At 71.1% G+C, this 57,671-nt stretch carries 43 protein-coding genes, 6 tRNA genes, 1 other RNA gene and 1 pseudogene (1 of these 51 running past the window's edge); 34 read left to right on the top strand and 17 right to left on the bottom strand.

The features are described 5' to 3' along the window. A protein-coding gene (locus U8525_RS22065) for a hypothetical protein (RefSeq protein ID WP_374268346.1) crosses the window boundary here: on the bottom strand, positions 1-171 show its 5' portion. It extends 174 nt beyond the left edge of the window; the window shows 171 of its 345 coding nt (coding positions 1-171); its start codon is at positions 169-171; its stop codon lies off the left edge, out of view. 52 nt (positions 172-223) lie between these two features. Next, entirely contained in the window at positions 224-4,132 is a 3,909-nt protein-coding gene (locus U8525_RS22060) for a tetratricopeptide repeat protein (protein ID WP_374268259.1), read from the bottom strand. A gap of 92 nt (positions 4,133-4,224) precedes the next feature. On the opposite strand from U8525_RS22060, the gene U8525_RS22055 reads away from it, so the two are divergent. Next, entirely contained in the window at positions 4,225-4,665 is a 441-nt protein-coding gene (locus tag U8525_RS22055; protein ID WP_374268258.1) for a hypothetical protein, read from the top strand. 338 nt (positions 4,666-5,003) lie between these two features. Here U8525_RS22055 and U8525_RS22050 read toward each other — a convergent pair whose 3' ends face one another. Both U8525_RS22050 and U8525_RS22045 read right to left on the bottom strand, forming a co-directional pair. Further along, entirely contained in the window at positions 5,004-5,966 is a 963-nt protein-coding gene (locus U8525_RS22050; RefSeq protein ID WP_374268257.1) for an SDR family oxidoreductase, read from the bottom strand. After that, positions 5,963-6,817, bottom strand: a complete 855-nt coding sequence (locus U8525_RS22045) for a lysophospholipid acyltransferase family protein (protein ID WP_374268256.1) — start codon at positions 6,815-6,817, stop codon at positions 5,963-5,965. Before U8525_RS22045 ends, U8525_RS22050 begins: the two co-directional genes overlap by 4 nt. Positions 6,818-6,908: 91 nt before the next feature. Between U8525_RS22045 and U8525_RS22040 the strand changes: the two genes are divergently transcribed. Then, positions 6,909-8,342, top strand: a complete 1,434-nt coding sequence (locus tag U8525_RS22040; protein WP_374268255.1) for a DUF2252 family protein — start codon at positions 6,909-6,911, stop codon at positions 8,340-8,342. On the opposite strand, the gene U8525_RS22035 is transcribed toward U8525_RS22040, so the two are convergent. From U8525_RS22035 to U8525_RS22025, 3 genes are all read right to left on the bottom strand, one after another. After that, complete coding sequence (locus tag U8525_RS22035) at positions 8,343-9,290, bottom strand: polysaccharide deacetylase family protein (protein WP_374268254.1); 948 nt, start codon at positions 9,288-9,290, stop codon at positions 8,343-8,345. Positions 9,291-9,305: 15 nt separating this feature from the next. Then, positions 9,306-10,016 (bottom strand): glycosyltransferase family 2 protein, encoded by a 711-nt coding sequence (locus tag U8525_RS22030; RefSeq protein WP_374268253.1) that lies wholly within the window; start codon positions 10,014-10,016, stop codon positions 9,306-9,308. A 78-nt stretch (positions 10,017-10,094) separates the two neighbouring features. After that, on the bottom strand, positions 10,095-11,408 hold the full coding sequence (locus U8525_RS22025) for an NAD(P)/FAD-dependent oxidoreductase (RefSeq protein WP_374268252.1): 1,314 nt from the start codon (positions 11,406-11,408) through the stop codon (positions 10,095-10,097). 227 nt (positions 11,409-11,635) lie between these two features. Here U8525_RS22025 and U8525_RS22020 point away from each other — a divergent pair, with 227 nt between their 5' ends. The 9 genes from U8525_RS22020 (at position 11,636) to ffs (ending at position 19,003) form a co-directional block, all read left to right on the top strand. Then, positions 11,636-16,312, top strand: a complete 4,677-nt coding sequence (locus U8525_RS22020; RefSeq protein WP_374268251.1) for a tetratricopeptide repeat protein — start codon at positions 11,636-11,638, stop codon at positions 16,310-16,312. A gap of 156 nt (positions 16,313-16,468) precedes the next feature. Next, positions 16,469-17,749: a serine--tRNA ligase gene (gene serS, locus U8525_RS22015; RefSeq protein WP_374268250.1), complete on the top strand. Its 1,281-nt coding sequence runs from the start codon at positions 16,469-16,471 to the stop codon at positions 17,747-17,749. Between the two features lie 125 nt (positions 17,750-17,874). After that, a tRNA-Ser gene (locus U8525_RS22010) sits at positions 17,875-17,961 on the top strand. A gap of 42 nt (positions 17,962-18,003) precedes the next feature. Further along, positions 18,004-18,093: transfer RNA gene (locus U8525_RS22005), tRNA-Ser, on the top strand. Between the two features lie 29 nt (positions 18,094-18,122). Continuing rightward, a tRNA-Arg gene (locus U8525_RS22000) sits at positions 18,123-18,199 on the top strand. Positions 18,200-18,223: 24 nt separating this feature from the next. Continuing rightward, the gene (gene tadA / locus U8525_RS21995) at positions 18,224-18,691 is read left to right on the top strand and encodes a tRNA adenosine(34) deaminase TadA (RefSeq protein WP_374268249.1); all 468 of its coding nucleotides are present in this window, start codon (positions 18,224-18,226) and stop codon (positions 18,689-18,691) included. Between the two features lie 5 nt (positions 18,692-18,696). After that, a tRNA-Ser gene (locus U8525_RS21990) sits at positions 18,697-18,783 on the top strand. A 13-nt stretch (positions 18,784-18,796) separates the two neighbouring features. Next, positions 18,797-18,883 (top strand) — tRNA-Ser (locus U8525_RS21985). A gap of 27 nt (positions 18,884-18,910) precedes the next feature. Further along, positions 18,911-19,003: signal recognition particle sRNA small type (ffs, locus tag U8525_RS21980), an RNA gene on the top strand. A gap of 77 nt (positions 19,004-19,080) precedes the next feature. Here ffs and U8525_RS21975 read toward each other — a convergent pair. After that, on the bottom strand, positions 19,081-20,550 hold the full coding sequence (locus tag U8525_RS21975; RefSeq protein WP_374268248.1) for a glycosyltransferase family 39 protein: 1,470 nt from the start codon (positions 20,548-20,550) through the stop codon (positions 19,081-19,083). A 111-nt stretch (positions 20,551-20,661) separates the two neighbouring features. Here U8525_RS21975 and U8525_RS21970 point away from each other — a divergent pair, with 111 nt between their 5' ends. The 5 genes from U8525_RS21970 to recR all read left to right on the top strand — a co-directional run bounded on the left by U8525_RS21970 (position 20,662) and on the right by recR (position 26,183). After that, positions 20,662-22,200: a phytoene desaturase family protein gene (locus U8525_RS21970; RefSeq protein ID WP_374268247.1), complete on the top strand. Its 1,539-nt coding sequence runs from the start codon at positions 20,662-20,664 to the stop codon at positions 22,198-22,200. A gap of 78 nt (positions 22,201-22,278) precedes the next feature. After that, complete coding sequence (gene dnaX, locus U8525_RS21965) at positions 22,279-23,490, top strand: DNA polymerase III subunit gamma/tau (RefSeq protein ID WP_374268246.1); 1,212 nt, start codon at positions 22,279-22,281, stop codon at positions 23,488-23,490. A 265-nt stretch (positions 23,491-23,755) separates the two neighbouring features. Next, positions 23,756-25,168, top strand: coding sequence for a DNA polymerase III subunit gamma/tau (locus U8525_RS21960; protein WP_374268245.1), 1,413 nt, complete (start codon positions 23,756-23,758; stop codon positions 25,166-25,168). Between the two features lie 97 nt (positions 25,169-25,265). Next, positions 25,266-25,583 (top strand): YbaB/EbfC family nucleoid-associated protein, encoded by a 318-nt coding sequence (locus tag U8525_RS21955; RefSeq protein WP_120527893.1) that lies wholly within the window; start codon positions 25,266-25,268, stop codon positions 25,581-25,583. Between the two features lie 6 nt (positions 25,584-25,589). Further along, a complete protein-coding gene (gene recR / locus U8525_RS21950) occupies positions 25,590-26,183 on the top strand; it encodes a recombination mediator RecR (protein WP_374268244.1) in 594 nt (197 codons plus the stop codon). A 54-nt stretch (positions 26,184-26,237) separates the two neighbouring features. Here the strand turns inward: recR and U8525_RS21945 are convergent, their stop codons facing one another. Genes U8525_RS21945 through U8525_RS21935 form a run of 3 tightly spaced genes read right to left on the bottom strand, consistent with a single transcriptional unit; the run spans position 26,238 to position 31,714 of the window. After that, entirely contained in the window at positions 26,238-28,133 is a 1,896-nt protein-coding gene (locus U8525_RS21945; protein ID WP_374268243.1) for a protein kinase, read from the bottom strand. A gap of 3 nt (positions 28,134-28,136) precedes the next feature. Further along, positions 28,137-30,107 carry a hypothetical protein gene (locus U8525_RS21940; RefSeq protein WP_374268242.1) on the bottom strand — a complete coding sequence of 657 codons (1,971 nt, stop codon included), beginning with the start codon at positions 30,105-30,107 and terminating at the stop codon, positions 28,137-28,139. 47 nt (positions 30,108-30,154) lie between these two features. Continuing rightward, on the bottom strand, positions 30,155-31,714 hold the full coding sequence (locus tag U8525_RS21935; RefSeq protein ID WP_374268241.1) for a carboxypeptidase regulatory-like domain-containing protein: 1,560 nt from the start codon (positions 31,712-31,714) through the stop codon (positions 30,155-30,157). A gap of 223 nt (positions 31,715-31,937) precedes the next feature. Here U8525_RS21935 and mglB point away from each other — a divergent pair, with 223 nt between their 5' ends. From mglB to U8525_RS21875, 12 genes are all read left to right on the top strand, one after another. Continuing rightward, positions 31,938-32,417, top strand: coding sequence for a gliding-motility regulator GTPase-activating protein MglB (gene mglB / locus U8525_RS21930; RefSeq protein WP_002637270.1), 480 nt, complete (start codon positions 31,938-31,940; stop codon positions 32,415-32,417). Positions 32,418-32,428: 11 nt separating this feature from the next. Beyond that, a complete protein-coding gene (gene mglA, locus U8525_RS21925; RefSeq protein ID WP_014394794.1) occupies positions 32,429-33,016 on the top strand; it encodes a gliding-motility regulator Ras-like GTPase MglA in 588 nt (195 codons plus the stop codon). A 108-nt stretch (positions 33,017-33,124) separates the two neighbouring features. Continuing rightward, positions 33,125-33,925, top strand: a complete 801-nt coding sequence (locus U8525_RS21920) for a dihydrolipoamide acetyltransferase (protein WP_374268240.1) — start codon at positions 33,125-33,127, stop codon at positions 33,923-33,925. Between the two features lie 12 nt (positions 33,926-33,937). Beyond that, the gene (locus U8525_RS21915; protein ID WP_374268239.1) at positions 33,938-36,346 is read left to right on the top strand and encodes a tetratricopeptide repeat protein; all 2,409 of its coding nucleotides are present in this window, start codon (positions 33,938-33,940) and stop codon (positions 36,344-36,346) included. A 6-nt stretch (positions 36,347-36,352) separates the two neighbouring features. Continuing rightward, positions 36,353-39,763 carry a tetratricopeptide repeat protein gene (locus U8525_RS21910; protein WP_374268238.1) on the top strand — a complete coding sequence of 1,137 codons (3,411 nt, stop codon included), beginning with the start codon at positions 36,353-36,355 and terminating at the stop codon, positions 39,761-39,763. Further along, on the top strand, positions 39,760-41,100 hold the full coding sequence (locus tag U8525_RS21905) for a tetratricopeptide repeat protein (protein WP_374268237.1): 1,341 nt from the start codon (positions 39,760-39,762) through the stop codon (positions 41,098-41,100). Before U8525_RS21910 ends, U8525_RS21905 begins: the two co-directional genes overlap by 4 nt. A gap of 15 nt (positions 41,101-41,115) precedes the next feature. Then, positions 41,116-41,397, top strand: a complete 282-nt coding sequence (locus U8525_RS21900; protein WP_374268236.1) for a hypothetical protein — start codon at positions 41,116-41,118, stop codon at positions 41,395-41,397. Between the two features lie 4 nt (positions 41,398-41,401). Further along, on the top strand, positions 41,402-42,748 hold the full coding sequence (locus U8525_RS21895; RefSeq protein ID WP_374268235.1) for a TonB family protein: 1,347 nt from the start codon (positions 41,402-41,404) through the stop codon (positions 42,746-42,748). Positions 42,749-42,795: 47 nt separating this feature from the next. Continuing rightward, positions 42,796-43,242 (top strand): cyclic nucleotide-binding domain-containing protein, encoded by a 447-nt coding sequence (locus tag U8525_RS21890; RefSeq protein WP_374268234.1) that lies wholly within the window; start codon positions 42,796-42,798, stop codon positions 43,240-43,242. 118 nt (positions 43,243-43,360) lie between these two features. Beyond that, entirely contained in the window at positions 43,361-43,924 is a 564-nt protein-coding gene (locus U8525_RS21885) for a hypothetical protein (RefSeq protein WP_374268233.1), read from the top strand. A 110-nt stretch (positions 43,925-44,034) separates the two neighbouring features. Continuing rightward, positions 44,035-45,294, top strand: a complete 1,260-nt coding sequence (locus U8525_RS21880; protein WP_374268232.1) for a hypothetical protein — start codon at positions 44,035-44,037, stop codon at positions 45,292-45,294. A 17-nt stretch (positions 45,295-45,311) separates the two neighbouring features. Beyond that, the gene (locus U8525_RS21875) at positions 45,312-45,929 is read left to right on the top strand and encodes a polysaccharide biosynthesis/export family protein (protein WP_374268231.1); all 618 of its coding nucleotides are present in this window, start codon (positions 45,312-45,314) and stop codon (positions 45,927-45,929) included. On the opposite strand, the gene U8525_RS21870 is transcribed toward U8525_RS21875, so the two are convergent. The 6 genes from U8525_RS21870 to U8525_RS21845 all read right to left on the bottom strand — a co-directional run bounded on the left by U8525_RS21870 (position 45,926) and on the right by U8525_RS21845 (position 52,228). Further along, entirely contained in the window at positions 45,926-46,750 is an 825-nt protein-coding gene (locus U8525_RS21870) for an inositol monophosphatase family protein (RefSeq protein ID WP_374268230.1), read from the bottom strand. The genes U8525_RS21875 and U8525_RS21870 overlap by 4 nt on opposite strands. A 24-nt stretch (positions 46,751-46,774) precedes the next feature. Next, positions 46,775-47,359: a TlpA family protein disulfide reductase gene (locus U8525_RS21865; protein WP_374268229.1), complete on the bottom strand. Its 585-nt coding sequence runs from the start codon at positions 47,357-47,359 to the stop codon at positions 46,775-46,777. Between the two features lie 4 nt (positions 47,360-47,363). Further along, entirely contained in the window at positions 47,364-48,833 is a 1,470-nt protein-coding gene (gene mpl, locus U8525_RS21860; RefSeq protein ID WP_374268228.1) for a UDP-N-acetylmuramate:L-alanyl-gamma-D-glutamyl-meso-diaminopimelate ligase, read from the bottom strand. Between the two features lie 12 nt (positions 48,834-48,845). Beyond that, positions 48,846-50,009: a serine hydrolase domain-containing protein gene (locus tag U8525_RS21855; RefSeq protein ID WP_374268227.1), complete on the bottom strand. Its 1,164-nt coding sequence runs from the start codon at positions 50,007-50,009 to the stop codon at positions 48,846-48,848. Then, positions 50,006-50,920, bottom strand: coding sequence for an LD-carboxypeptidase (locus U8525_RS21850; protein WP_374268226.1), 915 nt, complete (start codon positions 50,918-50,920; stop codon positions 50,006-50,008). The genes U8525_RS21855 and U8525_RS21850 overlap by 4 nt, the downstream gene beginning before the upstream one ends. Before the next feature lie 114 nt (positions 50,921-51,034). Beyond that, positions 51,035-52,228 carry an RsmB/NOP family class I SAM-dependent RNA methyltransferase gene (locus tag U8525_RS21845; RefSeq protein WP_374268225.1) on the bottom strand — a complete coding sequence of 398 codons (1,194 nt, stop codon included), beginning with the start codon at positions 52,226-52,228 and terminating at the stop codon, positions 51,035-51,037. Between the two features lie 141 nt (positions 52,229-52,369). Between U8525_RS21845 and U8525_RS21840 the strand changes: the two genes are divergently transcribed. From U8525_RS21840 to U8525_RS21815, 6 genes and pseudogenes are all read left to right on the top strand, one after another. Next, positions 52,370-52,442: transfer RNA gene (locus U8525_RS21840), tRNA-Asn, on the top strand. 794 nt (positions 52,443-53,236) lie between these two features. Further along, positions 53,237-53,857, top strand: coding sequence for a hypothetical protein (locus U8525_RS21835; protein ID WP_374268224.1), 621 nt, complete (start codon positions 53,237-53,239; stop codon positions 53,855-53,857). 8 nt (positions 53,858-53,865) lie between these two features. Then, positions 53,866-54,399, top strand: coding sequence for a hypothetical protein (locus U8525_RS21830; RefSeq protein WP_374268223.1), 534 nt, complete (start codon positions 53,866-53,868; stop codon positions 54,397-54,399). Between the two features lie 505 nt (positions 54,400-54,904). After that, a complete protein-coding gene (locus U8525_RS21825; protein ID WP_374268222.1) occupies positions 54,905-56,473 on the top strand; it encodes a DUF6923 family protein in 1,569 nt (522 codons plus the stop codon). Positions 56,474-56,493: 20 nt separating this feature from the next. Next, the gene (locus U8525_RS21820) at positions 56,494-57,018 is read left to right on the top strand and encodes a hypothetical protein (RefSeq protein ID WP_374268221.1); all 525 of its coding nucleotides are present in this window, start codon (positions 56,494-56,496) and stop codon (positions 57,016-57,018) included. Positions 57,019-57,420: 402 nt separating this feature from the next. Continuing rightward, positions 57,421-57,671, top strand: a pseudogene (locus U8525_RS21815) (ISKra4 family transposase); the annotation flags it as partial.

Genomic DNA, 57,671 nt, shown 5'->3' with positions numbered 1-57,671 from the left:
GGCACGCAGCGGCGCCATGGCGTGGACCAGCTCCAGCCCGCGAGCCGGCAGCGAGTCCAGCGCCATGGAGAGGCGCTCGACGAAGGGAGCGGGGTACCACCGCCGGATGACCTCCACGACGATGCCCGCCAGCAGGTAGAGCACCGACAGCAGGAAGGCGTTGCCCCACATGACCTGCAGCAGCGGGGAGGACGGGGGCCGCGAGTCGCTCACGTCGACCACGCTAGCGCGACGCCCGGCGCTTGAGGAGCGGAAGGGCCTTCTTCACCCGGTTTGCCTCCGGCGCCCCCCCCGCGAGCCTCAGGAAGGCCTCGTAGGCCGCCACCGCCCGGGGCAGCTCCGAGGACTCGCGCGCCAGCACGTCCGCCAGCGCCAGGTGCGCCATGCCGTCCGTGGGCTCCAGCTCCACGGCCCTGGCCAGCGCCTCCCGCGCGGGGGCCTCCTGCCGCTGCTTGAAGGCCACCAGCCCCAGGGCCAGGTACGCGCGCCCGCTGTAGGGGGCCAGCTTCACGGCCTCGTCCGCCGCCGCGCGGGCCTCCTTCACGGCCCCGGCTCCCAGCAGCACCCGCGCCAGCGTCGTCTGGGCGAAGGCCTTGTCCCAGACGGTGGGCGCCTTGTCGGCCAGGTCCTGCAGCGTGCGCGCCGCGCCACGGCCACCGCCCGGCAGCTGCGTGTAGAGCTCGCCCACGCGGCCGCACGTGGCGTCCGGGCCTTCCCGCCGCGCCGCCGCGAAGGCCGCGTCCGCGCTCTCCACCTGCCCCTGGCGCAGGAACGCCTGGGCGATTTCACAGAAGGTGTCCGGGTCCTTGGAGTTCAGCTTGTTGGCGCGCTCCAGCGCCGAGAAGCCGCCCTTCGCGTCGCCGTTGGCGAACAGGAGCGCCGCGCGAAGCCGCTGCCCCTCCGCGTCGTCCGGCGCCAGCTTCACCGCCCGGCCGGCCGCCCCTTCCGCCTCCTTGCGGCGGCCGGACTGATACAGCGCCAGCGCGAAGCCCTTCTGCGCGGCCGCGTTGCCCGGGTTGTCCAGCTGCCACGCCTCGAACTGCTTCAGCGCCTCCGGGGTACGGCCCAGCGCCAGGAGCGCGCGGCCCAGGGCATCGCGGGCCTCGCCGTGCGCGCCGTTGCGCTCCACCGCCTGCGTCAGCGGCTTGAGCGCCATGTCCGGCAGGCCGCGCGACAACAGGAGCCGCCCCAGCGAGCACGCGCCCTCGTAGTCGCGAGGATCCTTCAGCGCCTCGTCGAACTGGGCCTGCGCCTTGTCCAGCGCGCGCTCGCGCCAGTACACCTGCCCCAGCGCCACGCGCAGGTCCGTGCGGGGCTTCTTGGCCAGCGCCTTCTCCAGCACGTCGCGCGCCTGGGCGCTGTTGCCCTCGTTCGCGTCCGCCAGCGCGAGCCACGCGACGGCCTCCGGCGGGTAGCGGTCGTTCACGCGGGTGCGGCCCAGCTCCGCGCGGGCGCGCTTCCAGTCTCCGAGCCGCGCGTACGCCGCGCCCCGCACCAGCGCCACGTCGCGGCCCCCGTCGGCCTCCAGCCGCTGCAGGGCCTCCTTCTCGCGGTCGCGGTCCACCAGCGTGCGCCCCAGGCCCTCCTTCGCGGCCTCGCTCTTGGGCTGGAGCTTCAGCGCGGCCTCGTAGGCCTGCTGCGCGGCCTCCAGCTTGCCCGCCGCGCGGCCCGCGGCCCCGAGCGCCAGTTGGAAGTCCATGGCCAGCGGCCCCTGCGTGCCCTTGGAGAGCAGCGCGCGCGCCTCGTCGTACTTGCCCAGCGCGGACAACAGCTCGCCGTGCACCAGCTGCTGACGCGGCTGGAGCGCGGGGGGCAGCCTGGCGGCCTGCGCGAGCGGCGCCACGTCCGCCAGCGCCGCGTCCAGGTCCTGCTCCAGCCCGAGCCGGCTCTCGGCCATCCCGATGCGGGCGACCGGGTGTTCCTTGGAGACCTCGCGCGCGCGCTTGAACATCTCCAGCGCCTGCGGGAAGTCCTTCGAGGCGAGGTAGTAGTCGCCCAGCGCCACCAGCGCGCGGACGTTGCCCGGCGACGCCTTGAGCGCGCGGTCGAAGCGGTCCAGGGCCTTCTTCTCATCCTTGGCCGCGAGCAGCACGCTGCCCGCGAGCGCGTGCACCTCCGTCACGTCGTCCTGCGAGGCGAGCAGCGCGCGGTGCGCGGCGTCACGGGCGCGGTCGTCGGCGACGAGCGCGTTGGTGGCCAGCACCAGGCCGTTGAAGCCCTCCTTCACGCCCGGCTTCTCCAGCGCCTCCAGCGCCAGCCGGCGGTCGTCGGCGTTGCCGCCGTGGTCCAGGTAGCGCAGCGCGTGCGCGTAGCCCGTGAGCGCCCACGCTGCGGGGCTGGACTCGTCCATGTCGCGCGCGCGCTCGAGCTGTCGGAGCGCCTCCTCCAGCGAGGCGCCCGTGTCCTGCGCGACGGCGCGCTTCGCGAGTTCCAGCGTCTCCGACAGCGTCTGGCCGCCCTGGCGGGAGCGGTAGAGGATGAAGAAGCCAGCACTCGCGCCCAGGAAGATGAGCGCCACGAAGAGCGCCACGGTCTTCGCGCCATAGCGTTCGATGAGGGACTGCTTCGCCCGCTCCTTGGCGATCTTCTCGTGCATCTCGCGCTCGTACTTCGCCGCGAGCGCCTCCGTGTCCTTCGCGTTGGCCGCCGCCTTGTTGCGCGCCGCGGCCGCCGCCAGCTCCGTCGCATCCGGGATGTCGTCCAGCAGCGAGCGCTTGCCACCGCCCGGAGCCTGGGCCACCGGGGCGGGCGTCACCGGCGCGACCGCGCGAGGCCGCACCGCCTCCGGAGGCGGAAGGTCTCCGAGCAGTCCGCCGCCCTGGGACGCGGAGGGCGCCTCTTCGGGAGGCGCGTCTGGAAGGTCCGCCAGCATCCCGGCCTTGCGCCCATGCCCAGAGGCGCCCGGATCCGCGGACACGGAAGAGGCCCCCGCGCTTGGATCCGACGGCGCACCGTCCGCCGCCTCACGCGCCGGATCCACGCCGCCGCCCAACCCTGGTTCCTGGCTCGGATCCGCTCCGGCGCCCGACGCCGCGCGTCCCTGCCCCGAGCCCGGCTCCGCTCCGGCACCCGACGCCGCGTTCCTCCTACCCGAACCCGGCTCCTGCCCCGGATCCGCTCCGGCGCCCGACGCCGCGTTCCTCCTGCCCGAGCCCGGCTCCTGCCCCGGATCCGCTCCAGCGCCCGACACCGCGTTCCTCCTGCCCGAGCCCGGCTCCTGCCCCGGATCCGCTCCAGCGCCCGACGCCGCGTTCCTCCTACCCGACCCCGGCTCCTGCCCCGGATCCGCTCCAGCGTCCGACGCCGCGCGTCCCCGCCCCGAACCCGGCTCCTGCTCCGGATCCGACGGACTGCCCGCCGCACGCCCACGTCCCGACGAACCCGGCTCGCGGCCCGGATCCGACGCCTCTCGTCCCCGCCCTGGATCCGCCGGGTCCACGGGGCTCGCGCCCCCAGCATCCGCTGGCACCGGTGCCCCGGAGGGAGCAATCGGCCCGCCATGCGCCTCGACGGCGCCAACCTTGGAGGCCTCCTGCGCATCCGTGCCCCCCGCGGGCGTCTCCGTCCGAGCAGGACGGCGCGGCTCCAGTCCGGCCGCCGCGGCGGCACGCGCCTCGAATGCGGACGGGTGCGCCTCCGACGCCGGCGGTTCCGACGCTTCCTCCGCGGGCGCGGCCGACGGGGTCGCCAGGGTGCCCAGGTCCTCGAAGATGGGTGCCGGTCCACCGGACAGCGCCTGCTGGGCCTGGTCCAACCACTGCTTCACGCGCCCGTTGTTGGGCTGCAGCGCCACGGCCTTGCGCAGAATCGGCAGCGCGGAGCGGTACAGGCCACGCTGCAGGAGCACGTCGCCAATCAGGTTGTAGGCGTACGGGTTGTCCCGCTCGATGGCGATCGCCTGGTCGAACTGCTCCATCGCCTCCGCGGGCCGCCCCAGTTGGATGAGCGCCTTGCCCCACAGCACCCGCCCCACGATGGAGGTGGGGTGGTGGGAGATGCCCTGCGTACACACCTCGATGGTGCGCTGCGCGTCTCCCTTCTCCAGCAGCGCCTTCGCCAGCTCCACGAAGACGGAAGAGGTCGGGTCCTGCCGGAGGAGCTGCTCGTAACGCTCCACCATCGACTTGGCCATGTTGAGTCGCGACTCCGGTGCGGTTGGCGGGGGAGCGCGGACCATACCACTGCCCTCGTCCGTTCCGCCCAGCGGCTGGTAGCGTCGCGCGCATGAAACGCCTGCCTGCCGTGATGGTCGCCCTGGTCCTCGGTGGGGCCTGTGCCCACACCCCTCCCAAGGGAGACCTGGAAGCGCTCCAGCCCGTCGTCGAGGGCTTCCACAAGAACCTGCGCTGGAGGAACTACCGCGCCCTGTCCAGCTTCATCGTCCCCGAGGAGCGCAAGGACTTCGAGCGCCAGCGCCGGGAGCTCCACGACGACCGCGACCTCACCGTCACCGACTACGAAATCGAGGACGTGAAGCTCTCCAACGACGGCCGCCGCGCCACCGTCCACAGCCGCATCCAGTGGATGCGCCTGCCCTCCGCCACCGAGCAGACCGACGCCGTCACCTCGGAGTTCATCTTCCGGGACGGCGTCTGGCTGCTGGAGAAGCAGCAGTCGGGCCCCTTCGCGGGCGAGCTGGAGCCACGGGAGACGCCGTCCCCGTAGCCCGCAAAAAAGTCGCCCACCGTCTCGGGGCCGGCCGAGACGATGGGCGTCGAGGGTTCCCCCATGGAACCCCCTACCAGGGTGACGATGTCGCGCGGTACTTCCGGCCCGCTGCGGCGCCGCCGTGTTGCCTGGTTTCTAGAGCAATGCCGATGCCAACCTCCGCGCCCCCTCCCCCACCCTGGGGTTCCCACGGAAAATCAGGCACTTGCCGGACCTCATTCCCCGCCACCACCGCCCCATGTCTGACAGTGTTGTCAGGTCGTCCCTGGCACCCCGCCACGTCCCCTCTGACACGCATGTCAGGCAGCGCAGGCAGGGCCCCGAAAAGCCACCAGCTAGTCCCCGATGACGGAGCGGATGGTGTCGCGCATGGAGTGGCGGGCCTTCCAGCCCACGTCCTGGACCCAGCGGTTGCCATCCACGGCGCAGAGGAACTGGATGTGGTCCAGCTCCGGCGGCGGGAAGTTGGCCAGCCGGTAGCGGAACATCAGGCCCAACAGCGGCCGGGCCACGGGGTGCGGCACGGGGATCGCGGTGTGGCCCAGCTCGCGCAGCACCGCGGACAGGGGCACCTGGCCGGGGCCCACGACGTTGTAGACGCCCTTGGGCTCCGGGCGCAGGGCCTCCACCATGGCGCGCGCGACGTCCTCCACGTGGATGAGCTGCACCATGGGGTCGAAGCCCGCCATCGTCCACGGGTGACGCAGCCGCAGGTAGTTGGACGGCGCGTTCTTGATGGTGGGCCCCACGATGTGGACGGGCCGCAGGATGACCGTCTCGATGTCGGGGTGCTTCCAGAAGAAGCTGTGCGCCAGCATGTCCACTTCGATGAGGTCTCGCACGCCGGAGAAGCGGCTCGCGGCCATCAGCGGCGCGTCCTCCGTGAGGAAGTTGGAGTTGTCCGGGCTGGGGCCGTAGACGTTCGCCGAGGACAGCACCACCACCTTCTTCACGCCGTACTTCGCGCAGTACTCCAGCAGGCGCGTGGTCCCCACGACGTTGAACGAGTGGTGCTCCTCCTCGCTCATGCGCGGGTCATGCATGATGCCCATGTGGATGACGGCGCGGACCTCGTTCTTGCGGAAGACGTCCTCCGCCTTCTTCTTGCGCAGGTCCAGCTGGTGCATCTCGACGTCCTTCGGCTTCCCGATGAAGGGGCGCCGGTCGATGCCGATGATGCGCTCGCGCTTGTGCAGCAGCTTGGCCAGCGTGCGGCCCAGGTTGCCGCTGATGCCGGTGACGACGACGGCCGGGCGCTTGTCCGCGACGGCGTCCTTCTCTTCGTTCGAGGCGCTCACCAGAACACACCCCGGCGTTCCTTGAGACCCTGGTGGAGCATCGCCTGGATGGAGGCCTTCACGGTGCGCACCTTCTTGTCCAGCTCGCTGTCCTCGTCGTCCGCGCGGCCGGTGAAGTGGAGCGCGTCGCCGAAGTAGATGCGGTACTTCGTGGGCAGCGGGAAGGGCGTGCCCGTGGGGGTGATGGGGAAGGACGGGAAGCCCAGCAGCTTCGCCACGGGCTTCAGGTTCATCAGCGCGGGGGCCTGCTCCTCCGCGCCCACCACGGCGATGGGCACGATGGGCGTGTTCGTCTCCAGCGCCAGCCGCATGAAGCCCAGGCCGAACTCCTGGAGCTGGTAGCGCTGCGGCCACAGCTTGTTGAGCCCGCGCGTGCCCTCCGGGAACACGAGGATGGCCTCCTCCGCCTCCAGGAGCCGCCGGCAGTTCTCCGGCGTGCCGACAATCTGGCCCACGCGCGCCATGAACGTGGAGACGTACGGCAGGGACGGCACCCACTTCTCCACCATGCTGCGGATGGCGCGCGGCGGGTTGCCCTCCACCATCAGCGCGATGCCGATCATCGCGCCGTCCAGGGGCAGCTGGCCGGAGTGGTTGGACACCAGCAGCACGCGGCCGGCGGGGACGCGGTCCGCGCCGTAGGCCTCCACGCGGAAGTAGTGGCGGTAGAGCCACATGAACGGGGCGATGGCGGCCAGGCTGTAGTCCAGGTTGAACCCGAACGGATCCACCCCGTACTCGTTCTCCGTCCGGGCCAGGGCCTGGAGTTGGTCGGACTGCTGCGGGCCCGCCATGCGCTCGGTCCAATCGCGCAGGCCCTTCTTCACCTTGTCGCTGAAACGCTCCAGCATGGGCCCGCTCTTAGCACCCCCGCCCGCACACCGGGAGTGGGCCGACAACCCGCGAGGCCCTTCTGACGATAATCCGCCGGAAGGTCCCCCCATGCGCATCCCCACCAAGCCCTCCCCGCCCTCCCGGACGTCCGCCTCGGGCTCCACCGTCGCCGCCACGGTGCTGACGCTCGCCTCCTCCGGTGCCGCCGCCGGGCGGCTGGCCTCCGACGTCAGCGACTTCCAGCCCCAGGCCGCCACGTCACGGATGGGCAACACAGTGGCGGTGAACACGCCAGCCTCCCAGCGGGCCAAGGCACCCGCCCTGGAGCGCTCCCCCTCACAGGCCGTGACCTTCGTGCGCGACTTCAACGCGCGGCTGGACCTGCCGCCCGCGCGCCTGAAGGAGAAGCTGGCGCAGATGCGCGAGAGCCCCTCCGCCCTGTTCCGCGCCATGCCCGCCCTCTTCCAGGCGGACCTGCGCGGCCCGTACGCGCAAGCCGCGCGGCTGACGGACCGTCCCGCGCCGGACATCCGCGTGGTGGGCGACGCCCACGTGGGCAACCTGGGCACGTTCCGGGGGCCGGACGGCAAGGCGGTGTGGGGGCTCAACGACTTCGACCAGACGGGCACCGCGTCGCCGGAGGCGGACCTCACGCGCCTGGCCACCAGCGCCGTGCTCACCGCGCGCGAGGCGGGACTGTCCGCCAGCGAGCAGGCGAAGGCGGTGGAGGCGCTCGCCAGGAACTACTTCGAGACGCTGGAGATGCTGGCGCACGGCGACAAGAACCCGGGGGCCTTCCTGGACAAGAAGGAGTCCTCCGGCCCGGTGAAGGACCTCATCGAGAAGGCGCGCGACGCGTCCGCGAAGGACGCCCTGTCCAAGTACGTGAAGCTCGACGGCGCGAAGGGGCCTCGCTTCGTCAACTCGGACACGCTCAAGCCGCTGGACGCGGAGCGCAAGGCGGCGGTGCGCACCGCGCTGGCCTCCTACGAGAAGACGCTGGACGGCACGGAGGGCGTGGCCGTGCCCTTGAAGGTGCTGGACCTGGCGGAGCGGCTGGACGCGGGCGGCAGCAGCTACGGCCTGGAGCGCGACTACGTGCTCCTGGGCGCGGCGGATCCGAAGGCGCCCCCGGTGCTGCTGGAGCTGAAGGAGCTGCTCGCCTCCGGGGTGACGTCGCCGCCGGTGCCCGCGAACGGCGCGGACGTGGTGAAGGCGCAGGAGGAGCTGGGCGGCGCGGTGAGCCCGCTCACGGGCGCGGTGACCATGGGCGGCCGGGCGTTCCTCGTGCGCGAGGTGGAGCCGGAGAAGGACAAGCTGGACGACGCCGTGCTCGGGAAGAAGAAGTCCCTGCGCTCCACCTTCGAACAGGCGGGCGTCGTGCTGGCCCGGGCCCACGGCAACACGCAGGCGCAGGCCGCGCGCCTGGAGGACTGGGTGGGCCAGGACACGAAGGAGGCCACGAAGCGGCTGGTCGCCTTCGCGCAGGCCTACGCGGATCAGGCCGAGGCGGACTGGAAGGCCCTCAAGGCCGCCCGCTGATCAGAGCGACGCGGCCAGCTGCGCCGCCGCGTCGCGCAGGGTGACGACGCCGTAGTCGTCCTTCAGCCACTGGAAGATGCTGCGCAGCCGCTCCAGCTTCTTCGCGGCGCTCACGCGCAGGTCTCGCTGCTGGCGCACCAGCGCCGGCGGGATGCCGTCCGTGGCGTCCAGCACGTCCACGCCGTGCAGCTCGAAGTTGAAGAAGGCATCCGCCCGGCACGAGCGGTACGCGGCGCGCATCGTGCCGCGAGGCAGCGTCGTCGCGAACGTGCCGATGAACGGGAAGCGCACCACCGGCGTCACCGTCATGGGCAGCTCCAGCACCGGCCCGGCGCCACGCCGGTAGGGCTGTGCGGGGTCCGGCCGGTACGGCACGCGCGGCGCCAGCAACACCCGCGGCGTGTCCAGCACGGAGCGCGACGGCCGCCCCAGCGCCGCGAGCGCCCCCATCACCGCCGCCTTCGCCGCGTAGTACGGGGCCGCCGGGAACGCGGACGAACCATACAGGTAGCCCTGCTGGACGGTGGCCGCGTACAGGTCCGCGTTCAGCGTGTAGCCCGGAGCGCGAAGCCCCGACGGGCGCACGCCCACGGCCCGCTGGATGGCCGCGTCCGCTCGCGCCAGGTCCGCCGCGATGGCCTCCGCCCCGCGCCGGGTGAGCGCGTAGTCATGGGCGTGGCTGTGGCTGGCCACCTCCACGCCCGCCGCGTGGGAGCGCCGCATGCCGTCCGCCGCGCCGGGGTCCGCCTCCAGGTCCTCGCCGATGACGAAGAACGTCCCGGGCACCCCCACCGCCGCGAACAGCTCCAGGAAGCGCGGCACCGCCACCCGGTGCACCAGCGTGCGGGCGCGCGCGTCGAGCAGGGACTCGGGCAGCCCGTGGATCCGGCAGTAGTGCGGCAGCGAATCCAGGTCGACGGAGATGGACGCCAGGCGCGCCGCCGTCATGAGGCAACCCTCCGCTCAGGTCCCGCGGACGCGGATGACGTAGAACAGCTTGCCCACGTTCTTGAGCACGTTGGGCACGCGCTTGAAGAGGTGGATGGACGGCTGGCGCTTCTCATGGAGCTGGATGGGGATCTCCATGACGTTCAGCCCCTCGCGCCACGCGCGGATGACGAACTCGCTGGCGAACACGTCCATGTCCACCACGCACTTCTGGATGACGGGCAGCAGCGCCTCCCGGCGGAACGCCTTCAGGCCGTGCGTGTCCGTGCCCTGGAAGCCCAGCGTCACGCGCAAGAGCTTGTTGTGCACCCGCGTGGCCGCGCGGCGGATGAGGGGGCGCTGGTCGCTCGCGCCCTTGGCCGCCTTGGAGCCCACGACCATGTCCGCCTCGCCGCGCTCCAGCCGGGGCAGCGCCGCGTCGTAGAACGTCAGGTCACACAGGTCGATCTCATCGCAGACCACGTAGGTGCCCTGGGCCTTGAGGATGCCGGCCTTGAGCGCCACGCCGTAGTTGGGCGTCTCCGAGTGGAACCAGCGCAGGCGCGGGTGCCTCGCGCAGAGCTCCTCCAGGAGGCGCGGCGTCGCGTCGCGCGAGCCGTTCTCCGCGAAGATGATTTCGTAGTCGAGCCCGCGAGCATCCAGCCCCTGGCGCAGCTCCTCGGCTGCCTGGGCGATGATGGACTCCTCGTTGTAGACGGGGATGACGACGGAGAGGTGCAGGGCCATGGTTCCGGAGATGCGAAGAGAAGGCCTCGGGGCCTAGCACGGCCCCGGACCACCGTCGACAGGAGACGACTCCCCGCGTCAGCCGTTCAGCGTCCGGGCGCAAGCCCGCCCGTCCAGGATGGCGTCCTCCATGGAGGAGTATTCCCACTTTCCATAGCGCCCCGCGACGAGGATGCCCGCGTGCGCCAGGAAGCGCTTCACCTCCGCCATCGCGGGGCCGTAGGCGTCGTCATAGAGGACATACGCGTTGGGAATCTGGCGCCCCTTCGCGAAGAGGATGTCGTCCGCCGAGTGGATCATCCGCGAGCGCACCAGGTCCTCCACCGCGTACTTCTCCGCGTCCGCCACGGACAGCTCGCCGTGGTGGCTGAACTCCACGGAGAAGCTGGCCGTGTCCGGCGGGGCCAGGGGCGCGTACACCGCAGACGGCGCCCCGATGCGGTACGAGTGGAACTCCGGCTCCGGCAGGTAGATCCAATGCCATGGCTGGCGGTTCGCGCCCCGGGCCCCCACGCACACGTACGTGACGATGAACGCGCGCAGGCGCTTCGCGGCGGCCCGCACCTCGTCCGGCACGCCAGCGGCGCCCTTCCCGAGGAGCTCCACCAGCGTGGGCAGCGCGATGGAGGACACCAGCCCCGAGTACGGCACGGTGCGTCCGTCCGACAGCGCGACCTGCTTCGCCTTCCAGTCGATGGAGACGGGCTCGGTGTGCACGCTCAGCTCGCCGCCCTTGAGGTGCTGTTTCATCGCGCGGGCCAGGCTCTCGATGCCGCCCTCGCGCGGGTAGAGGAACGACGCGTTGTAGCCCAGCTGATCACTGCCCGCGCCGAGCGCCCCGTCCACGACCTCCTTGAGCGAGGGGCGCGGCACGAACCGGCCCACCCACGCGGCGGACATCTCGCGCGGGTGCACGGTCCAGAGCTTCTGGTTGTAGGGCAGCATGAAGTTCTTCGCGAAGCCCTCGCCCATGTAGCGGAGGATGAACTCCTCGAAGTTGACGGGGTCGCGCTCGCGCAGGGCGCGGCCCTTCTCCCCGTAGATGGCCTCCACGTAGCCGATGAGGTTCTCCGCGACGACCTCCGGCGGCAGCCCGTGGGTGTTCACCTGGTAGGGGAAGCGGGTGAAGGTGTCGCGGGAGAAGACGGCCGCCCGGCGCTGGATGCGCACCAGCTGGTCGGGGAGCCAGAGCGTGTCGACCAGCTCCTGGATCTCCGGGTCGCGCAGGTGGAGCCAGTGGCCGGTGGGGTCGAAGTAACACCCGTCGATGACCTCGGTCTTGATGAGGCCTCCGACGCGGTCGGACTTCTCGATGAGGCGCCAGGGGCGCTGGAGGAAGAGGGCGGTGGACAGGCCCGCCAGACCCGCTCCGAGGATGACGATGGGATCCATGGGCCGCCGTCTACCACCACGGGAGGGGCCCTGGAAAAGGGACGCACACCCCTGGTGTTGGCGGGCGCCCGGCCTCCTGCCCGGCTGGGTGACAACGGTGCGCCCCGAGGACGCGTTCTTTCCGGGCTTGAAACGGCTCTGCTAGCCTGCACGCGCCGCGCGGACCCTCGCACCGCCCCGTCATTGCTGCGCGTGCGCGCGCCAGCCGGTCTCGTCGAAGGAAAACAATGAAAGTCTCCTGCCCGTCGTGCCAGACGAATTACAACATCGATGACAGGCGGATCCCGCCCGGCGGCGCGAAGCTGAAGTGCGCCCGGTGCCAGACCACGTTCCCCATCAAGGCCGACGGCGCGGGCACCGAAGCCCCCGAGGCCGCACCCTCCGCGGCGCCACAGCCGGGCGCCGCCGCGCCGCAGTCCGCCGCCATTCCGCTCCCGGGCACCGCCGCGACCCGCGCCCCCGCGCCGCAGTCCGCCGCCATCCCGTTGCCCGGAAGCGCCGCGCCGCAGTCCACTGCGATTCCGCTGCCTGGAAATGCCGCGCCGCAGTCCGCCGCCATTCCGCTCCCTGGGAGCGCCGCGCCGCAGTCCGCCGCCATCCCACTGCCGGGCAACACGGCGCCCCAGTCCGCTGCCATCCCTCTGCCCGGCAGCGCCGCACCGCAGTCCGCCGCCATTCCGCTGCCGGGCAGCGCTGCCCCCGCGGCCTCCGCCATCTCCCTGGGCGCGGGTCCTGCCGCATCCGCGATCCCGCTGCCAGGCGCCGCCGCTCCCCCTCCCGCCGCCATCCCGCTGCCCGGTGCCGCCCCCGCCGCCATCCCCATGGGCGCGGCGATTCCGCTGCCCGGTACGGCGGCCCCGCGCTCCGCCGCCATCCCGCTGCCGGGCACCGCCGCACCGCCCGTCCCCGAGGATCCGTTCTCCTTCGATGGCGAAGCCTCGCCAGGCGTGGCCGCGCCCCGGGCCATCTCGCTCGACGCGGGCCCTGGCGCGCCGGTGCCCCTTCCGGACGACTCGTTCAGCTTCGACATGGCCACCGCGCCGCCGGCCACCGCCTCGGAAGACGACTTCGCGGAGGTGAGCAGCGGTGAGTTCTCCTCGGTCGACACCAGTGACTTCTCCGAGCCGCGCGAGGACGTGACCCGCGTCGTCTCCATCCCCGTCCCCAACGCCGCCTTCCCCGAGTCCGCCGCGCCCGTCACCTACGGCACGAACGAGCCCGCCGGCACCGCGCGCGACTTCGACTTCTCCGAGGAGCCCATCGCCGCGGCCCCGCCCGCCGAGGCCGACTTCGGCACTCCCGACTTCGACTTCGCGGACGACGGCAACCTGCCCGTCCCCGCGCAGCCCGCCCCCGAGGACGCGTTCACCTTCGACATCAACGACCCGTCCAACGCCCACGGCCCCGCGGCGGCCGCGCGCCCCCACCCGCAGACCTTCGGCTACGGCGCCCCCGAGCCCCAGGCGGATCCGTTCGCCCTGGCCCCGCCCCCCGCGGAGCCCGAGGCGGATCCCTTCGCCCTCCCGCCGACCTCCGACTACGCGGCCCCGCCTCCCGTCGCGGATCCGTTCGCCCTGCCCCCGCCGCCAGCCGCCCCAGGCTACGACCTGGGCGGGCTACCCGCCGCGAGCGAGGACCCCTTCGCCCTGCCCCCCACGCCGGGCATGGACTTCTCCGACCTGCCCGCGCCCGCCGCGCCCCCGTCGATGGACTTCTCGGACCTGCCCGCGCCAGCGCCCGTGTCCTTCGACTTCGCGGAGCCGCCGCCCGCGTATGGCCAGGCGCCCGTGCCCACGGATGATCCGTTCGCCGTGGACTTCTCGTCGCCGCCCCCGGCCGCCCCGCCCGCACCGGATTTCCAGCTGGACTTCGGCGATCCCGCTCCGGCCGCGCCGCCGCCTCCCGCGCGCATCAACCCCGCCACGGACTTCGGCGACGTGGACTTCGGCGACCCCTCGCCCGCGCCGGCCTCGGCGGCCACGGGCCTGCCGGACGCGCTGGAGTTCGACCCCACCGCCGCGCCCGCGGATGACCTGGAAGCGGACCTCTCCGCGCCGCTGCCGCCCCCACCCGCCGCGGGCCCCGCGGACGGCCTGGAGATGCTCAGCTTCATCGACGACAGCGCCGGCAAGGACGCCGGTGGCCGCGCGCCGGTGAAGCGCTTCCACGTGCGCCGCCGCTCCGGGAAGATGTTCGGCCCGTTCGAGGAGGGCGTCATCGTCAAGATGCTCGAGGACGGCCAGCTCCTGGGCAACGAGGACGTGTCCCCGGACTCGGAGGCGTGGTCCGCCATCGGCACGGTGCCCATCTTCGCCGCCGCCATCCAGCGGCTGATGGAGGGCCCCGCCAAGGCCGTGCCCCTCGCGGCCGCCCCGGGCGCTCCGGCCCTGGACGTGCCCGTGGGCGCGGATCCGGCCAACCCCCAGGCCAGCATGGAGCGGCTGCGCCAGCTCTACGAAGGGCGCATGGCCGCGGTGTCCGTCGTGGACCGCAGCGCCGCCGACGCCAAGTGGAAGAAGCGCCTGCCCGTCTTCATCGCCGCGGGAGTGGTCGTGCTCGTGCTGGGCACCGGCGCCAGCTTCGAGGCCAGCCGCTACGGCGCCTTCGGCCGCCACAAGTTCTTCCCGGCCCGCGTGTCCGCCGGCTCCCCGGAGGCCAAGCTCGTCGAGGAGGCGCGCAAGGGCCTCCTGAAGGACACCTACGCCAGCTACAAGGAAGCGCGCGCCAAGAGCGCCCAAGCGCTGGCCCAGAAGGAGTACCCGGAGGTCCGCGCCCTCTGGTGCCAGTCCGTCGCCTACCTGCAGCGCCGCTACGCGGACGGAGACCGCACCGACCTCACCACATGCACCCGGAGCATGGAGGCCATCGAGCTCCTGGGTGAGAAGAACGTGGAGGTCATCAAGACCGCCGCTGGCCTCGCGCTCACCCAGCGCAAGGCCGCGGAGGTGCAGGGCCGCCTGCAGGACGCCGCGGTCCGCGACGACAACCAGGGCGACCTGGAGCTCTCCTTCCTGCTGGCGGAGGCCTACGCGCAGCAGAAGGACATCCCCAACGCCGTCGCCACGCTGACCAAGGTGCTGGAGAAGGACGCGAAGTCCGCCAAGGCCCACCACGCGCTGGGCAACCTGTACCAGGCGCAGGGCAAGGCCGACGAGGCCGCCAAGGCCTACGCGGACGCGCTCGCCGCGGATCCACAGCACGCCGCCTCCGCGGTGGAGCTGGCCGCGGTGGAGCTCCTGGTGCGCAAGTCGAACATCGAGCAGGGCGCCCAGGCCGTGGAGAGCGCCCTGAAGCTCCAGGACGCGCTGGGCCCGGCGGAGCGCGCCCGCGCCCGCGGCCTCAAGGGCGTGGCCCTCTTCCAGCAGTTCAAGCCCAAGGAGGCGGAGACGGAGCTGAAGGAGGCCCTCAAGGACAACCCCGACTCCACCTTCATCAAGGCCCAGCTCGCCCAGGTGCTGCGCTCGCAGCGCGACTACGACGGCGCGCTGCCGCTCTTCGAATCGCTCGCGAAGGAGGACAGCGACAACCTGGAGTTCGTGGACGGCCACATCACCGCGCTGGTGATGACGGGCAAGATGCAGGACGCGCTCACCGCCGTGGAGGCCGCCAGCAAGAGCTTCCCCAACGAGGCGCGCATCGCCTACCTCTACGGCCGCATCGAGGACGCGCTCGACAAGCCCTCGGAGGCGGAAGGCCACTTCAAGCGCGCCACCGCCGCCGACCCGAAGCTGGTGGACGCGGGCCTGTACCTGGGCCGCCTGTACCTGCGGCAGCACCGCAACGCGGACGCGCGCGCCCTGCTGGAGGCCGCCGCGCAGCAGGCGCCGGAGCAGGCGGGCGTGCACGCGGGCCTGGGCGAGCTGGCGCTCGCAGAGAACAACAGCCTGCTCGCGCAGCAGGAGTTCGACCGCGCCGTGCAGCTGGACCCCAACCTGGCGGACGCCCACCTGGGCCTGTCGCGCGTGGCGCTGCTCAACGGCGACGCGACCCGCGCGGAGGCGGAGGCCAACCGCGCCCTGGAGCTGGATCCGCACCTCTTGAAGGACGGCCGGCTGCAGCGCGGGCTCGTGCTCTGGCGGCTGCACCGGCTGGATGAGGCCGCCGCGGAGCTGGAGAAGGCCAAGGCGGAGGACCCCCGCTCCATCACCACGCCCATCACCCTGGGCGCGGTGCTCCTGGAGAAGGGCGACCTGTCCGGCGCGGAGAGCAACCTGGGCCTCGCGCTGCGCAACGAGCCCTCCAACCACGAGGCGCTCTACTACCTGGGCCTCGTGCGCGCGAAGCGCTCGGAGTACACCCAGGCGCTCGACAGCATGAAGACCGCCGTGGACCGCGCGCCCAAGCGCCCGGACTACCACTACGCCTACGGCGTCATCCTGCGCGACGCGAAGCGGCTGCCGGAGGCCATCGAGCAGTGGAAGGCCGCCGTCGAGCTGGAGCCCACCTACGCGGACGCGCACGAGGCCCTGGGCCACGCGTACCTGGAGCGCGGTGAGTTCGACGACGCCATCACCTCCTTCGAGGCCAGCCTCAAGGCGGATCCGCAGCGCACGCGGGTGATGGGCGCTATTGGCGACGCCCTCTTCAGCGCCGCCCGCTGGGACGACGCCGTCCGCCGCTACCAGTCGGCGCTCAAGGCGGATCCGAAGCTCACGTACGTCTACTACAAGGTCGCTCGCGCCTATACGGAGCAGGCCCAGCACGCCAAGGCCATCGACTGGTACAAGAAGGCCACCACCGCCGAGCCGGAGAACCCCCAGTCCTTCTACTACCTGGGCTTCGCGTACAAGGAGCGCAACAAGCGCAAGGACGCCATCACGGCCTTCAAGGAGTACCTGGCGAAGAAGCCGGACGCGGCGGACAGGAAGGACATCGAGGACGAAATCTACGACCTCGAACACTGAGCCCGGCCTTCCGGGAGGGCTCTCTCCTCGCCCTCCCGGGCCGTCGGCGGGGCCCCTCGGGTCAGTCCCCGGGCCCTGGGGGCGTCCGGCCTTGAGCACCCGGTGCGTGGTGAGCCTTGCCGGCCCGCGCCCGGGATGACTACAAGGCGAGCCCCTATGCTGGACCTCCGGAACGTTGCGCAGAACTTCGATGCGGTCGTCGCCCGACTGAAGACGCGGGGCGGCAGCCTGGACCTCGGCCCCTTCCAGGCGCTCTTCACGGAGCGCCGCGACCTCTATGTCTCCATGGAGTCGCTGGCCGCGCGCCGCAACGCCGCCAACGACGAGATGAAGCGCAAGGCCAAGGAGGACCCGGCCGCCATGGAGAAGCTGCGCGGCGAGCTGCGCGGCGTCTCCCAGGAGATCAAGGAGAAGGAGGCCCGCCTCAAGGAAGTGGAGGAGGAGCTCAACCGCATCCTGCTGGTCATCCCCAACGTGCCCCACGAGTCCGTCCCGGTGGGCGCGAGCGCGGACGACAACCTCCAGGTGAAGACGTGGGGTGAGAAGCCGAACCTCCTCTTCACGCCCAAGCAGCACTTCGAGCTGGGCGAGTCGCTGGGCATGCTCGACTTCGAGCGCGCCGCGAAGGTGTCCGGCAGCCGCTTCACCTTCTACAAGGGCGCGCTGGCGCGGCTGGAGCGCGCGCTGGTCACGTTCATGATCGACGTGCACACGTCCAAGGGCTACACGGAGCTGCTCCCGCCCTACCTCGTGCTGCGCGAGACGATGATGGGCACGGGCCAGCTGCCCAAGTTCGAGGACGACGCCTTCAAGACGTCCGGCGACCCCGAGCGCTTCCTCATCCCCACCTCGGAAGTCCCCGTCACGAACTACCACGCGGACGAGATCCTGGACGGCGAGCAGCTGCCCATCCGCTACTGCGCCTTCAGCCCGTGCTTCCGCGCGGAGGCCGGCGCCGCGGGGCGCGACACGCGCGGCCTCATCCGCCAGCACCAGTTCCACAAGGTGGAGCTCGTGAAGTTCGCCCAGCCGGACAAGAGCCTGGACGAGTTGGAGGCCATGACGGACGACGCGTGCGACATCCTCCGCCGGCTGGGGCTGCACCACCGCGTGATGCTGCTGTGCACCGGGGACATGGGCTTCGGCGCGCGGAAGACCTACGACATCGAGGTCTGGCTGCCGGGCCAGGGCGCGTACCGGGAGATTTCGTCCTGCTCGGACTGCGGCGACTTCCAGGCCCGCCGCGCGAAGATCCGCTTCCGCGCCCAGAAGGGCGACAAGCCCCAACTGCTGCACACCCTCAACGGCAGCGGGCTGGCCGTGGGGCGCACGAGCATCGCCATCCTGGAGAACTACCAGCGGGAGGACGGAAGCGTCGCCATCCCGGAGGCGTTGGTGCCGTACATGGGCGGGCTGAAGGAGCTGCGCCCCCTCTAGTCAGGGAAATGGGGCCCCTTGCGTGAAAAGGGGCCAACATCTCTCTTGCCACAGGGAAGAAATGATGTAGAAGGGCGGCCCCACGGGCGCGGTTGGCCCGCCGGGAACCGAGCGGCACCTGCTGTGGAGGCGTGGCCGAGCGGTTGAAGGCAGCGGTCTTGAAAACCGCAGAAGGTGAAAGCCTTCCGTAGGTTCGAATCCTACCGCCTCCGATTTTGAGCTTGAGTTTCGTGGTTCTTTGACAGAGAAGAGTTGGAGAGATGGCCGAGAGGCTGAAGGCACAGGTTTGCTAAACCTGCATACTCGAAAGGGTATCGAGGGTTCGAATCCCTCTCTCTCCGCCACTTGATGTAAAGCAGCAGCCGGAAGAAATGCTCCCTTAGCTCAGCTGGATAGAGCGTCGGACTACGAATCCGAAGGCCGGAGGTTCGAATCCTCCAGGGAGCGCCACTTCTTCGTTGGCGCGCACGTCTCATGAGTGACGACATCGCTTTCATGCAGCAGGCTCTAGAGCTCGCGCGGGAAGCAGCCTCACTCGGGGAAGTACCGGTCGGTGCGGTGGCGGTGCTCGACGGCAACGTCGTGGGCACGGGTTACAACCGCCGCGAATGCGACCGGAATCCCTTCGCTCACGCCGAAATGCTTGCCCTCGCAGCCGCCGCGAAAGCGCGTGACGCGTGGCGGCTCTCCGGGGTGACCCTCTACGTGACGCTGGAACCGTGTGCCATGTGCGCCGGCGCGCTGGTGCAGTCTCGTGTCACCCGACTCGTCTTTGGTACAATGGATCCGAAAGCGGGCGCTGTCGGCTCGCTGTACAATCTGGTGGAAGAGCCCCGGCACAACCACCGGCTTCAGGTCACAAGCGGCATCCTGGCGGAAGAGAGTCGCCAGCTTCTCAAGACGTTCTTCGAGCGCTTGCGCGCGAAGCGACGTGACAACTGAATACTGGAGAGCTGGCCGAGTGGTCGAAGGCACCTGACTCGAAATCAGGCATACCGGCAACGGTATCGTAGGTTCGAATCCTACGCTCTCCGCTCCAGAGTCTCTGGAGAGGTGGCCGAGCGGTTGAAGGCGCACGCCTGGAACGCGTGTATATCTGAAAGGGTATCGTGGGTTCGAATCCCACCCTCTCCGTAGTTATCTTGAAGCAGCAGCACGGATTTTGTGGTCGGGACAACGTGGGGGCGCGAACCCCGCCAGGTCCGGAAGGAAGCAACGGTAGCGTACTTCCGCGTGTGTCCCGGCCGTTCTGTCTCACCTGAAGCGCCGACATCCCTCCGGGGATGCCGGCGCTTCGGCTTTGCGGGCTGGCCCTCCCCTGCCCGGCCGTCTCAGTCGCGGACGAGGATGGTCTCGCGCCCCACCTCGCGGACGACGCGGAAGCCGGCGGCCTGGAGCTCTGGCAGGGCCCGGCCCTCGAAGGTGACGGCGCGGTTGAAGGCGCGGTCCCGGATGGATGCCTGGAAGGCCGCGTCGTGGGGCCAGTCGCAGGTGCGCCAGGGGATGTTCTTGCCGATGTAGAAGAAGCCCCCGGAGCCCCACAGCCCCTCGTTGACGATGAGCAGCCCCGTCGCGTCGCCCCGGGTGGCCCGGACGATGGCGCGGAGCTGGTCCGCGCGCAGGTCGCTGGAGGGGTAGTCCTGGCCGTGCACGAAGCCCAGGGCCAGCGCGAGCGCCGCTCCCCCGTTCCTCAGGCCCCGCTGGGGCAGCGCGGAGAGGTACGCGGAAAGCTGGGCGGCGGCCGCGAGCAGCGCCACCACGAGCCCCGGGTAGAGGAAGCGCTCCTCCTTGTGCGGCGTGGCCAGGAGGACGGCGGTGTAGACGGCCGCACAGGTGAACGGCAGGGACAGCGCGCGCCAGCGCGGCAGGGGCTTGAGCGACAGCGGCAGCGCGGCCCAGGCCCAGAGGGGCACGGCCTGGAGCAGCGGCTTGACGTAGAAGCCTGGCGGTGAGGCGCCGAACGTGGCGGCGGCCCTCCCGGAGAGGATGTTGTAGTCCACGTAGGCCCGGAACGAGTGGAAGGGCGTGCCCCAGGTGCCCCAGTCGAGCAGCCCCAGGCCTGCCGCCACCACGCCACCGCCCAGGCAGGTGAAGGCGAGCAGGCGCCACCGCCGGCCGGCGACCAGCCACCCGAGCGCGGCGACGACGAAGAGGGCGGACGGATAGCGCGCCACCACGGCGAGCCCCAGGGCCGCGCCGCCCAGGAGCCCCGCGCGGCGCACGCGCGCGTCCGGTCCGGTGTCCGGCCGATCCAGGGCCTCCATGGCCACGAGGAGGAAGGACGCGGAGAAGGACTCCGACAGGGTGCGTCCGGCGAAGAGGAGCACCGGCGCGCTCAGCCCCACCAGCAGCGCCGCGAGCGCCCCACCCCACGGGCCCGCCCGGCGCTCCGCGAAGCGGTACACGGCCCACAGGCTCCAGGCGTGCAGGGCGAGCTGGGGCAGCGCCACGAAGCCCCGGTAGACGCGCGGGTCGGTGACGCCGAAGCCGTGCGCCACCTTGAGGAAGGCGGCCAGCACGCCGGGGACGGCCCAGTTGCGCAGTCCGTCGCGCCACTCCCAGGCCAGCACTCCGTACCCGTGCACACGCCAGTAGGCGGGCTCCAGCGCCTGGAACACCTCGTCCGGGTGGATGCGGCCCAGCTCGCGCACCGCGAGGACGCACGGCACCAGCGCCACCGCGAGGAGGCCCAGCGCACGGAGGCCCGCCGGCAGCCCCGACTCGACGGCGGGGGCCGGGACTTCCAGCGGAGCCTGGGGAGCGACGGGGACCGGGGGCGCGTCGGAGATGGGGGCGTTCACGTGGCGGACGCGACTCTTTCCGGCCCCGGCGTCCAGCGCAAGACGCTCGGTGTTTGTCGGGGAGGCCGCGGCTCGGGTAGGAACGGCCTTTTCCCCTTGAGGAGGAAGACCATGCCAGACGTCATCGTGGTGGGCGCGGGCCACAACGGACTTGTCACGGCGGCCATGCTCGCGCGCCGGGGCCTGTCGGTCACCGTGCTGGAGGAGAAGGACCAGGTGGGCGGCGCGTGCAAGACGGAGTACCCGTTCCGCACGGCCCCGAAGCTGGGCGTCTCCACCGGCGCGTACCTCCTGGGGCTGATGCCGCCGGAGCTGCTCAAGGAGCTGGAGCTGGAGCTGCCCCTCAAGCGCCGCGACCCGCACTACTTCCTGCCCACCATGGACAAGCGCTACCTGCTCTTCGGCTCGGATGAGCGGGAGCTGGAGCGGCAGTTCCGCGAGTTCTTCTCCGAGGCGGACTGGAACGCCCACGTCGCGATGAACGAGGAGCTGGCGGCGCTGCGCGAGGACCTGGCGCCCGCGTGGCTCCTGCCGCCCGTGTCGCTGGAGGAGACAGCGGAGCGCTACGTGCGCCCGGCCCTGCGCCAGCACTTCATCCGGCTGTGTCGCGGCACGGCGCGCGAGTACCTGGAGCGCTTTGGCTACAAGTCCGACTTCGTGAAGGCGATGTACGCCGTCACCGACGCGTTCTCCGGCCTGGACGGCGGCTATGACACGCCGGGCACGGGCATGAACCTGCTGGTGCACAACCTCTGCAGGCTGCCGGGCAGCGGCGGCACGTGGATGATCGTCGAAGGCGGCATGGGCACCGTCACCCAGCGCATCGCGGCGCTGGCGCGCAAGCACGGCGCCCAGCTGCGCACGAACGCGAAGGTGGCGTCGGTGCGTGTGGAGAGCGGCGTGGTGAAGGGCGTGGTGCTGGAGAACGGCGAGGAGCTGTCCGCGAAGGTCGTGGTCTCCAACGCGGACCCCTTCCGCACGCTGAAGCTGGTGGACACGGAGGCGTTGACCCCGGAGTACCGGGACATGGTGGACGGGCTGTCCGCGCCGGGCACCACGCTGAAGGTGAACCTGTGCCTCAAGTCCCTCCCCACCTTCACCTGTCTGCCGGAGGACCGGGGCCAGTTCGGGCCCACCATCCACCTGCTGCCCCAGGGGGACGACGTGCTGGGCGCGCTGGCGCACGGCTACAAGGAGGCGAAGGCGGGCCGGCTGGCGGAGTTCCCCTCCATCGAGTGGTACGTGCACACCACGGTGGACCCGTCCCTGAAGGACGCGGAAGGCCACCACAACTCCGCCCTCTTCGTGGAGTGGGTGCCGGAGAAGCTGGAGGGCACCACCTGGGAGCAGGAGGAGGCGCGCTACGTGCAGCACCTCTTGTCCATCTGCGACCGCTTCGCGCCCGGCACCAGCGACCTGGTGCAGGAGTACTTCGCGCTCACGCCGCCGAAGATCGAGTCCCACTTCGGCATCACCCGCGGCCACATCCACCATGTGGACAACAAGCGCGGGTTCACCGACCGGCTGCCCTATGAGACGCCGGTGCAGGGGCTCTACTTCTGCAGCGCGGGCTGCCACCCCGCCGGCAGCGTCATCGGGGCCGCGGGCCACAACGCGGCCAACGTGGTGCTACAGGCGCTCGGACGCTGAGGCGGGGTGCGTCTCACGGCGCGCGGAGGTGGACGTTCCATGGATCCTTCCGCGCGCCGTGTTTAGATGGTTGTCCCCATGAGCTACCTCGTCCTCGCCCGCAAATGGCGCCCGCAGAAGTTCGATGACATGACCGGCCAGGAGCACGTGGTCCGGACCATCGGGAACGCCATCAAGATGGACCGGGTCGCGCACGCGTACCTGTTCTGTGGCCCTCGAGGGGTGGGCAAGACGACGGCCGCCCGCCTGCTCGCCAAGGCGCTCAACTGCGAGCAGGGCCCCACCGCGACCCCGTGCGGCACCTGCCGGGCGTGCACGGAGATCACCGCCGGCACCAGCGTGGACGTGGCGGAGATCGACGGTGCGTCCAACAACGGCGTGGAGAACGTGCGCGAGATTCGCGAGAACGCGAAGTACCTGCCGCAGCGCGACCGCCACAAGATCTACATCATCGACGAAGTCCACATGCTCTCCGGCGCCGCGTTCAACGCGCTGCTGAAGACGCTGGAGGAGCCGCCCGGTCACGTGAAGTTCATCTTCGCGACCACGGAGGCGCACAAGCTCCCGGACACCATCCTGTCGCGCTGCCAGCGCCACAACTTCCGGCGCATCTCCGCGGCGCGGATGCTCCAGCGGCTCAAGGAGATCTGCCAGGCGGAAGGCGCGGGCATCTCCGAGCAGTCGCTGTCGCTGGTGGTGCGCCAGTCCGAAGGCGGCATGCGCGACGCGCTGAGCCTGCTGGACCAGATCCTGGCGTCGTGCGGCCCCAACCCCACGGACGAGGCCGTCGCGGAGGCGATGGGCGCCATCGACCGCACGGTGGTGCAGGACTTCGCGGAGGCGCTGGTCCGCAAGGACGCCAGGCGCGTGCTGGGCCGGGTGGACGAGGTGTTCAACCGGGGCCTGGACCTCAAGCGGCTGGCGGAGGAGCTGGCGCTTCAGCTGCGGCACCTCTTCGTGACCAAGTCGCTGGGGGAAGCGCCCGCGGAGCTCGCGGAGTCCGAGCAGAAGGCGCTCGTGGCGCTGGCGAAGGAGGCGGACACGGCGCAGTTGTCGCGGCTGTTCGACATCGTGCACGGCTGCATCTGGGACGTGTCGCGAGCGGCGCAGCCCCGGCTGGCGCTGGAGATGGCGCTGCTCAAGGCCATCCAGCTGTCCCCGGCCGGTTCGATTCCCGACCTGCTGGCCCGCGTGGAGCGGCTGTCGGCGGGCCTTGGCGCGGAAGGCGCCGCGAAGAGCACGTCCGGAGCGCCAGGAGGTCGCTCCGGTCCCGCGAACTTTCGCGTCTGACGTCCAGGCCGAAGTCCGCGCGCCCGCAGCGGCGCCGCGCTCCGCCGAAGGTCCGGGGGCTTCCGCACCGATGGGCGCCATGTCGCGTCCGTTCGAGGCTCGGGGGGCCTCCGCGCCGACAGGCGCCATGCCGGGTCCGCTCGACGGGCAGGGGCCGTCCGTGCACGCGGGCGCAACGCCCCGTCCCTCCGACGCACAGGGCCCGAACGCGAGCGCTTCGTCGCGTCCATTCGATGCTCAAGGGCCCTCCGCGCCGACAGGCGCCATGTCGGGTCCGCTCGGCGCGCAGGAGCCGTCCGCGCACGCGGGCGCAACGTCGCGCGGGCTGGATGCGCCGAGCCCGTCCACGCATGCCGGGGCCACGGTCCGGCCCTTCGGCGACGCGAGCGCTCCGGTGCACCCGGCGTCGAACGGGCTCTCCCGTGAGGCCGCGGGCTCCTCGGCCCACGCGGGCGCGAGTCCCCGCCCCTTCGGAGCGCAGGATGCATCCGCGCACGCGGGCTCCACGCCTCAGCGCTTCGATACTCGTGGTCCATCCGCTCATGCGGGGGCCACCGCCTCGCATGGGGCTCCAGGCGAGCTGCCTCGCGGTGAGCTGGCCCAGGCCGGCGCGTCCGCCGTGGCCCCTCGGACACCTCCTGCCGCGCTGATGGAGGGCCTGTCCCCCGCGGCGTCCCGTCCCCTCTCCTTCCTCCGCAATGGCGGTGGCGCGGGCGGCCCCGTGCCCACGCCCGCCGCCGTGCCTCCCGCGCCGGTGGTGATGGACGACCTGCCACCTTCCGCCGCGCGTCCGCTGTCCTTCCTGCGCAATGGCGGCGGCGCGGCCCCCTCGGTGGAGGCCCCGCCAACCCCGGGCGTCGTCATGGACGACCTGCCCCCATCCGCGGCACGTCCCCTCTCCTTCCTCCGCAACGGCGGCGCGCAGCCTCCCGCCCCCGACACCGCGGCCCGTACACCCGAACCCGCCGTGCCCACCGTGCGCATCACCAACATGCGCAAGCCCGAGCCGGTGGCCCCGCCGGAGCCTCCGCCTCACGGCGACGAGGACGCGGACGAGCGCCTGTTCCCGGAAGAGGGCTCCGCCGAAGGCTGCGCGTCCGGCGAGTGCATCCCCGTCGCGGAGCCCGCCGCCCTCGAACCGGAGCCGCCGGAGCCCGAGCCGCCGCCCGCGATGGCGCCCGTCTCCACCAGCCGCGACAACCCCCACCGGCCCCTGCCGGAGCGCTGGCGCGCCGCCGTGGAGACCGTGAAGTCCGCGTCCGTGCGCCACGGCACGGCGCTCGCCAACGGCCGCCTCCAGTCCATGAGGGCGGGCGAGATCGTCCTGGGCTATCCCCCCTCCGCCGCCTTCCACAAGGCCGCCGTGGTCGCCCCCGCGGGCAAGGCCACGGTGGACGCGGCGCTGGCCTCGCACTTCGGCCGGGCCGTGAAGCTCACCATCACGGACGTGCCCCAGACCCAGGACGTCCTCCCGGGGGGCATGGGGCTGAGCCTCTCCGAACAGGACAGCCAGAGCCGCGCCACCCACGAGAAGTCCACCGAGGGCAAGGTGCGCTCGCATGCGGCCGTGCGGGCCATCCTCAAGATGCTGGGCGGCGAAATCGAGCACATCCAGGTCTACGAGCCCGAGCGGCCACCAGCCAACCTCCCGGACATCCCCGCCGCTCCTGACGACTGACAACGCCGCCGGGCCCCGCTAGGGTGCGCGGCAACGTCCCTGCTCCGAGCGGCGCCATGGCGGCCCGCGCTCCCACGACCGGGGACCGAGGAAGCACATGCCCGGCATCGACCTGAACTACTTCATCCGGCAGGCGAACAAGCTCACCGAGAAGATCGAAGAGCGGAAGAAGCAGCTGGCGGACGAGACCGTCGAGGCGAAGTCCGGCGAGGGCCGCGTGACGGTCGTCGCCAACTGCGTGCAGGAGATCCGCAGCATCAAGATCGACAAGAGCGCCATCGACCCCAACGACCCCGGGATGCTCGAGGACCTCATCACCGCCGCCGTGAACGCTGCCCTGGCGAACAGCCGTCAGCACATGAACGCCGAGCTGGCGAAGATCTCCGGCGGCGTGAAGATCCCCGGCATTAACTAAAGACGGATGACCCCCGATCCGCTGAACCGCCTGGTCGCCCAGCTCGCGAAGCTGCCGGGCATTGGTGAGAAGACCGCCCAGCGCCTCGCGTTCCACATCCTGCGGGCGCCGGGCGAGTTCGCCGTCGACCTCTCGCAGGCCATCCGCGAGGTGAAGGAGAAGGTGCACCTGTGCGTGCGCTGCTTCTCCCTCACCGACTCGGAGCTGTGCGGCTTCTGTCGCGACCACCGCCGCGACGAGCGCGCCCTGTGCGTGGTGGAGACGTACTCGGACCTGATGGCGCTGGAGCGCACCCGCGAGTTCAAGGGCCGCTACCACGTGCTGCACGGCGTGCTGTCCCCGCTGGAAGGCGTGGGCCCGGAGCAGCTGCGCATCAAGGAGCTGCTCCAGCGCCTCAACGACAGCCAGGTGGAGGAGATCATCCTCGCCACCAACCCGGACATCGAGGGCGAGGCCACCGCGCTCTACCTCACGCGCCTGCTCAAGCCCATGGGCCTGCGGGTGACGCGCATCGCCCAGGGTCTGCCCATGGGCGGCGACCTGGAGTTCGCGGACCAGGCCACGCTGGCCAAGGCGCTGTCCGCCCGCCGCGACCTGTGACCGCGGGGCCCTCCGTCCCGCGCGCGGACCGCGGGACGGGATGCCTCGCGAAGGCTACTGCGTCACCTTCCACGAGAACGGCATCAGCACGGTGACCTCCTGGTCGCGGTGCGCCGGGAAGCGCAGGCTCTCGGCCTGCGCCTCCAGGCAGCGGCCCACCGCCGTGGACGCCAGCGGCCCGCGCGTGCCCGCGCGCACCTTGCCGGAGGACACGATGGTGAGCTGCACCTGCACCTCGCCGGAAGCCGCCGGCAGGTCCGACTTGTAGCGCTCGAAGCAGCCGGTGATCTTCGAGCGGCCGTTGGACACCACGCGCTGGATGTCGTCGATGTCCAGCGTCACGGGCTCCTTCACCGCCGGCTTCGTCACCGGCTTGCGGGGGTGCGCCCGCTCCGTCCCGACATCCACGGCGTGGGAGTCCGTCACGGACGTCGCCACCGCGTCACCGCCCGGCGTCTCGTCCTGGACGGTGCCCAGGTCCTCCCCGGGCGCCGGCCCCGCGGGGGGCTGTGTCCCCTCGGGCGCCTGCGTGCCCTGCCTGCCCTGCGCCACGACCGCTGGAGTCTCCGGCGGGGGCGTCGGATCCGCGTGGGGCACGGGCGCCGGGACCTGGGGCGTGACGTTCCCCGCCGAGCCACCGGGCCGCGCGATGACGAACGCCGCGCCCGCGGCCACCAGGGCCACGCCGCCCACCAGGCCCATGAGCCAGCGCCGGGACGCGGGCTTCGCGGGAGGCGCGCCCGGCACGACCTCCGGCGCGGGAACCGGGGCCTGAGCCTGCACCTGCGCGGGGGCCGCCGGCTGCTGCGCGGTCAGCGCCTTCACACCCGTGCCGCTCGGGCGGGCCACCTGCTGCCCGTAGGCGTTCGTGCCCGAGCCGGCGACAGGCGGCGCGAGGGCCGCGAACTCGGGGTCCGTCGGACGCGCGGCGGTGAGCGTGGCCATGGTGGGGATGCGCGTCTTCTCCGTGACGCGCTCCTCGCCGAAGTGGTTGCGCAGGAACGTGCCCAGCGCCGGAGCCCCCGCGACCCCGCCCTGGAGCTCCGAGGCGAAGGCCTCCAGCGCGAGCGCGAAGTCCTCCGCCGTCGCGTACCGGTCCTCCTGCTTGAAGGCCATGGCCTTGAGGATGATGTCCTCCAGGCCCTGCGGCAGGTCCGCCCTCAGCGCGCGTGGCTTCTCGAACTCGCCCTGTAGCAGCGCGTTGAGCACCGCCAGGTCGTTCTCGCGGGAGAAGGGCCGCACGTGCGTGACGGCCTCGTAGAGGCTGACGCCCAGCGAGAAGATGTCCGCGCGGGGGTCGACCTCCTTCCCCTGCGCCTGCTCCGGCGCCATGTAGATGTACTTGCCCTTCACCACGCCGGTGCGCGTCTGCACCAGCCGCGACTCGGCCTTGGCGATGCCGAAGTCCAGCACCTTCACCTGGCCCTGGTACGTCACGTACAGGTTGGACGGGGACACGTCCCGGTGCACCACGTGCAGCGGCTGGCCCTGCTCGTTGGTGAAGGTGTGCGCGAAGTGCAGGCCCCGCGCCGCGTCGATGAGCACCCGCAGCACCACCGGCAGCGGCACGTACTGACGACGGCGGCCCGCGAGCCGCAGCGTCGTGGAGAAGTCCTCGCCCGCGAGGTACTCCATGCAGATGTAGTAGCAGCCGTCGATGAAGCCCAGCTCGTGGATCTGCACGATGTGCGGATGCGACAGCTTGGCCGCGAGCCGCGCCTCGTCGCGGAACATCTCCACGAAGTCCGGGATGGCCGACAGCGACGGCAGCATCCGCTTGAGCACCACGTTGCGCTCGAAGCCGTCCGCGCCCAGCAGCTTGGCGAGGAAGATCTCCGCCATGCCGCCCTCGGCCAGCTTGCGCACGAGCACGTACTGCCCGTAGGGCTGAAGCAGCGTCGCGGTGGACGCACCGGCGGGATCCGGAATGGGAACGTTGGGCTGTGCCATCCCTCAAGGTCCTCGCGGCTTCAGGGTGCGCACCGTGAGAACGTCCGGGGCACCGGGGCGCGTCATCTTAAACACCAGCAGGGGGGGCATTCCCATGGGGGGCACCCACGTATCAAAGCGGTGCTTGGCGTCCAGGGGCACGTCCCGTCCGTTGATGGACAGGCGAGCGTTCACCGGCGCCACGCCCGAGGCCCGCACCTTCTCCGCCGCTGACGCACCCTGGCGCGGGCTGTCCACCACCAGCCCCACCACCGAGTTGTCGTAGACGAGCTCCAGCTTGTTCATCCTCCCGCCCTTGAGCGCCGCGCCCGCCTGCGACAGCGGCGTGACGGACCACAGGTAGCTGCCCTCGCCCAGCGCGCCCGCCTCCAGCGGCGCGCGCGTCTCCGACACCGTGCGCTGCACCACCGGCGTCGTCAGGGAGCCCGCCTTGTACACCGCCACACGATAGGTGCGGGCCTGCGGCTCCTCGCCGTAGGTGAACGTCACCGCGGGGGGCTTGTCCTGGTAGAAGATGGTCGTCTTCTCCGGCCCCTCCGGCACCACGTTGCGCACGCGCGCGAGGGCGCTCGTGGGGGACTCCGGGGCGAAGTGGATGCTGCCCGCCGCCAGCTGCGTGCCGTCGTCCTTGCGCGCCCGCCAGTACAGCGTGCCCCTCGCCAGCGCGGACACGTTGACGGTGGAGCGGTGCACGCGGCCCCAGAGCACCGGGCGATTGAAGGCCGCGTCCTGCGCCGCCTCCACCACCGCGTCGCCCTCGCCCTGCCAGGTGAGCGCCACCTCCGAGAGGCCCCGGTGGTAGACCTCCGTGCCTTCGCCCGGCCCCACCGCCACCACCGCCTCCTCCAGCGGCTCCACCTTGGCGTTGCCGTCCGTGCTCACCGTGGCGCGCTCACCCGCGCGCAGCTCCTGGCGCGCCTCGCCCCGCCGCAGCGTCACGTCGCCCGTGTGCGCCGCCACCTGCATGCCGTCGCCGGTGCGGCGGATCTCCAGCCGCGCGCCGCCCCCGGACTCCACCGTCATCTCCGGCAGCACCACGCGGCTCTCGCGCCCCATGGCGAGCTGGACGGCCAGCAGGCCCTGGAGGAGGTTGACGCGCGCCTCGTCGATGGCGCCCTGCTGTCCCGCGCCCTCCAGCACCGCCTCCGCGCCTGGCGCGAGCGTCAGCACCGTGCCGCTGTCCTTGAGCGTCAGCACCGTCTCGCCACCCTGGGTCCGCACGCCGTCGCCGAAGGCCAGCACCTCGCCCTCGCGGCGCACCTTGCGCCAGCGGCCCGTGTCCTTCGGCTTCACCTCCGCGACGCCGGACGACGCGCGCACCGTCACCGGGATGGGCGTCAGCTCCACGACGCGCGAGGCCGCGGGCGTCACCTGCGCGCGCGCTCGGGTCAGGTCCACCGCGTCGCCCTGGGCCGCGCGCAGCGTCTTGCCGTCCTTGGAGACCAGCTCGATGGCGCCCAGCCTCACCTCCACGTGCGCCGAGTCCTCCGCCACCGCGACCTGCACCTCCGACGGATCCGGCCCCACGCGCGTGAGGCCGAAGGGGGTGAGGATGCTCAGCGTCACCTTGGAGCCCGCGCTGTCGGCCTTCGCCCCCGCGGGCACGCGCGACAGCACGATGCCGCGCTCCACCTTCATCACCACGCCCGTCGCGTCCGAGCCCAGCGCGAACCGGCCCTCGCTGCCGACCTCGACCGTGCGGTCGCCCGGGAAGCGCACCGTCGCGGAGCCGTGCTCGCCGGTCTCCACCGCGTCGCCCGCGAGCAGCGGTCCCTCCACCGCCGGCCCCACCTTGCCGCCGCGCTCCAGGCGCACGTCGCCGGACAGGCCTTCCAGGCGACCGATGGGAACGACGGCCCCCGCGTCCACCTCCACCACCGCCGGTGGAGGCTTCGGCGCCTCCTCGCGTTCACACCCCGAGCAGCCGGAGAGGAGGACGAGCAGCGACAGCGCCAGGATGCGGAGAGGGCTCACTGAAACCTCGACGACGACGGACGGGCGTCGCGGCACTGCCGCGCGACTCACCGGCCCCTCGGGAACAGATCAACGTTGAGAATCGCCTGCTCGCCCTCGCGCACGGTGACCATCTTCGTCTGGGTCACGTGCCCCGGGGCGGACAGGGTGATGTGGTACGTGCCGGCGCGGACGCGCGCGGTGAAGGCACCGCCCTTGTCCGTGCGCGTGCGCACCTTCGCCTGCGGGATGCTCACCGTCGCCACCAGCGGCTGGCCGTTGCGAGCGCTGCGCACCTGGCCCACGAGCGTGGCCGGCTCGCCCTTGCGCTCCTGCGACAGCACGACCACCAGCTCCGACGTCTGCCCCGCCACCACCACCGCGGCCTCCTCCGTGGCGCGGAAGCCCGGCGCGGACATCGCCACCGCCACCGGCCCCGGCGCGAGCCCCTCCAGCAGCACCTCGCCGGCCTTGTCCGTGCGCAGCTGCGCGGAGCCGGAGACGACCTGCACGTCCGGAACCGGCGCGCTGTCCTTGCCCTGCACCACCTTCACCTTGAGCGCGCCCGTGGTCGGCGCGGGCTTGCGCAGGCGGACCTCCAAGGGAGCAGTCTCCATGATCGGCACGGAGGTGCGCTCGGTCACGGAGTCGTAGCCTTCCAGGCTCACCTCGGCGGACTGCGCCCCCGTGGGAAGGAAGGCCGTCACCTTCCCCTGCGCATCCGTCACCAGCTCCTCGGTCGTCCCCGGCTTCGTCAACGAGGGCACGCGCACCCGCGCGCCCACGAGCGGCGCGCCGGTGTCCGCGTCCACCACCTGGATGGGGATGACTCCATGCACCGGCCGCTCGATGGTCCGAGGTGCCGGGCCGAGCGCCAGCTCGAAGCCCAGGCCCACCCGCCGCATCCGCTGCTCGGAGCGCAGGCCGCTGGCCTCCAGCTCCAGGGTGTCGTGGGCCTGCTGCACGTCCAGGAGCAGCCGGCCCGTCCAGCCAGCCCGCTGCACCACCGGGTACGACAGCGCCGCGCCCACCACGTAGCCAGACGACGACGCCTTCAGCCCGTCCGCCGCGTGCGCGGAGAGCTTCAGCGGCACCTCGCCCCGCGCCTCCAGCTGAAGCCGCGCCGGCAGCGCCACCAGCACCCGCCCCGAGATCAGCGCCGCGTGCCGCACGCCCCGCTGCAACACCGGCGCATGGCTGAACCCGCCGAAGAGCGGCAGCTGCGCGAAGCCGTAGCCCACGCCCAGCTCCAGCCGCGCCGGCCCCAGGAACAGGCGCCCGCGCGCGCCCAACGAACCGCGCACCAGGCTGCCGCCCGTCACGCGCGACGACGCGCCCGCGTCCTTCAGGTCGAACGCCTCGCGCTGAAGGTCCAGCTGGCCGCCCAGGTGCTCCCCCGCCCAGAGCATCAACGACAGCGCCACGTCGTTCGGCGTCAGTCCGGAGTAGGTGAGCCCGGGCCCTACATCCACCTGCTCGCCCTGCCGCGAGGACAGGCCGTAGCGAAGGCGCAGGGAGGCGCGCTCGGGTTCGAGGGCCTGCGCGCGGGCGGCCCCGGCACAGGCGAGCGTCAGGACGAGGAGGGCGAGGCGCGGGAGGATGTCGGTGAGGGGGCTCGGGCGGCGCAAGGCCCGGGAGAGTATAGGGAAGGTGGGCGGGTGTCCCAACCCGCGAAGGCGTCATTCCTTCAAGAAGCGGCGCGGATCACGGCTGGCTTCTTGCTGGAGTGGAACTGCTTTGCTAAGCATGACGGCGGTCGGTAGCGCCTCGTCTAACCTCCGGGATTCACTCCAGAAACATCGGAGCGCCGCCGTGCGCGGGGCGAGCGAACGCTGAGGAGCGCATACGCCCATGGGCACGCAACTGGTGATGTACGAAGAGGAGTTCACCAAGATCAACGCCGTTTGCGACCGGCTCACCAAGGACGCGAACGCGAAGGTGGTCTTCCTCGTCGACAAGAACGGCCAGCTCATCTCCTCGGCCGGCCAGACGCAGAACATCGACACCACGTCGCTCGCGTCGCTGACGGCCGGCAACGTGGCCGCCATGGGCGGACTCGCGAAGCTCATCGGGGAGAATGAGTTCCCCAACCAGTTCCATGAAGGGGCGAAGGACAGCCTCTACATGACCATCGTCGGCAGCCGGGTGGTGCTGGTCGTCATCTTCGACAACCGCACGAGCCTGGGTCTGGTGCGCCTGCGCATCAAGAAGGCCAGCGACGAGCTGACGAAGATCTTCGAGAGCCTCGTGAAGAAGACCGACAGCCCCGGAGCCGGTTCGCCGTTCGCCGAGATCTCCGACGACGATATCGACAACCTCTTCAGCGAGTAACCCGGGAAGCCATGTCCTTCATCAATTACTCATCCCGCGAAATCAACTGCAAGATTGTCTATTACGGGCCGGGCCTCTGCGGGAAGACGACCAACCTTCAGTACATCTACAACAAGACCGCGGCGGACACGAAGGGCAAGCTCATCTCCCTCTCCACGGAGACGGACCGCACGCTCTTTTTCGACTTCCTGCCGCTGTCGCTCGGTGAGATCCGCGGCTTCAAGACGCGCTTCCACCTCTACACGGTGCCCGGCCAGGTGTTCTACGACGCCAGCCGCAAGCTCATCCTCAAGGGCGTGGACGGCGTGGTGTTCGTCGCCGACAGCCAGATCGAGCGCATGGAAGCCAACATGGAGTCGTTGGAGAACCTGCGCATCAACCTGGCGGAGCAGGGCTACGACCTGAACAAGATTCCGTACGTCGTGCAGTACAACAAGCGCGACCTGCCCAACGCGGTGACCGTGGAGGAGATGCGCAAGGCGCTCAACCCGCGGAACATCCCGGAGTACCAGGCCGTGGCGCCCACGGGCGTGGGCGTGTTCGACACGCTCAAGGCCGTGGCCAAGCTGGTCCTCACCGAGCTGCGCAAGGGCGGTTGACAGTCCACCTGCTTCCCTGCCCGGCGGGCTGGCCCCCACCGGGCAGCCCCCGGCAAAGGATGGTATGACCTCGTGCCGTCGGGCAGAGCCGCCTTCCGAGGTCGCACCGTGCGAGTCGCATCCGCCAGCCTCCGTCTCCTCGCGCTCCTGAGCGCTGGCCTGCCCGGGCCGGTGTTCGCGCAAGCTGAGTCCCCCTCCCCTGCTTCCCCGCCCCCCGCCGCCGCGGCCTCCCCGGCCGCGGGCGCGCCGCAGGCGACTCCGCCCCCGGCCACGGCCGCCCCCACGGGCGACCAGACCGCGGACGAGGCCTTCACCGCGCGCGTGAAGACGCTGGAGGAGCAGGTCGTCGACCTGAAGGAGAAGATCTACCGCTCCAAGGCGCGCCTGCTGCTGCTCCAGGAGTCGGTGATGGGCGGCGAGCTGTCCACCGGCGCCCGCGCGGTGCTCGTGCACAAGAACGAGATGGGCAACGCCTTCCAGCTGGAGTCGGTGGTGTACGCGCTGGACGGCGCGCCCATCTTCACCCAGGTGGACACGCAGGGAGACCTGAACCGGCACCAGTCGCTGGAGTTTTTCAACGGCCGCATCGTGCCGGGCCAGCACCAGCTCGCGGTGCGCCTCGTCTACCGGGGCAGCGGCTACGGCGTGTTCAGCTACCTGGAGGGCTACAAGTTCAAGGTGCAGTCCAGCTACACCTTCAACGCGGAGTCCGGAAAGGTCACCACGGTGAACGTGGTGGGCGTGGAGAAGGGCGGCCTCACCACGGACCTGAAGGACCGGCCCGCGGTGCGCTACGACATCGAGGTGACCAAGGACACGCGCGCGAACCGGCCGCCGGGCCCGGGCACCGCGGCGGAAGGCGCTCCGGGCACGCCCGCGCCGGCCACCACCTCCAGCGAGCCGAAGTAGGAGCGCAAGGCCGTGACCGCGACGCTGCACGCCCTGGTCCTCGCGCTGTCCCTCGGGGCGGCGCCCGCACCGGCGCCCCCGCAGGCCTCCAGGCCGGGGGCCACGCTGCCGCCCATGCCCGCCTCGCTGAGCTCGCGCGCGGCGGCCGTGGAGGCGGTGGAGGCGCAGCTGCGCGCGGCGGAGCAGTCCCTGCGCTTCGTGGAGACGCAGTTCACCGAGCGCCCCGAGCCGAGCACCACCGACTCGCAGCTCAAGCGCTTCTCCGAGGGCGAGGTGTATTCGCTCCTGGGGGACTGGGCCGCCGCGTCCGTCGTCTTCTACGACCTGGTGAGCGAGCCGGAGTTCAAGGCGAACCCGCGCTACCCGGAGGCGGTCTTCTACCTGGCGGACGCGCTCTACCAGCAGAAGAACGACATCGGCGCGCGGGTGTACCTGCGCGACGTGCTGTCCCTGCCCCTGACGCCGCAGCGCTACAAGGAGGCCGTGAGCCGCTACCTGGCGGTGGCGGGGCGGCTCCAGCAGTTCGACGGCATCGACACCTACGTGGAGAAGGCGCGGGAGCTGTCGGGCGGCGTGCTGGCACCCGACATCGCGTACGTGCACGCGCGCGGCACCTTCAAGCGCATGGACCTGACGCCGGAGGAGCACCAGCGGCGCTCGCGCGCGCTGTTCGCCCCGCTGGCGCAGGCGCCCGGCCCCTTCCGCGTGCAGGCCGTCTACCACCTCGGCGTCCTGGGCGTGCAGAGCGGGGACTACCCGGCCGCCATCGCCGAGTTCCAGCGCATCGTGGGCACCGGGCCGGAGGCCGTGGTGTCCGCCGACCTTCCGGAGGCGGAGGCCCAGCGCTTCCGCGAGCTCGCGTTCCTGTCGCTGGGCCGGCTGATGTACGAGACGGGCCGCTACGACGAGGCGCTGGACCACTACGGCCAGATTCCGCGCGAGAGCGAGCGCTTCCCGGAGTCGCTGCTGGAGGTCGCGTGGACGTACGTGCGCAAGCAGGACTTCACGCAGGCGAAGAACGCCACGGACATCCTGCTGCTCGTCGCGCCGGACTCGCAGCTCGCGCCCGAGGCGCGCATCCTCCAGGGGCACCTGCTCCAGAAGCTGCGCCAGTACGACGAGGCGCTGGAGACCTATGACGGGGTGGCCAGCACGTTCCGGCCCGCGCGCGACAAGGTGGACGCGCTCCTGCGCGTGAACCACGACCCGGTCGCGTACTTCGACAACCTGCTCGCGCGCAACGAGCGCTCGCTGGACGTGAGCACGCTCCTGCCCCCGCTGGCGCTGAAGTACGCGTCCACGCAGAAGGAGGTCGCGGACGCGGTGCGGATGGTAGGCGACCTGGACAGCGGCCGGCAGGGCGCGGGCGAGGCGAAGGCCATCGCCGCGCGCATCCTGGAGGCCCTGGACACGCGCGGGCTGGAGGCCTTCCCGGAGCTGCAGGAGGGCTACGTCCGCTCGGAGGCCGTGGACACCGCGCTCACCGCCGTGGAGCAGTCGCTGGTGCAGGCGGAGACCGCGCTGGTGGAGGAGAAGCTGACGCCCGCCGAGCGCGAGAAGCTGCTCGTCGCCCAGGGCGCGCGCGAGGCCCAGCGGCTGCGGTTCGCGGCGCTGCCCACCACCAACAAGGAGCTGGAGGAGCGCCGCCAGCGCATGCAGGCGAAGGTGGACGCGGTGGACCGCGAGGCCTTCCGCGTGGGCTATGAGCTGCAGAGCCTGCACGCCAACGCCGCCGCCATCCGCAAGTGGGTGGAGGACACGCGCGAGGAGCGGCAGGCGGACCCCGCCGAGGAGCGCGAGTTCCTGGTGCAGCTCCAGGCGGAGATCGCCACGCTGAGGGACCTGCAGGCGGAGCTGGACCGCACCCGCGCCCGGCTCGCGAGCGAGCGCCAGTCCACGGACACGTACCTGGAGGGCGAGGCCGCCATCCGCGCCCGCTACGCCGCGGCGCTCCAGCAGGAGCACGGCCTCTTGCGCGCCGGTGAGGGCCGGCTGTCCGGCGAGGACACCCGCGTGCTGCTGCGCATGCACGCGGTGCGCTCGCGCATCGACTCGCTGCGTGGCCGGGTGGCGGTGGCGCGGGTGGCGCTGCGCTCGCGGCTGGAGCACCGCGTGAAGTCCATCCGCGACAAGGTGCGCGCGGAGCAGGTGCTGCTCCAGGGCTACGAGCAGGAGGTGGCCGCCGCCTCCGGCGACGCGCGCAACCTGGTGGGCCGCATCGCCTACGACAGCTTCCGCCGCGTGCGGCAGCAGTTCTACGACCTGGTGCTCAAGGCCGACACCGGCACGGTGGACGTGGCCTTCAGCCGCACGCAGGACAACGCCGCGAACATCCAGAAGGTCGCCAAGGAGAAGGCGGACGCGCTGCGCGCGCTCGACCTGGAGTTCAAGGACGTCCTGTCGTCGGAAGGGGGGGACTGAGAGGCCATGCGCCGCCCCGTCCTCGCCCTCTTCCTGGCCCTCGCGCCGCTGGCCTCGCACGCCGCGAAGGCCAGGGCTCCCAGCCAGGCCGCGAAGAAGGCCCCGCCTCCCGCCGCGCCCGCCGCTCCCGCGAAGGCCGAGGCCGAGCCCGTGCCCGCGCCCACCTCGCGCTACCTGGACGGCCTGGGCCACACGCCGGAGCAGGAGCAGCTGCTGCGCGACGTGAGCCGCGCGCTCGAGGCCTACGAGGCGGAGTCGCGCGACTTCCACCGCGAGGTGAAGCAGTTGGTGGAGCGGCGCTATCAGCAGAAGCGCGCGGCGCTCTCCAACGCCTACGAGAAGACGCTCACCGCGCTGGAGTCGCAGGAGCGCACGCAGCGGCTGGACGCCATCGCCCGCTTCGAGGACTTCCTGCGCCGCTATCCGGACGAGCCTCGCGCCACGCCGGACGTGATGTTCCGGCTGGCGGAGCTGTACTACGAGCGCTCCGCGGACGAGCACCAGCTGGCGCGCAAGGACTACGCGGAGCGCGTGCGCACGATGTCCGACGAGGCGATGGCGGACCTGCCGCCGGAGCCGGAGGTGGACTTCACGCCGTCCATCGGGCTGTACCGCACGCTCCTCGCGCGCTTCCCGGACTACAAGCTCAACGACGGCTCGCTGTACCTGCTGGCGTACTGCCTCAACGAACAGCACAAGGACGAGGAGAGCCTCGCCACCTACCAGCAGCTCACCACGCGCTACCCGAAGAGCCGCTTCGCCACCGACGCGTGGACGCGCATCGGCGAGTACTGGTTCGAGGACGAGTCCGACCCGGAGGCGCTGCGCAAGGCCGCGGAGGCGTACACCGCCGCCACGCGCGACACGGAGCACCGGTTCTACGACAAGGCCCGCTACAAGCTGGCCTGGACGTACTACCGCATGGACTGGTTCGAGGAGTCCGTGGACAGCTTCCTGCTGCTCATGGACCACTACCAGTCCCACCAGCAGTCCGGCAGCAAGGCGGACGAGGGCGACCTGCGCTCGGAGGCGCTCCAGTACATCGCGCTGTCGCTGGCGGACGAGGCGTGGGGCGGCGTCGCCAAGGCCCGCGAGCTCTTCGCGAAGCGCGGCGGCCGCCCCTACGAGGCGGAGGTGTACCGCAGGCTGGGCAACGTCTACTTCGACCAGCTCCGCAACGAGGACGCCATCGCGGCGTACCAGCAGGTGCTGACCACCGACCCGCTCACCGCGGACGCGCCGCGGCTTCAGCAGCGCATCGTCCAGGCCTACGAGCGCGACCGGCGCATGGACCTGTACGCGCGCGAGTCGGAGAAGCTGGCCAGCGACTACCTGCCCGGCGGCGCCTGGTACGAGAAGAACAAGGACGACCCGAACGCGCTGTCGCACGCGCAGACGCTCGCGGAGCAGAGCCTCTACTCCGCCGCCGCGTACCAGCACCAGCAGGCGCAGGCCTTCCAGAAGGAGGGCAAGGACGCGGAGGCCAAGGCCACCTACGCCGCCGCCGCGCGCGCCTACGGCACGTACCTGGAGCGCTTCCCGCGCAGCAAGACCGCGTACGCGATGCGCTTCTTCCACGCCGAGACCCTCTTCAACTCGGACGCGTATGGCGCGGCGGCGAAGGAGTACGCGGCCGTCCGCGACTCCAACCAGGACACCACCTACCGCGACGTGTCCGCGCACAACGCGGTGCTCGCCTGGAAGGCCCAGCTGGACGAGGACGTGAAGGCGGGCCGCGTCCCGGAGCGCAAGCCGCTGCGCGCCAGCGAGCGCCCCAAGGACAGCCCCCACGCGCCCGTGGCCCTGGCCGAGTCCGAGGCCGCGCTCGTGAAGGCGTCCGACGCCTACGTGGCGCTGCTGCCCAGGGAGGAGGCCGCGCCGGGCATCGCGTACCAGGCCGCGGAGCTGTTCTACACGCACGACGACTTCGCCCAGGCCCGCCCCCGCTTCGAGCGCGTGGTGCAGGCGTACCCGCGCAACCCGGTGGCCGGCTACGCCACCAACCTCATCATCGAGTCCTTCCTCGTCGACCAGGACTGGGAGCGCGTGGAGGAGGTCAGCGCGCGGCTCGCCAGCAACGCGCAGGTGGTGGACCCGGCCAGCGAGCAGTACCGCGAGCTGATGAAGTTCAAGCTCGCCGGCCGCTTCAACCTGGCGGATCAGCTGGCCACCCAGAAGCGCTACGACGAGGCGGCGAAGAAGTACCTCCAGCTGGTGGAGGAGGCGCCCCGCCACGAGTTCGCGGACAAGGCGCTCAACAACGCGGCGGTGGCGTACGAGGAGCTGCGCCGGTTCGACTCCGCGATGAAGCTCTACGAGCGCATCTACCGCGACTACCCGAAGTCGCCGTGGGCGCACACCGCGCTGTTCCGCGTGGCCCTGAACGCGCAGAAGTCCTACGACTTCGACAAGGCCGTCACCAGCTACCAGAAGCTGGTGAGGGACTACCCGAAGGCCGAGGAGCGCGAGGCGGCGCTCTACAACGCGGCGTCGCTGCTCGAAGGACAGCAGCGCTACGCGGAGGCCGCGGCCGCCTTCCAGCGCTGCGTGGAGCTGTACCCCCACGGGAAGAGCGCGCCGGAGAACCAGTACCGCGCCGCCCGCATCCTGGCGAAGCAGGGCGACACGAAGGGCGAGCTCAAGGCGCTGGAGGCCTTCGTCCGCAAGTTCGCCACCAAGGCGGATCAGGTGGAGCTGGTGGTGGACGCGAAGCGCCGCATGGGCGACGCGTGGAAGAAGCGCGGCAACGCGAAGGAGGCCCAGCGCGCGTACGCCAGCGCCGCGGATGAGTTCGACCGCCGCAAGCTGAAGCCGGACGCGCAGCCGCGCGCAGCCGAGGCCGCCGCCTACAGCCGCTTCCAGCTGGCGGAGCTGGAGTTCCAGCGCTTCGACGCGCTGAAGCTCAGCGGCGCCGGCAAGGCGCTGGAGAAGAGCTTCAACAAGAAGACCGAAGCCGTGAAGGCGGTGGATGCCGCGTACGCGAAGGTGCTGCCGTACAAGCAGCTGGAGTGGTCGCTCGCGTCGTTCTACCGGCGCGGCTACGCCCTGGAGCGCTTCGCCGCCACGCTGCTGGACGCGCCGGTGCCCCCGGAGGTGAAGCGCCTGGGGGACGACGCGGTGCTGACGTACCAGGACATGCTCACGCAGCGCACCGTGGCGCTGGAGGACCGCGCGGTGGAGAGCTACGCCGCCACGCTCAAGGAGGCGCGCAACAACCGCGTCTCCAACGAGTGGACGCGCCGCACGCTGGAGGCCCTCAACCGCTTCCGCCCCAAGGAGTACCCCGTCCTCAAGGAGGCCCGGGGGGCGCTCGCATCGGAGACCGTGTATCCGGACGGCCTGCTGGGCAGCCTCGCGGCGCCCGCGCGCGTCGACTCTGGCGCGGCGCCCCAGCTGACGGAAGGGGGCACGCCATGAACGCGGGCCGCGGGTTCGCCCTCACCGGGCTCGTGCTCTGGCTGTCCGCCTGCGCCTCCGGTCCGGAGACGCGCAAGGACGCGACGCTCGCCGGGCCGGCGGCCGGCCCCGCCACCGCGGTGAGCACGTCGCCGAAGGCCGGCGACGCGAAGCCGAAGCCGGAGCTGGCCCCCGTCGCGAGGTCGCTCGCCGGACCGGAGCGGGACTTCACCAGCGCGGTGGAGGTCGCCCGGCGCGGCGAGCTGACCATCGCGGAGACCGCGCTCAAGACGCTGCTGGAGAAGTCCCCGAAGCTGGGCCCCGCGTGGACGAACCTGGGCATCGTGCAGGAGCGCCAGGGCCGCTTCCCGGACGCGGAGCGCTCCTACCGCCAGGCGCTGGCGCTGGACCCGGACCAGGAGGCCGCGTGGGACTGCCTGGTGCGGCTGTCCGCGCGCACGGGCCGCGCGGCGTCGCTGGAGGCGGAGCTGCGCGAGGCGCTGGCCCAGCAGGACTCGGTGGCCCGGCGCACGGCGCTGGCGCTGAACCTGCTGCTCCAGAAGAAGCACACCGCCGCCGTCGCGGAGGCCCGCCGCGCGCTCCAGGCCAGCGAGCAGCACGTGCCCGCCATGCAGGTGCTCGCGCAGGTGTACGCCCGCGAGGGCAAGTACGAGCTGGCCTCCATGGTGCTCGGCAACGCGCTCGCCATCGACGCGCAGGACGCGGCCACCCTCAACGCCCTGGGCCTGGTGCACCTGGGCCTCAAGGAGCGCCCCCAGGCGCTGGAGCGCTTCCGTCAGGCCATCGCGCTCCGGCCGGACTTCGCCGAGGCGCGCAACAACCTGGGCACCCTCCTCAACGAGGGCGAGGACTACGCCGGCGCCCGCGTGGAGCTGGAGGCCGCCGTGAGGGCCGCGCCGGACTTCGCCGCCGCCCACCTCAACCTGGGCAACGCCTACCGCGGCGAGGGCGACTTCCCCCGCGCCCTGGCCGAGTACGAGCGCGTGCTCCAGCTCCAGCCCGACGCGCGGGACGCGTACTTCAACCTGGGCCTGCTCCACCTGGACCTGGAGCCCGCGGGCATGGACACCCTGGAGCGCCTCCAGAAGGCCGCGTCCTTCCTGAACCAGTACCAGGCGAAGGGCGGCACCGACGAGCGCACCGCTCAATACCTCAAGGACGCGCAGAAGGGCATCGACCGGGAGACCCGCCGCCGCGAGCGCGAACGGAAGGAGGGCCTCAAGAAGGCCGCCGAGGCCGCCAAGGCCCCCGAGGCAAACCCGACCCCCGCTCCGCCCCCAGGGCCCCCTGCACCGCGACCGGGCGGCTCGGGTAAGGTGTCCAAAGACGTCCGGTAGCCTCGACCTGAAGCCATGCGCCCCGCCCTCTTCCTGCTGCTGCTCGCCGTCGCCCGTCCGTCCTGGGCCGAGGACCCCGCGTCCACGAAGAAGGCGGCGGAGGGCGCGACGCCCGCGCCGGCCGCGAAGAAGCCGGCCAAGGCCATCCGCCTGGAGGCCATCAAGGTCGAGGGGCGCATCCAGAAGCCGGAGGCCTTCTATTTCCTCGACCGCTCCAAGCCGAGCTTCGACGACCTGAACCGCACGGAGAGCTTCGTGCCCAAGGTGGTCCAGAGCGTGCAGCAGGACCCCTTCTAGCGCCATGGCCCTTCAAACCCGCCCCAAGCTGCTGCGCGTCGGCGTCATCCAGGACGGGCGCATCGTCGAAGAGCACCACCTGCTCCACGACTCCGTCACCATCGGCGACGACGCGCGCAACACCATCGTCCTGCCCCCGGCCCAGGAGCGCCCGCCGCGCTTCAAGGTGCTGGAGAACCGCGGCCAGCAGTTCCACCTCATCATCGACGAGCACATGCAGGGCCGCATCAACCTGGGCTCGTCGGACGTGGACTTCGACGCGCTGCGCGCCCAGGGGCTCGCCACGCGCCGCGCGGACGACACCTTCGACCTGCCGCTGCAGGAGAGCGCCCGCGGCAAGGTGGACCTGCCGGAAGGCACCCTCTTCTTCCACTTCATCCCCGCGCCCCCGGAGGGCGCGAAGCCCGCGCTGCCCCCGGAGCTGAAGGCCAGCCCGTGGCGCACGGTGGACCGCCTCTTCGCCGGCATCCTGCTGGCGATGCTGGGGCTCTACGTGCTGAGCGTCGCGATCATCGCCGCCCAGCCCGCGCCGGTGGAGGCGGAGGTGGAGCTGGACCAGTTGGAAGACCGCTTCGTGCGCGCCATCATCCCGCCCCAGCCCGCGAAGGTGGAGGAGCCCAAGAAGGAGGGCCCCAGCGCGGAGAAGAAGCCGGAGGAGAAGGCGCCCTCGAAGAAGCCCACCCCCGCCGCCTCGGCGTCCGCGCCCGCCAACAGCGCGGAGCGCCGGCAGCAGGTGGAGGCCAAGGTCGCGGGCACCGGGCTCCTCAAGCTGCTGGGCGGCAAGGGCCCTGGTGACGGAGACGCCATCGCGGACGTGCTCGGGAGCGCCGGCAGCGGCGCCAACGTGGCGGAGGCGCTCGCGGGCGCGACGTCCGGCGGCGCCCTCGCGCTGGGCTCCGGCGGCGGCAACGGCATCGCCAATCCCCAGGGGGACACGGGCGGCAAGGTGGCGGCCATCGGCGCGACGCAGACGTCCGGCGCGGGCGCCGTGGACACGGGCCGCAAGCAGGTCGTCAAGGTGCCCCAGGTCGCGGACTCGGTGCCGGAGGTGGACAGCTCGGAGGTCAGCCCCAAGGAGCTGGCCCGCTTCATCCAGCGCATGAAGGCGTCCATCCAGCGCTGCTACGAGAAGGAGCTCAAGCGCGACCCCACCCTCAAGGGCAGGGTGATGGTCCGCTTCAACCTCAAGCCGGACGGCCGCGCGGGCAACGTGGAGGTGGAGGAGTCCACCCTGCGCTCCGAGGGCGTCAGCAGTTGCATCATCACCACCATCCGCGGCTGGAAGTTCCCTTTCCAACCGAGTGACGACGTCCCCGTCAGCTACCCGTTCATCTTCTCGCCAGGGGAATAGGCTCGACCTCCCGGATCTTCCGGAGGCACCGGAACCGCGGGGAGCACATGGAGAAGCTGGCCGTCATCGCCACATCCCCCCTCTTCGAGATGCTGGCCCCCGCCGAGCTGGCGCGGCTGGCGGAGCTGGCGCGGCTGTACCGGTACGCGCACGGCGAGGTGGTGTTCGAGGAGGGCGACCTGGGCGACAGCCTCTTCGTCATCGTCCGCGGCCAGGTGGAGGTGGTGCGCCGGGGGCCCGGCAACGCGGTGAAGCCCCTCACCGTCCTGGGCCCGCCGGAGTTCTTCGGGGAGATGGGCCTCATCGACAAGGACCACCGCTCCGCCACCGTGCGCGCCCTGGGCGAGGTGGAGCTGCTCCAGCTCACCGCGCAGGACTTGCGGACCTTCCGGCTGGCGCACGCGGACGGCTTCACCTTCATCGTCGTGAACATCGCGCGCAGCCTGTCCGCCCGCCTGCGCGAGGCCAACGCCCGCCTGGCGCCCCCCGAGTGAGCGCCGGCCGCCGCAAGCTGGACCCCAGGCCGATGGGGCATTGCGTTGACACCCCCTCCCCTCGCTCCTACGCTCGACCCCCGACGCTTGGAAGGGGCCGGAAGGACTCGTGACGCGCATGCGCACCCTGGGAATGCTCGCCGTGGTCGGGGGACTCATCACCTCCGGGATGGCGCTCGCGCAGACGCCCGCGCCGCCGCCCCGCCCCGCGCCGCCCGCGCTGGACAAGGCCGGCGAGGTGCCGGACAGCCAGAAGCTGGAGCGCAGCACGCAGGCCCTGGGCGGCATGCGCGAAGCGCTCCGCCAGGTCTTCGAGAAGGTCGAGGAGGCGCGGCGAACCAAGGACGTGGTGAAGCTCAACTGCGCCAACGAGAAGCTGACGCAGATCAAGGGCCTGCTGCGCATCTCCGAGCAGGCGGACGTGGCCCTCCAGGAGGCCGTCAGCAAGAGCGAGGCGGCGCCCGGCGAGCACGAGTTCACCAAGGTGATGATCGCCCAGCAGAAGGTGGGTCAGCTGCGCTCGGAGGCCGAGGAGTGCATCGGCCAGCTCGCCTTCCGCACCGACGAGAACCTCTTCGTGGAGGTGGAGGAGCCCGACAACCTGCCTGGTGGAGACCCCACGCGTCCCCCGCCGCCGTCGGACCTGGTGGTCCGGCCTCCTCCCGCGAGCCCCGTGGACTGAGTGGCTGGCCGCCTGCCCACCTTGCGCGCTCCGGGCCTGGAGCGTTTGTTCCGGTGCGGGAACCCGCGTGCTATGCCCGCCGTCTCACCACCTGGAGCGCCCCTGACACCATGACGCAGCCTGGGACATTCCGTCTGGCCCTCGGGGCCCTGGCGCTCGCGGCGATGCTGCCGGCGGGGGCGTCGGCGCAGGCCTTCGTGGGCGGACAGCCTCCGGGTGGCAACGGCCTCAAGGTGGGCAACGGGCGGCTGCACCCGACGCTGGACCTGGAGACGCGGCTGGACAGCGGCGTGGGCTACTTCCGCGACGCGGGCACCGGCCCCGTGTCCCCGGACCTGTCCGGAGAGCTGGCGCTGCACATCCGCCCCGGGCTGATGCTGGAGGTGCCGTCCCCCAAGCTGGCCATCGCGCTGCGCGGCAACCTGGACTACGTGGCCTACACGGGCCTGCTCACGGCGGGCTCGAGCGCGGCGTCGCACCTGGAGGGCGCGGCGGAGCTGGCGCTGCGGTTCGACCAGGAGAGCACGCTGTCCGTGGAGGTGGGCGACGAGCTGACGCGCTCGGACCGCACGCGCACGGCGGCGCTGGGCGCGGGCGTCCTCAGCCTCTTCAACGAGGCGCGCGTGAAGGCGCAGTGGAAGCCCGGCGGCGGCGCGCTGGAGGTGACGCCGTCGCTGGCGTACGCGATGGAGTTCTTCGAGCCCCTGGGCGGCGTGACGCCCGTGGGCTGCACCGACGCCGCCTGCGATCCGCTGGCCGCCAGCCAGTTCAACTACGGCAACCTGCGGCTGGGCGCGGAGGGCCGCTGGCGCTTCCTGCCCAAGACGGCGGTGGTGGTGGACACCGGCCTGGAGTACCGGGGCTACTTCAACGACACCACCACGCCGGGCGCGGCCATCCTGCACGCCATGGCGGGCGTGTCCGGCCTCGTGTCCCCGCGCATCACCCTGACGGCGAAGGCCGGCTGGAGCCAGAACCTGGGCTCGAGCGGCGGCGGCACGGCGGTGGGCCAGGTCGAGGGCACGTACCTCTGGGGCCCGTCGCTCACCGTGAAGGGCGGCTACCTGCGCGCCTTCGAGCCGGTGGCCTCCTACGGCACCTTCCGGGACGACCGCGTCTACGCGGAAGGACGCTCCGTCATGGGCAGCAAGCTCGCGCTGCACGCCATGGGCGCGCTGGACTTCCTCTCCTTCGCGGGCGGCCGCGGCGACACGCTGCTGACGCTGGACCTGGGGCCCGAGTACCAGATCCGCCCCTGGCTGGTGGGCGCGGTGGGCTACATGCTGGGCACCCGCTCTTCGTCGCTGGGCGCCGCCGGCCTCAACTACACCCGCCACGAAGGCTACGCGCGGGTGTCCGTCTCCTACTGAGGCCCTCTTCCGCGCCCATGCGTCCCTCGCGGCCCCGCGTCGTCCTCCCGGTCCTCCTGCTCGCGGTGCTGTCGGCGTGTCACGCGGACACGCGCCCGCCGCCCCCTCCGCCCACGCCGGCCGCGTCCACGGAGGCCGCGGCGACGTCCGGCGGCAACCTGGGCCCCGGTGACGTGGTGGAGGTGCGCGTCTTCCAGGAGCCCGAGCACTCCGGCACCTGGCGCGTGTCGCCGGAGGGCACCATCGACTATCCCCTGTGCGGCAAGGTGGCGCTGTCCGGCCGCACCGCCAGCGCCGCGGCGGACGCGCTGCGCGACTGCCTGGCGCGCTACCTGCGCCGCCCGCAGGTGTCGGTGCTGGTGCGGGAGTACAACTCGCAGAAGATCTTCGTCTTCGGCGAGGTGCAGAAGCCCGGCACCTTCCCCGTCACCGGCGAGGTGTCCATCATCCAGGCCATCACGCTGGCGGGGGGCTTCACCAAGCTGGCGGCGAAGAACAACACGCTCGTCACGCGCGTGGTGGACGGGCAGGAGCGCAAGATTCGCGTGCCCGTGGAGGACATCGGGGTGGGCCGCGAGCGCAACTTCCTGCTCCAGGCCGGCGACATCGTCTTCGTGCCGGAGAGCTTCTTCTAGGCGCGCGACGTCCAGCCGATCTCGTCCAGGAAGCGCTTCGCCTGGGCCATGAGCAGGGGCGCCAGGTTCGCGCCGCTCGCGAGCACGTCGCCCTTGCGCACATCGAAGGGCCGCCCGTCGATGTGCACGATGACGCCGCCGGCCTCCGCCACCAGCAGGCCGCCCGCGGCGATGTCCCAGGGCTTGAGGCCGAACTCGAAGTAGCCGTCGAAGCGGCCGGCCGCGACGTACGCCAGGTCCAGCGCGGCGCTGCCGGTGCGGCGCATGCCCTGCGCCAGGAGGATGAGCTGGGAGAAGAGGCCCACGGGCAGGTCCGGGCGCTCGCGCACGTCGTAGGGGAAGCCCGTGCACAGGAGCGCCCGCTCCAGCGTGTCCGTGGGGCTGGCCTTCAGGGGCACGCCGTTGAGCGTGGCGCCCTCGCCCTTCGCGGCGGAGAAGAGCTCGTCGCGCATGGGGTCGTAGACGGCGCCCGCCACGGTGCCCTCCGGCCCCTCCACCGCCACGCTGACGCAGAAGTGCGGCACCCGGTGCGAGTAGTTGGTGGTGCCGTCCAGCGGATCCACCACCCAGCGGAAGGTGTCGCTGCCCTGCGTCGCGCCGCTCTCCTCCGCGAGGACGGCGTGGCGCGGGTAGCGCGCCCGGAGGAAGTCCAGCAGCGCCTCCTCGGAGGCGCGGTCCGCGTCCGTCACCAGGTCGATGCCGCCCTTGAACTCGATGGTGCGGTGCTGCGGGAAGCGCTCGCGGAGGATGCGTCCGGCCATGCGGGCGCCCTCCTCCGCGGTGCGGCGCAGCGCGGCGGGCGTTTCCGGTTCGTGGGCCATGGGTGCGTGTCCCTCGGGTGCGCGCTAGGAGGCGGGCTCGGCGAGCAGCTGCTCGATCTCCGTCTGGAACTGCTGGAGGAACTCCTCGGCGAAGCCCTCGTGCACGTGGCGGATGACGCCCTTGCGGTCAATCAGGAAGGTGGTGGGCATCAGCCGCACCTTCAGCAGGCGCTCGGACACCAGCGCGTTGGCGTCCAGGAGGACGGGCAGCTCCACCTTCGCCTCCTCCAGGAAGGGCGGGATGGCGCGCACGTCCTCGTCCACGTTGAGCGCGTAGGCCTTGAAGCCCCGCGCGCCGTACTCCTTCTGGAGCTGCGCGTACATGGGCAGCGCGTCCTTGCAGGGCTCGCACCACGTGGCCCACACGTCCAAGAGGACGACCTGTCCCCGGTCGCTCTTCAGGTCATACGTCGAGTTGTCCGGGTAGCGCTTCACCTGGAAGGCCAGCGGCTGCCCCGGGGCCTGCGGTGACGACCGCAGGGCGGAGGCGCTGGAGCGAGGAGCGTCGCGGGTGCGGTCCGTGAGCGGGGGCAGCGACGAGGAGGGCGCCGCGGCGCAGCCCAGGGCGAACGCCAGGGCTCCCAGCGAGAGGAGGAACGGACGGCGCATGGCTTCAGGCTCCCTTCCCCGCCCGGACCTTCAGGGCAGTGAGCAGTTTGTCGATGAAGCCCCCGAAGGAGCCGTTGCTCATGACGAGCAGCACGTCACCGGCCTTCGCCTCGGACGCGACGCGGTCCACCAGCGTCTGCACGTCGGTGGCGCCGTCCGCGGCGATGCCCTGGCCCTTCAGCGCCTCGATGAGCCTGGGGACGTTGAGCTCCTCGCCCTCGGGCACCTTGTCGTGGCGCTCGGGCACCTTGAGGCTGGCGCGCGCGGCGCCGGGGAAGGCGTGCGCGTAGTCCTCCTGGTGGATGTTGCGGCGGCTGGTGTTGGAGCGCGGCTCGAAGATGGCCCACAGGCGCCGGTCCGGGTAGCGGTGGCGGATGGCGGCGATGGTCTCCCGCACGGCGGTGGGGTGGTGCGCGAAGTCGTCCACCACGAGCACGCCGTCCACCTCGCCGCGCACCTCCTGCCGGCGCTTCACGCCCTGGAAGGAGGACAGGCCCTGCTGGATTTCGGCGAAGGTGAGGCCCAGGCCGCGCGCGGCGGCGATGACCGCGAGCGCGTTCTCCACGTTGTGCGCGCCGGACAGGGGCAGCGTCACGGTGCCCAGGTCCTGGCCCCTCTCGATGACGTTGAAGCGCGCGCCCTCCGGGCCGAAGGAGAGCTGCCTCGGCGTGTAGTCCGCGTCCGCGCCCTCCCGGGCCACGTAGGTGTGGACGGGCGCGGCGCCGCCGCGCGCGATGCGCACGGCGTTGGGGTACGCGGCGCAGACGACGAGCTGGCCGTCCGTGGGCACCAGGCGCACGAACTTCTCGAAGGTGGCCTCGTAGTGGGGCAGGTCGCGGAAGATGTCCGCGTGGTCGAACTCCACGCTGGTGATGATGGCGGTGCGCGGGCGGTAGTGGAGGAACTTGGAGCCCTTGTCCCAGTAGGCGGTGTCGTACTCGTCGCCCTCGACGACGAAGTGCGGGCCCCTCCCCACGCGGTAGTTGCCTGAGTAGTTCTGGGTGACGCCGCCCACGAGGAAGCTGGGGTCCCGGCCCGCGGCCACCAGCACGTGGGCCATGAGCGAGGACGTCGTCGTCTTCCCGTGCGTGCCGGCGACGACGACGGAGTGCGAGCGGTCCAGGAAGAGCGTGCCCAGGGCGGCGGGGAAGCTCATCTGCTTGAGGCCCCGCTCGCGCACGGCGGTGGCCTCCGGGTTCACGCGGCGGATGACGTTGCCGATGATGACCAGGTCCGGCTTCGCGGCGTCCAGGTTGGCGGGCGCGTAGGGCGTGCTGACGGGGATGCCCCACGTCCGGAGCATGTCGCTCATGGGCGGGTAGACGTTCTCGTCGCTGCCGGTGACGTCGTAGCCGGCGGCCTTGAGCATGCCGGCGAAGGAGCCCATGCCCGTGCCGGCCACGCCCACCAGGTGGATGCGGCGCACGGACTTCGGGTCGAGGGTGTCGAGGACGTTGCCGTTGTCGTCAGCCATGCTGCGGTTTCCTCAGGGGAGGACGTGGAGGTCGAGCGCCTCCACGACGAGCTCGTGGAAGGCGGGGCGGAAGTCGCGGATGCGCAGGTCCTGACGGCCCTGGGCCACGCGGTTGGTGATGAGCGCGACGACGAGCGAGCGCCGCAGGTCCACCCAGAGGCTGGTGCCGGTGAAGCCCAGGTGGCCCACCGCGCCCGGCGGCGTGTCGCCGATGAAGCGGCCCGCGCTGGAGTAGCCCTTCGACGGCGAGTCGAAGCCCATGGAGCGCGTGCTGCCCTCCACCAGCGGGTCGGTGGCGAGCGCGCGGTGCCACAGGGGCCCGGGGGCGATCGCGGAGTGCCGGCCCGCGGCGCCCTCCAGCACGGCCTGGCCGAAGCGGGCCACGTCCACGGCGGTGCCGAAGAGGCCCGCGTGTCCGGCGACGCCGTCCAGCACCCAGGCGTTGTCGTCGTCCACCTCACCCGGGCGGGACGGCTGGGACGGCACGTCCTTCCACAGCGACTCCTGGCCGGGGGCGGGCTCGCGGGGGCGCATGGCGCCGGTGGGGGCGGTGGCGCCGTCGGCGGGGAAGTCGGTGAGGCGGTGGAAGCGGGCCTGGAGGTCCAGCGGCTCCGCGACGTGGCGGTGGAAGAGCACGTCCAGCGGGGCGCCGCCGGCGCGGGCGAGGATGTCGCCGAGGAGGATGAAGCCCACGTCGCTGTACGCGGACTTCGAGCGCACGGGCGCGTCGAGCGGCGTGGCGGCGGCGGCGTGGAGGACGTCCGCGTGGACCTGGGCGCGGACGGACGCGGGGCAGGCGGCGTCGAGCAGCTCCGGGTGGGCCTTGAGGGCGTCCGCGAAGAACGGGACGAAGGGGGGCAGGCCGGAGCGGTGGTAGAGCAGATCCGCGACGGTGACGCCCGCGTCGCCCGCGGGCGAGCCGGGGAAGTAGCGGGACACGAGCGTGTCCGGGCCCACCTTGCCCTCGGTCCACAGGCGCAGGAAGAGCGCGGTGGTGGACAGGACCTTGGTGAGGGACGCGAGGTCGAAGCGCGTGTCGCCCTTCACGTCGCCGGCGACGCCGCCGAAGACCTGCACGCCCTTGTGGAGCACCACGGCCTGGGCGGCGGGGAAGATGCCCAGCGCCACGCCGTCGTCGAGCACGGCCTGGAGGTTGGCGATGGGGTGCTGGCTCATCCGGGGCTCACCGCGCCTTCGAGGAACGTGAGGCGCGCGGCATCCGCGTCCAGGCGCACGTGGGTGCCCAGGGCGACGGGGAAGTGGATGGGGCCATGGCCGATGGGGAAGCCCGCGGCGCACGGCAGCTTCGCGTCGCGCGCCAGCTCGCGGAGCACGTCCGCGCTGGAGTAGCTCGCGTCCCGCTCCTCGCAGGCGGTGAAGTCTCCCAGGACGATGCCGCGCACGCGGGAGAAGACACCGGCGAGCCGCAGGTGGGTCCACATGCGGTCGATGCGGTAGGGGCGCTCGGTGACGTCCTCCAGGAGGAGCACGGCGCCGTCGAGCGGCGGCAGGTACGGCGTGCCCAGGAGCCGGGAGAAGACGGACAGGTTGCCGCCCACGAGGACGCCCTCGGCGGAGCCGGGGACGTAGGTGGCGTTGCCGGTGAGGGGCGGCGGGGCCTCCGGGGATTCGAGCAGGCGGAAGAAGGCGTCGTGGACCTGCGACGACTGGCGGCCCAGCTGCGTGAGGACGGGCGCGTGGAAGGACACGCGGTGCAGGGCCTGGAGCGCGCAGTGGATGGACGTGAGGTCGGAGAAGCCGGTGAAGGAGACGGGGCCGGCCTTGTCGAGCGGCAGCTCCGGCAGGAGGCGCGCGCTGCCATAGCCGCCGCGGGCGCAGAAGATGGCGCGGGTGGAGCGGTCGAGGAGCGCGTGGGACAGCTCCTCCTGGCGGCGGGCGTCGTCGCCGGCGAGGTAGCGATGCGAGGCGCCGATGTCGGGTCGGACGACGGGGGTGTAGCGCTCGGAGAGGATGCGCAGGCCGGCCTCGAAGGGGGCCTGTTCGAAGGGGCCCGCGGGGGCGACGACCTGCACCGTGTCGCGGGGACGGAGCGGAAGGGGCTTGAGCCAACGCACGCAGCGCTTCATAGCACCCGGTGCCAGGGCCACGCGGTGTTTCAGGGAGCCCGGGGCCCGAAGCGTTGAGTACCGCGGGACGGAGGCACGAGGCCCCCTGGAGCGCTCGTCCGCCCGCTGGCCGCCCTACCCCTTCGGGTCGCGCTCGAGGACGGCCGCGAAGAACCCGTCCGTGCCGTGCCGGTGTGGGGTGACGAAGAGGAACCCGTCCTGGAGGCACGCGTCCGGAAGCCATCCGGCGCCCGGCCGCACCGCGTGGAAGTCGGGATGGGAGCGGAGGAAGTCCACGACCACGTCCTGGTTCTCCGCGCGGTTGACGGTGCAGGTCGCGTAGACGACCCGGCCGCCGGGGCGCACCACGTCCGCGGCCCGGGCGAGGATGTCCCGCTGGACGGCGGTGAACCGGGAGAGCGAGTCCGGGGTGAGCCGGAAGCGGAGATCCGGCCCCCGGCGGAGCGAGCCCAGCTCGGAGCAGGGCACATCCGCGAGGACGCGGTCGGCGTCGAGGCCGGGTGACGGAGGCGTCCGGAGCACCTGGACGCGGGTGAGGGCGGCGCGGGAGGCGCGTTGCTGGAGCCGGTCCAGCCGTTCCGCATCCGGGTCGTAGGCCAGCAGCCGGCCGGAGTCCCTCATGGCCGCGCCCAGTTGGAGCGTCTTGCCCCCTGCCCCGGCGCAGAGGTCGACCACGGTCTCCCCGGGGCGGGCCTCCACGAGGAGCCCCAGGAGCTGGCTGCCCTCGTCCTGGACCTCGAACAGGCCTTCACGGAGGGACGACAGGGCGTAGAGGTTCGGCCGGGGCCCCTCGACATGAAGGGCCAGCGGGCTCCAGGCGCCAGGGCGGGTCGAGACGCCCTCGGAGGCCAGGCGCGCGGCGAGGGCCTCCCGGGAGAGGCGGGCGGGGTTCACCCGGAGCGTGATGGGGCCCGGGACGTTGAGGTGCGCGCAGAAGTCCTCCGCCTCCGTCCCCAGCTCACGGGAGAAGTGGTCCGCGAGCCAGTCCGGCAGCGAGGCCCGGAGCGCGAGCGACGGAGGCGTCCCGGTCCGCAGGGGAACCGGAGCCGCAAGCCCCGCCCACGACGCGGCGTCCGAGGCGGGAACGCCCACCAGGCCATGCATGAGCGCGAAGAGGAGCGCGGAGGGAGGCGCGTCCGGCGAGTCCAGGAGGAACCCCAGGCGGCGGCGCCAGAGGCCCACGTTGAAGACGGCCTCCTTCAGCGCCTGGCGCCCCTCGCGGGACAGGTCGCGGTGGGCACGCAGGGTCCGGTCGAGGACGCGCTCGGCGGGGTCGCCCGAGAGGACGCGAGCAAGCGCATCGGACACGACGGAGCTCAGGCCCTGAAGGGCGGACCAGGGCTGCGAAGTAAGCCGGGAGATCGGATCGAACAGGACAGTTGACAGGGCAGGCTCGGTTCTCTAGAAGTCGCATCCGTCACGGCAACGCACCGCCGCGACGGGACATCTTCCCCGATAGCTCAGCTGGTAGAGCGGGTGACTGTTAATCACCATGTCCGTGGTTCGAGTCCACGTCGGGGAGCTACTTGAAGGGCCCTACCAACCGGTAGGGCCCTTTTTGTTTAACAAGGGCCTCGCGATGATATCGCGGGGCCTTCGTGCTTAAGCCGCTGAATCCCAAGGGATTTTTCCTCGCGGTGCTGAAGAGGGCGCTCTCGGCTCTCTACCCCGTAGAGCGAGATGCCCCTCTTCTCCGCCGCCGATTGGGCTCTCTGGACCGCTCTTTCACCTGTTTTGGGGAGAGAGAGGCCGAGAGTGGTTAACAGGTGCTGTTAACCGTTGGGGGTGGCGGTTAACAACATTCCCCCGGAGACCCGCTCTTTCCGCTCTGAGGTTTCTGGGAGAGCGTCTCTCTCTGGTTTCTGGTCGCGTCTCTTACCTGCTTTGCTGGACCCGGAGGGGGCGGCACAAGGTCGGGGAGAGCCCTCGCAATCGATACTCAAAGTGAAGCCACCCGCGGATGGCTCGGATCAACCGTCGCCGCCGCCACTTCACGGGGAGTGCTTGCCCCGCCACGTAGGGCGGTCGGCACTCCGGTCCAGAGCGCCCCAAGAGTCTCCGAGAGCGCCAAGAGGCCGATGAACGCTGGCCCAGCCCCTCCGCCTGGAGCGGCCGTGTCACACGGGAGCGCAGCGCCACCAGCGGCGCCTGGGCACGCCCCCTGTGACGAGCGGGCAGGCCACGAGGAAGGACCGCCACCACGCGCAATACGCGCGCCCTGACGTGCGCGACAAGGCATGGGTTTCCACGCAGTTTTCGAGCGGAGCATGGACTGCTACCTTCGCCGTTTTTTCACAGCACGCGGAGGGGACATCCATGGCGGAAGGCAGCCTGCTGAACCTCATCACACTGGGCTACGCCGGTCGGTATGAGGCAGCGGCCACTCGGGCGGAAGGCATGAGCAGCGCGCTTCACGCCATCGAACGCGAGACCCAAGGCCAGGCGGAGTTGCTCGCTCGAATCGAGAAGCGCCTCGCCGCGGGCGAAGCCCTGGTGGAGATTGCCCAGCTTGCCGACAGGCAGGTCTTCGTGACGCGACTTCAACGGCGCGGCGCGGTGGACCATTACCTGTACGAGGCGGACACCGGACGCTCCGAGAGGCCAGCGCTCGCCTTCGTCGGCACGTTCGACGATGACGCTGTGACGCTGAACGAAATCGCCTGCAACGAGAAGCGCTGCCACCCAGACCACGGGCCGCTACTCCTCAAGCACCTCGAGACATTCGCTCGAGCACAGGGGCTCAGAGACATTCGCGGAACCCCGCGTCCCGCGGACTGGCGTCATGGCCACATCCCAGAAACCTTCAAGGTGGCTCATGCGATTCAGCCTGAGCACCGCCCGACTCCGGAGGCCCCCCCCTACCTCTGCGTCGACGCCGTCGCCGGGGACAGCTGCGTGAGGCCGCCGCGACCTGGCCGCCCGATACGTTCCGTTTGAGGACGCTGATGCAGGACTTCCAGCAGCAGACAGCGACCGCTGTCTGGAAGGAGCGGCGCCGGCTCGACATCCGGACCGCACGAGAGGAGGTCTCGCCTGCGGCCATCGATACCTTCGTTCAGAACCTCATCAACTCACAGGCGACCGTAGTCGGCCTCATGCGGGACCGGACGCTCGTCGACAACCTCCAGGAGACTCGCCCGCTGGCGTTCCGCTTCAGACTCAACGGGCGAATCGAAAAGCTGGAGCTGCTGCTGCTCGCGAAGCATTCGGCCTGGCGCACCATGGGGATGGCGCATGTCCATCTCCCTGAACTCGCCAAGGGAGGACAGCGAGCGAAGGCCACACCTGCGCGCAGACCCGTCGCGGATCCGCGCCCTTTCCTTCCCTCCATCGGAAAGCCGCTCGTCCTCGTGCTTCGTAACGGAATGGTGCTGCACCTACCACTGCTGACCGTGGGGCCGTTTGACCTTCTTCTCGGCTGGTCGGGCAACGAGGTCCTCGTCCACCTGCACGCCATCACCTTTTGGGAGACAGCGTAGTCCTTCAGTGCTGGTTCGGAAGTCTCTGCGGGCCGCCTCCCGTTGACGCAACAGGATGAAGACTGCGAAGTCTTCCGAACTACAGCTTCAGCATGAGCCCTTCGGGCTTTCGAGTGTGCCGGCCGGCTGCGCCCCCCGCGCCCCCTCCAGCGATTTGAGGTGGCCCCGAAGAACGAGCCACGTCCTCCGGTAAATTCGTCATGGACGCATCCTCAGAATTTACTGCATCCCAGCAATTCCTTTGGATGACCCACCTGACACTTGCGCCCTCCGGGATGTGAGAGCCGCTGGCTGCAGTACATATCCATTACCCCACTCGCGCAGGGCCATGTCACATGGAAGTACATTTCCTCTCAACATATGGAAAGGCATTTCCCATGCATTGGCGCGCTCACTCCCGGGCTTCGGTGCCCGGATGGGGAGCCACACAATGAAATGCGGATGGTTGGGAGTCTTTTTTGGAGGGGCGCTGTGTGCGCCAGCAGCATGGGCGCATGATTTTCGCGTGGACAAACTGGTAAATGGGCAGAAGCAGGCGCTGGTCAACACCTACCCTGCCACGCTCGACTTCACGTTCGAGGTCACGAACATCCACCCGACGCTCCCTTCGGAGTTGCTGTCGGTAGCCGACCCGCTGTTGACAGACTGCACGTTCAGCCCGGCACCGCCCTTGACGGTGCCAGTGGGGCAGTCTGTCACGTACCAATGCCAATACACGGTGGATAGCTACGAAGCCTGCGTGGCGCTGGGCGGGCGCGACTCCAGCCCGGACACGCCCAATGAGGACGTCACCTTCACCAACGTCTTCACGGCGGGCTGGGACGTCGGCTCCAGCCAAAGTAGCGTCAACGTCAAGTGCGAGCAGGAGCACATCCTCTACTGCGACGACACCGTCTACATCTCCACGGCCTCGTCGAGCGACGCTGGGTTGCCCACGGGGCCGGCCCTCCTCTACATCTTCGACCCCACGGCTGGCACGCTGAGCCTCCAGGGCGAGACAAGCCTGCCGTACAACGCGCTCGCCTTCAACCACGTGGACAACTTCCTGTATGCCATTTCCTCGGATGGCCTTACCCAGCCGAGCTTCATCCGCCTGGACGCCAATGGCTCCGCCACCGTTATCGCGCCCCTCGTCACCGGCGCGTCAAACTCGGCCATCTGGGGCGCGGGCACCATCCTTCAGGACGGCACCTACCTGGGGTTCGAACGCGCGAGCAACCGGATGATTCGCGTCGACTCCACGACCGGCGCAGTGCTCTCCGAGGTGGTAGTGGGTGACCTCAGCACCTTCAGCCTGTCGGACTTCGCGGTGAACCCGCTGAACGGGCAAATCTACGGATTCAACGTCCTCTCCCAGCGACTCACCATCGTCGATCCGCTGACGGGGACGTTTTCGGACTACCCCCTCCCCGCCCTCATCGACGGTGTCCCCTCCGTCGACAACAACATGATCTCCGTCACCTTCACGACGACGGGACAGCTCTTCTTCTACGGCACCTCCAATGGGAGCACCCTCGCCAACACCTTCTACTCGGTGGACCTGGCCACGGGGAACCTGACCACGGTGAGCACGGGACCGACGACGCAGTTCGCGGACGGCGCCGTCTGCGCCTTCAACCTGCCTCCGGCGCCCTCACCTCGTCCGGTGACACGTGAGCGAGGCTTCTTCGGCTCAAGCGAGCAGGCCCTGTCTGAGTGCCTGGCCCCGGGGCCCATTACTCTGGCGAGCGGACTGGGAATGGTGAAAACCCAGGAGGAAGCACTGGGCGTGCTTTGGGCCCACCCCACCCTCTCCGCCGACGGACACCTCCGTTCGGATGCGCAGTCACTGGACGTGCGACTCGAGCGCGAATGGCTCACCGCCATCTGCAATGAGCGAGTCTTCGGCACCCAAGCCCCCGCGGTAACCGTGGGCGTGGGCGGGAGTTGGGGGCGCGTCCTTCGTGAAGAGGCGCTGCGACGACTGACGTCGCACAACCAGTCCGGGTTGAGGACTGCCGTGCCGCTGAGCAAGGCCTTCTGGAGACTGAATCCTATCTGGGGCATGTCGAATGCCCTGGAACCAAAGTTCTGAAAGCGGAGGGGGAAAAGAACATGAACATGAACACGAAGGCGATGGCGGTATGCGGCGTGCTCCTGATGATGGTGCTGGGGGCTTGCGGCGGAAGCGAGACCACTGTCCAGGTCGGAGTGGAGCCCGAGGGGGACCGGTTCGAGGTGCGCCTGCTGGGGCAGGACTCGGCGAAGTACGAGAAGTTGGTGTTGAGCCTGGGCACGGTTGAGGTCTCCACAGGAGGCAAGTCCGTGCACTTCCAGCCCGTCCACTCAGCGAGGCAGATGGACCTGGTGGAGAACCATGCACACCTGCTGGGGTACATGTACCTCCCTCATGACGCGGACACGGCGGACGTCACCATTCGCTTCGACGACACCGGTGCCTACCAGACGCCGGACTCAGCAGGACTCGTCCAGACGCGGACCGCCACCATCCAGTTCACCTCCAAGCGCTCTGACCTGGAGAAGCGTGGGCGCGCAGTCGTCCAGCTCCACCTGAAGGACAGCCTCTTCCAGGCCCGCAACGCGAAGGCACTGCTGCCAGCGACGTTCATCGCTCACTGACAACTGCACCCACCTGGGTTGGCATGAGCGCTGTGCCTACCCAAAATTCAGTCGCTGCGTCATGAGTGCGTCAAAACGTGCGTCATGACGTGAGCGATGCGAATGACGAGCCGCTGGGGCCTCCCTTCCGTTTGATAGAGGTCGGAATTATGCCCGGCTCAGACGCCTCAACACTTCTCTGCCTGCGTGTGGACACTCCCCGCCCTTCCTGCGAACGCAGGTAGGCCGGTGCAGCACGCGCGGGTCTACGAGGGTGTTGTTGGAAAGACCGCGACTCTACGCAGCGCGGCGCTCGTACCTATGGTGGAGCCCGAATACTGGGTGTGGATCTGATCCTGAGCATCGCCTGAGCGAAAGCGCGGGTTGGCGGGAGCAGGCCAAGGCGTGGGAGAAATCCCGGCCATGGTGAAGGTGACGCTGGAAGTGCCCGAGGAGGTCGCCGCGCTGCTCAAGGCCATGGAGGCCAAGCTGCAGGCGGAGGCGAAGGCAGCTCGAGAGTTCGAGCCGGTAGACCCGGAAGGGGCGTTGCGCGGCATTGACATGGCGGCTGAGGCGCTGTCGCTCGAAGGCAAGCGGAGGTTGCTTCAAAGCTACGACGCCGACGCCCCCCGCCTCCTCATCGACAGCGCTCCCTGCGTGCGCGTCGGCCGGTA

It is taken from the genome of Corallococcus sp. RDP092CA (assembly GCF_041903675.1).
Taxonomy (GTDB): domain Bacteria; phylum Myxococcota; class Myxococcia; order Myxococcales; family Myxococcaceae; genus Corallococcus.
Note: the sequence above shows the minus strand (reverse complement) of the source record. Positions and strands in the feature narration are given on the sequence as shown.

Bases quoted from the DNA above. Each gene is read 5' to 3' on its own strand.
- U8525_RS22060 (WP_374268259.1), bottom strand. From the start codon at position 4,132: ATGGCCAAGTCGATGGTGGAGCGTTACGAGCAGCTCCTCCGGCAGGAC.
- U8525_RS22055 (WP_374268258.1), top strand. From the start codon at position 4,225: ATGAAACGCCTGCCTGCCGTGATGGTCGCCCTGGTCCTCGGTGGGGCC.
- U8525_RS22045 (WP_374268256.1), bottom strand. From the start codon at position 6,817: ATGCTGGAGCGTTTCAGCGACAAGGTGAAGAAGGGCCTGCGCGATTGG.
- U8525_RS22040 (WP_374268255.1), top strand. From the start codon at position 6,909: ATGCGCATCCCCACCAAGCCCTCCCCGCCCTCCCGGACGTCCGCCTCG.
- U8525_RS22035 (WP_374268254.1), bottom strand. From the start codon at position 9,290: ATGACGGCGGCGCGCCTGGCGTCCATCTCCGTCGACCTGGATTCGCTG.
- U8525_RS22030 (WP_374268253.1), bottom strand. From the start codon at position 10,016: ATGGCCCTGCACCTCTCCGTCGTCATCCCCGTCTACAACGAGGAGTCC.
- U8525_RS22025 (WP_374268252.1), bottom strand. From the start codon at position 11,408: ATGGATCCCATCGTCATCCTCGGAGCGGGTCTGGCGGGCCTGTCCACC.
- U8525_RS22020 (WP_374268251.1), top strand. From the start codon at position 11,636: ATGAAAGTCTCCTGCCCGTCGTGCCAGACGAATTACAACATCGATGAC.
- serS (WP_374268250.1), top strand. From the start codon at position 16,469: ATGCTGGACCTCCGGAACGTTGCGCAGAACTTCGATGCGGTCGTCGCC.
- tadA (WP_374268249.1), top strand. From the start codon at position 18,224: ATGAGTGACGACATCGCTTTCATGCAGCAGGCTCTAGAGCTCGCGCGG.
- U8525_RS21970 (WP_374268247.1), top strand. From the start codon at position 20,662: ATGCCAGACGTCATCGTGGTGGGCGCGGGCCACAACGGACTTGTCACG.
- dnaX (WP_374268246.1), top strand. From the start codon at position 22,279: ATGAGCTACCTCGTCCTCGCCCGCAAATGGCGCCCGCAGAAGTTCGAT.
- U8525_RS21960 (WP_374268245.1), top strand. From the start codon at position 23,756: ATGTCGGGTCCGCTCGGCGCGCAGGAGCCGTCCGCGCACGCGGGCGCA.
- U8525_RS21955 (WP_120527893.1), top strand. From the start codon at position 25,266: ATGCCCGGCATCGACCTGAACTACTTCATCCGGCAGGCGAACAAGCTC.
- recR (WP_374268244.1), top strand. From the start codon at position 25,590: ATGACCCCCGATCCGCTGAACCGCCTGGTCGCCCAGCTCGCGAAGCTG.
- U8525_RS21945 (WP_374268243.1), bottom strand. From the start codon at position 28,133: ATGGCACAGCCCAACGTTCCCATTCCGGATCCCGCCGGTGCGTCCACC.
- mglB (WP_002637270.1), top strand. From the start codon at position 31,938: ATGGGCACGCAACTGGTGATGTACGAAGAGGAGTTCACCAAGATCAAC.
- mglA (WP_014394794.1), top strand. From the start codon at position 32,429: ATGTCCTTCATCAATTACTCATCCCGCGAAATCAACTGCAAGATTGTC.
- U8525_RS21910 (WP_374268238.1), top strand. From the start codon at position 36,353: ATGCGCCGCCCCGTCCTCGCCCTCTTCCTGGCCCTCGCGCCGCTGGCC.
- U8525_RS21905 (WP_374268237.1), top strand. From the start codon at position 39,760: ATGAACGCGGGCCGCGGGTTCGCCCTCACCGGGCTCGTGCTCTGGCTG.
- U8525_RS21900 (WP_374268236.1), top strand. From the start codon at position 41,116: ATGCGCCCCGCCCTCTTCCTGCTGCTGCTCGCCGTCGCCCGTCCGTCC.
- U8525_RS21895 (WP_374268235.1), top strand. From the start codon at position 41,402: ATGGCCCTTCAAACCCGCCCCAAGCTGCTGCGCGTCGGCGTCATCCAG.
- U8525_RS21890 (WP_374268234.1), top strand. From the start codon at position 42,796: ATGGAGAAGCTGGCCGTCATCGCCACATCCCCCCTCTTCGAGATGCTG.
- U8525_RS21885 (WP_374268233.1), top strand. From the start codon at position 43,361: ATGCGCACCCTGGGAATGCTCGCCGTGGTCGGGGGACTCATCACCTCC.
- U8525_RS21880 (WP_374268232.1), top strand. From the start codon at position 44,035: ATGACGCAGCCTGGGACATTCCGTCTGGCCCTCGGGGCCCTGGCGCTC.
- U8525_RS21875 (WP_374268231.1), top strand. From the start codon at position 45,312: ATGCGTCCCTCGCGGCCCCGCGTCGTCCTCCCGGTCCTCCTGCTCGCG.
- U8525_RS21870 (WP_374268230.1), bottom strand. From the start codon at position 46,750: ATGGCCCACGAACCGGAAACGCCCGCCGCGCTGCGCCGCACCGCGGAG.
- U8525_RS21865 (WP_374268229.1), bottom strand. From the start codon at position 47,359: ATGCGCCGTCCGTTCCTCCTCTCGCTGGGAGCCCTGGCGTTCGCCCTG.
- mpl (WP_374268228.1), bottom strand. From the start codon at position 48,833: ATGGCTGACGACAACGGCAACGTCCTCGACACCCTCGACCCGAAGTCC.
- U8525_RS21855 (WP_374268227.1), bottom strand. From the start codon at position 50,009: ATGAGCCAGCACCCCATCGCCAACCTCCAGGCCGTGCTCGACGACGGC.
- U8525_RS21850 (WP_374268226.1), bottom strand. From the start codon at position 50,920: ATGAAGCGCTGCGTGCGTTGGCTCAAGCCCCTTCCGCTCCGTCCCCGC.
- U8525_RS21835 (WP_374268224.1), top strand. From the start codon at position 53,237: ATGGCGGAAGGCAGCCTGCTGAACCTCATCACACTGGGCTACGCCGGT.
- U8525_RS21830 (WP_374268223.1), top strand. From the start codon at position 53,866: ATGCAGGACTTCCAGCAGCAGACAGCGACCGCTGTCTGGAAGGAGCGG.
- U8525_RS21820 (WP_374268221.1), top strand. From the start codon at position 56,494: ATGAACATGAACACGAAGGCGATGGCGGTATGCGGCGTGCTCCTGATG.